Annotated in this window: 56 protein-coding genes (1 of these 56 only partly in view); 18 read left to right on the forward strand and 38 right to left on the reverse strand. The window is 60.5% G+C overall.

The window, feature by feature from the left end:
* From D8U60_RS23050 to D8U60_RS23060, 3 genes are all read right to left on the reverse strand, one after another.
* On the reverse strand, nt 1-1285 hold a 1285-nt coding region (locus D8U60_RS23050; RefSeq protein WP_130901017.1), incomplete at its 3' end, for a proline--tRNA ligase.
* Nucleotides 1286-1414: 129 nt separating this feature from the next.
* Entirely contained in the window at nt 1415-2974 is a 1560-nt protein-coding gene (locus D8U60_RS23055) for an AmpG family muropeptide MFS transporter (RefSeq protein ID WP_130901018.1), read from the reverse strand.
* Between the two features lie 43 nt (nt 2975-3017).
* Nucleotides 3018-3371, reverse strand: a complete 354-nt coding sequence (locus tag D8U60_RS23060) for an MGMT family protein (RefSeq protein ID WP_016771391.1) — start codon at nt 3369-3371, stop codon at nt 3018-3020.
* Nucleotides 3372-3536: 165 nt separating this feature from the next.
* On the opposite strand from D8U60_RS23060, the gene D8U60_RS23065 reads away from it, so the two are divergent.
* Complete coding sequence (locus tag D8U60_RS23065; RefSeq protein WP_024011896.1) at nt 3537-4544, forward strand: DUF481 domain-containing protein; 1008 nt, start codon at nt 3537-3539, stop codon at nt 4542-4544.
* A 50-nt stretch (nt 4545-4594) separates the two neighbouring features.
* Here the strand turns inward: D8U60_RS23065 and D8U60_RS23070 are convergent, their stop codons facing one another.
* Both D8U60_RS23070 and D8U60_RS23075 read right to left on the reverse strand, forming a co-directional pair.
* Entirely contained in the window at nt 4595-6049 is a 1455-nt protein-coding gene (locus D8U60_RS23070; protein WP_241663571.1) for a toxin-antitoxin system YwqK family antitoxin, read from the reverse strand.
* Between the two features lie 131 nt (nt 6050-6180).
* On the reverse strand, nt 6181-6390 hold the full coding sequence (locus D8U60_RS23075) for a cold-shock protein (RefSeq protein ID WP_002554837.1): 210 nt from the start codon (nt 6388-6390) through the stop codon (nt 6181-6183).
* Nucleotides 6391-6745: 355 nt separating this feature from the next.
* Between D8U60_RS23075 and dcd the strand changes: the two genes are divergently transcribed.
* Nucleotides 6746-7312 carry a dCTP deaminase gene (gene dcd / locus D8U60_RS23080; protein WP_007940589.1) on the forward strand — a complete coding sequence of 189 codons (567 nt, stop codon included), beginning with the start codon at nt 6746-6748 and terminating at the stop codon, nt 7310-7312.
* A 107-nt stretch (nt 7313-7419) separates the two neighbouring features.
* A complete protein-coding gene (locus tag D8U60_RS23085; protein WP_024011897.1) occupies nt 7420-7629 on the forward strand; it encodes a hypothetical protein in 210 nt (69 codons plus the stop codon).
* 44 nt (nt 7630-7673) lie between these two features.
* Here D8U60_RS23085 and pdeM read toward each other — a convergent pair whose 3' ends face one another.
* From pdeM to D8U60_RS23135, 10 genes are all read right to left on the reverse strand, one after another.
* On the reverse strand, nt 7674-8333 hold the full coding sequence (gene pdeM / locus D8U60_RS23090; protein ID WP_038860576.1) for a ligase-associated DNA damage response endonuclease PdeM: 660 nt from the start codon (nt 8331-8333) through the stop codon (nt 7674-7676).
* Nucleotides 8324-10813, reverse strand: coding sequence for a ligase-associated DNA damage response DEXH box helicase (locus D8U60_RS23095; protein WP_130901019.1), 2490 nt, complete (start codon nt 10811-10813; stop codon nt 8324-8326). Before D8U60_RS23095 ends, pdeM begins: the two co-directional genes overlap by 10 nt.
* A 182-nt stretch (nt 10814-10995) precedes the next feature.
* Entirely contained in the window at nt 10996-11760 is a 765-nt protein-coding gene (locus tag D8U60_RS23100; protein ID WP_041478066.1) for an ATP-binding cassette domain-containing protein, read from the reverse strand.
* Between the two features lie 12 nt (nt 11761-11772).
* Nucleotides 11773-12891 (reverse strand): succinylglutamate desuccinylase/aspartoacylase family protein, encoded by a 1119-nt coding sequence (locus tag D8U60_RS23105; RefSeq protein ID WP_130901020.1) that lies wholly within the window; start codon nt 12889-12891, stop codon nt 11773-11775.
* A 27-nt stretch (nt 12892-12918) separates the two neighbouring features.
* Nucleotides 12919-13629: an ABC transporter permease gene (locus tag D8U60_RS23110; RefSeq protein WP_016771384.1), complete on the reverse strand. Its 711-nt coding sequence runs from the start codon at nt 13627-13629 to the stop codon at nt 12919-12921.
* Nucleotides 13626-14354, reverse strand: coding sequence for an ABC transporter permease (locus D8U60_RS23115; protein WP_016771383.1), 729 nt, complete (start codon nt 14352-14354; stop codon nt 13626-13628). Before D8U60_RS23115 ends, D8U60_RS23110 begins: the two co-directional genes overlap by 4 nt.
* 56 nt (nt 14355-14410) lie before the next feature.
* Nucleotides 14411-15193: a transporter substrate-binding domain-containing protein gene (locus D8U60_RS23120; protein WP_024011901.1), complete on the reverse strand. Its 783-nt coding sequence runs from the start codon at nt 15191-15193 to the stop codon at nt 14411-14413.
* A gap of 372 nt (nt 15194-15565) precedes the next feature.
* Nucleotides 15566-17254, reverse strand: a complete 1689-nt coding sequence (locus D8U60_RS23125) for an ATP-dependent DNA ligase (RefSeq protein ID WP_130901021.1) — start codon at nt 17252-17254, stop codon at nt 15566-15568.
* Complete coding sequence (locus D8U60_RS23130) at nt 17251-18285, reverse strand: ligase-associated DNA damage response exonuclease (protein WP_110600056.1); 1035 nt, start codon at nt 18283-18285, stop codon at nt 17251-17253. The genes D8U60_RS23125 and D8U60_RS23130 overlap by 4 nt, the downstream gene beginning before the upstream one ends.
* 302 nt (nt 18286-18587) lie before the next feature.
* A complete protein-coding gene (locus D8U60_RS23135) occupies nt 18588-21038 on the reverse strand; it encodes a penicillin acylase family protein (RefSeq protein ID WP_130901022.1) in 2451 nt (816 codons plus the stop codon).
* A gap of 201 nt (nt 21039-21239) precedes the next feature.
* On the opposite strand from D8U60_RS23135, the gene D8U60_RS23140 reads away from it, so the two are divergent.
* Nucleotides 21240-21797, forward strand: a complete 558-nt coding sequence (locus D8U60_RS23140; RefSeq protein ID WP_130901023.1) for a cysteine hydrolase family protein — start codon at nt 21240-21242, stop codon at nt 21795-21797.
* A 201-nt stretch (nt 21798-21998) separates the two neighbouring features.
* Here the strand turns inward: D8U60_RS23140 and D8U60_RS23145 are convergent, their stop codons facing one another.
* From D8U60_RS23145 to D8U60_RS23160, 4 genes are all read right to left on the reverse strand, one after another.
* The gene (locus tag D8U60_RS23145; RefSeq protein WP_003198420.1) at nt 21999-22202 is read right to left on the reverse strand and encodes an SEC-C metal-binding domain-containing protein; all 204 of its coding nucleotides are present in this window, start codon (nt 22200-22202) and stop codon (nt 21999-22001) included.
* 5 nt (nt 22203-22207) lie between these two features.
* Complete coding sequence (locus D8U60_RS23150) at nt 22208-22693, reverse strand: LEA type 2 family protein (RefSeq protein WP_110600052.1); 486 nt, start codon at nt 22691-22693, stop codon at nt 22208-22210.
* Nucleotides 22694-22809: 116 nt separating this feature from the next.
* Nucleotides 22810-23286: a YchJ family protein gene (locus D8U60_RS23155; protein ID WP_016770618.1), complete on the reverse strand. Its 477-nt coding sequence runs from the start codon at nt 23284-23286 to the stop codon at nt 22810-22812.
* A gap of 4 nt (nt 23287-23290) precedes the next feature.
* A complete protein-coding gene (locus tag D8U60_RS23160; protein WP_071174595.1) occupies nt 23291-23788 on the reverse strand; it encodes a DUF6231 family protein in 498 nt (165 codons plus the stop codon).
* Nucleotides 23789-23987: 199 nt separating this feature from the next.
* Here D8U60_RS23160 and D8U60_RS23165 point away from each other — a divergent pair, with 199 nt between their 5' ends.
* From D8U60_RS23165 to D8U60_RS23180, 4 genes are all read left to right on the forward strand, one after another.
* Nucleotides 23988-24683 (forward strand): OmpA family protein, encoded by a 696-nt coding sequence (locus tag D8U60_RS23165; protein WP_016770616.1) that lies wholly within the window; start codon nt 23988-23990, stop codon nt 24681-24683.
* Nucleotides 24684-24773: 90 nt separating this feature from the next.
* Nucleotides 24774-25496: an OmpA family protein gene (locus D8U60_RS23170; RefSeq protein WP_122698368.1), complete on the forward strand. Its 723-nt coding sequence runs from the start codon at nt 24774-24776 to the stop codon at nt 25494-25496.
* A 160-nt stretch (nt 25497-25656) separates the two neighbouring features.
* Entirely contained in the window at nt 25657-25938 is a 282-nt protein-coding gene (locus D8U60_RS23175; protein ID WP_130901024.1) for a DUF1145 domain-containing protein, read from the forward strand.
* A complete protein-coding gene (locus D8U60_RS23180) occupies nt 25931-26689 on the forward strand; it encodes a collagen-like protein (protein ID WP_130901025.1) in 759 nt (252 codons plus the stop codon). Before D8U60_RS23175 ends, D8U60_RS23180 begins: the two co-directional genes overlap by 8 nt.
* A 199-nt stretch (nt 26690-26888) precedes the next feature.
* On the opposite strand, the gene D8U60_RS23185 is transcribed toward D8U60_RS23180, so the two are convergent.
* A complete protein-coding gene (locus D8U60_RS23185; protein WP_016771373.1) occupies nt 26889-27353 on the reverse strand; it encodes a DUF2269 family protein in 465 nt (154 codons plus the stop codon).
* Nucleotides 27354-27452: 99 nt separating this feature from the next.
* Between D8U60_RS23185 and dinG the strand changes: the two genes are divergently transcribed.
* The 6 genes from dinG to D8U60_RS23215 all read left to right on the forward strand — a co-directional run bounded on the left by dinG (nt 27453) and on the right by D8U60_RS23215 (nt 36030).
* Nucleotides 27453-29597 (forward strand): ATP-dependent DNA helicase DinG, encoded by a 2145-nt coding sequence (dinG, locus tag D8U60_RS23190; protein ID WP_024011911.1) that lies wholly within the window; start codon nt 27453-27455, stop codon nt 29595-29597.
* A gap of 95 nt (nt 29598-29692) precedes the next feature.
* Complete coding sequence (locus tag D8U60_RS23195) at nt 29693-32161, forward strand: beta-galactosidase (protein ID WP_130901026.1); 2469 nt, start codon at nt 29693-29695, stop codon at nt 32159-32161.
* A 189-nt stretch (nt 32162-32350) separates the two neighbouring features.
* Nucleotides 32351-33496, forward strand: coding sequence for a serine hydrolase domain-containing protein (locus tag D8U60_RS23200; protein WP_056783360.1), 1146 nt, complete (start codon nt 32351-32353; stop codon nt 33494-33496).
* Nucleotides 33497-33609: 113 nt separating this feature from the next.
* Entirely contained in the window at nt 33610-34713 is a 1104-nt protein-coding gene (locus D8U60_RS23205; protein ID WP_130901027.1) for an OmpA family protein, read from the forward strand.
* A gap of 24 nt (nt 34714-34737) precedes the next feature.
* Nucleotides 34738-35385, forward strand: a complete 648-nt coding sequence (pdxH, locus tag D8U60_RS23210) for a pyridoxamine 5'-phosphate oxidase (protein WP_122698364.1) — start codon at nt 34738-34740, stop codon at nt 35383-35385.
* Between the two features lie 180 nt (nt 35386-35565).
* Complete coding sequence (locus D8U60_RS23215; protein WP_016771369.1) at nt 35566-36030, forward strand: glycine zipper 2TM domain-containing protein; 465 nt, start codon at nt 35566-35568, stop codon at nt 36028-36030.
* 73 nt (nt 36031-36103) lie between these two features.
* Here D8U60_RS23215 and D8U60_RS23220 read toward each other — a convergent pair whose 3' ends face one another.
* The 5 genes from D8U60_RS23220 to nhaA all read right to left on the reverse strand — a co-directional run bounded on the left by D8U60_RS23220 (nt 36104) and on the right by nhaA (nt 38560).
* The gene (locus tag D8U60_RS23220) at nt 36104-36355 is read right to left on the reverse strand and encodes a pyocin S6 family toxin immunity protein (RefSeq protein WP_122747593.1); all 252 of its coding nucleotides are present in this window, start codon (nt 36353-36355) and stop codon (nt 36104-36106) included.
* A gap of 22 nt (nt 36356-36377) precedes the next feature.
* Nucleotides 36378-36623, reverse strand: a complete 246-nt coding sequence (locus D8U60_RS23225) for a colicin E3-like toxin immunity protein (protein WP_130901028.1) — start codon at nt 36621-36623, stop codon at nt 36378-36380.
* Nucleotides 36624-36875 carry a colicin E3-like toxin immunity protein gene (locus D8U60_RS23230; RefSeq protein WP_130901029.1) on the reverse strand — a complete coding sequence of 84 codons (252 nt, stop codon included), beginning with the start codon at nt 36873-36875 and terminating at the stop codon, nt 36624-36626.
* A 7-nt stretch (nt 36876-36882) separates the two neighbouring features.
* Entirely contained in the window at nt 36883-37116 is a 234-nt protein-coding gene (locus D8U60_RS23235) for a colicin E3/pyocin S6 family cytotoxin (RefSeq protein ID WP_122612615.1), read from the reverse strand.
* A 259-nt stretch (nt 37117-37375) separates the two neighbouring features.
* The gene (gene nhaA / locus D8U60_RS23240; protein ID WP_123442979.1) at nt 37376-38560 is read right to left on the reverse strand and encodes a Na+/H+ antiporter NhaA; all 1185 of its coding nucleotides are present in this window, start codon (nt 38558-38560) and stop codon (nt 37376-37378) included.
* A gap of 251 nt (nt 38561-38811) precedes the next feature.
* Here nhaA and D8U60_RS23245 point away from each other — a divergent pair, with 251 nt between their 5' ends.
* Nucleotides 38812-39906 carry a PLP-dependent cysteine synthase family protein gene (locus D8U60_RS23245; protein WP_125918052.1) on the forward strand — a complete coding sequence of 365 codons (1095 nt, stop codon included), beginning with the start codon at nt 38812-38814 and terminating at the stop codon, nt 39904-39906.
* Nucleotides 39907-40044: 138 nt separating this feature from the next.
* On the opposite strand, the gene D8U60_RS23250 is transcribed toward D8U60_RS23245, so the two are convergent.
* From D8U60_RS23250 to D8U60_RS23260, 3 genes are all read right to left on the reverse strand, one after another.
* The gene (locus D8U60_RS23250; RefSeq protein WP_130901030.1) at nt 40045-41658 is read right to left on the reverse strand and encodes an NAD(P)/FAD-dependent oxidoreductase; all 1614 of its coding nucleotides are present in this window, start codon (nt 41656-41658) and stop codon (nt 40045-40047) included.
* Between the two features lie 96 nt (nt 41659-41754).
* Nucleotides 41755-42408 (reverse strand): hypothetical protein, encoded by a 654-nt coding sequence (locus D8U60_RS23255; protein WP_130901031.1) that lies wholly within the window; start codon nt 42406-42408, stop codon nt 41755-41757.
* Between the two features lie 60 nt (nt 42409-42468).
* On the reverse strand, nt 42469-43068 hold the full coding sequence (locus D8U60_RS23260) for a short chain dehydrogenase (protein ID WP_016771362.1): 600 nt from the start codon (nt 43066-43068) through the stop codon (nt 42469-42471).
* A gap of 104 nt (nt 43069-43172) precedes the next feature.
* Here D8U60_RS23260 and D8U60_RS23265 point away from each other — a divergent pair, with 104 nt between their 5' ends.
* Nucleotides 43173-44087 (forward strand): LysR family transcriptional regulator, encoded by a 915-nt coding sequence (locus D8U60_RS23265; RefSeq protein ID WP_130901032.1) that lies wholly within the window; start codon nt 43173-43175, stop codon nt 44085-44087.
* Between the two features lie 98 nt (nt 44088-44185).
* Here D8U60_RS23265 and D8U60_RS23275 read toward each other — a convergent pair whose 3' ends face one another.
* From D8U60_RS23275 to D8U60_RS23315, 9 genes are all read right to left on the reverse strand, one after another.
* Complete coding sequence (locus tag D8U60_RS23275; RefSeq protein ID WP_130901033.1) at nt 44186-44662, reverse strand: DoxX family protein; 477 nt, start codon at nt 44660-44662, stop codon at nt 44186-44188.
* A complete protein-coding gene (locus D8U60_RS23280) occupies nt 44659-45417 on the reverse strand; it encodes a DNA-binding domain-containing protein (protein ID WP_130901034.1) in 759 nt (252 codons plus the stop codon). Before D8U60_RS23280 ends, D8U60_RS23275 begins: the two co-directional genes overlap by 4 nt.
* The gene (locus D8U60_RS23285; protein WP_130901035.1) at nt 45414-46301 is read right to left on the reverse strand and encodes a DUF692 domain-containing protein; all 888 of its coding nucleotides are present in this window, start codon (nt 46299-46301) and stop codon (nt 45414-45416) included. The genes D8U60_RS23280 and D8U60_RS23285 overlap by 4 nt, the downstream gene beginning before the upstream one ends.
* A gap of 25 nt (nt 46302-46326) precedes the next feature.
* The gene (locus D8U60_RS23290; protein WP_130901036.1) at nt 46327-46632 is read right to left on the reverse strand and encodes a DUF2282 domain-containing protein; all 306 of its coding nucleotides are present in this window, start codon (nt 46630-46632) and stop codon (nt 46327-46329) included.
* 229 nt (nt 46633-46861) lie between these two features.
* Nucleotides 46862-47563: an ABC transporter ATP-binding protein gene (locus D8U60_RS23295; protein WP_003222380.1), complete on the reverse strand. Its 702-nt coding sequence runs from the start codon at nt 47561-47563 to the stop codon at nt 46862-46864.
* The gene (gene livG / locus D8U60_RS23300; RefSeq protein WP_016771357.1) at nt 47564-48331 is read right to left on the reverse strand and encodes a high-affinity branched-chain amino acid ABC transporter ATP-binding protein LivG; all 768 of its coding nucleotides are present in this window, start codon (nt 48329-48331) and stop codon (nt 47564-47566) included. It abuts the gene before it with no gap.
* Nucleotides 48328-49584 carry a high-affinity branched-chain amino acid ABC transporter permease LivM gene (locus D8U60_RS23305; RefSeq protein ID WP_130901037.1) on the reverse strand — a complete coding sequence of 419 codons (1257 nt, stop codon included), beginning with the start codon at nt 49582-49584 and terminating at the stop codon, nt 48328-48330. Before D8U60_RS23305 ends, livG begins: the two co-directional genes overlap by 4 nt.
* Nucleotides 49581-50504 (reverse strand): high-affinity branched-chain amino acid ABC transporter permease LivH, encoded by a 924-nt coding sequence (gene livH / locus D8U60_RS23310; protein WP_016771355.1) that lies wholly within the window; start codon nt 50502-50504, stop codon nt 49581-49583. The genes D8U60_RS23305 and livH overlap by 4 nt, the downstream gene beginning before the upstream one ends.
* Before the next feature lie 229 nt (nt 50505-50733).
* A complete protein-coding gene (locus D8U60_RS23315; protein ID WP_016771354.1) occupies nt 50734-51861 on the reverse strand; it encodes a branched-chain amino acid ABC transporter substrate-binding protein in 1128 nt (375 codons plus the stop codon).
* Nucleotides 51862-52212: 351 nt separating this feature from the next.
* Between D8U60_RS23315 and D8U60_RS23320 the strand changes: the two genes are divergently transcribed.
* Complete coding sequence (locus D8U60_RS23320; RefSeq protein WP_016771353.1) at nt 52213-52518, forward strand: DUF2288 domain-containing protein; 306 nt, start codon at nt 52213-52215, stop codon at nt 52516-52518.
* Between the two features lie 284 nt (nt 52519-52802).
* Here the strand turns inward: D8U60_RS23320 and D8U60_RS23325 are convergent, their stop codons facing one another.
* Nucleotides 52803-55001 (reverse strand): hypothetical protein, encoded by a 2199-nt coding sequence (locus D8U60_RS23325; RefSeq protein ID WP_130901038.1) that lies wholly within the window; start codon nt 54999-55001, stop codon nt 52803-52805.
* A gap of 196 nt (nt 55002-55197) precedes the next feature.
* Between D8U60_RS23325 and D8U60_RS23330 the strand changes: the two genes are divergently transcribed.
* Nucleotides 55198-55314, forward strand: partial view of an NAD(P)-dependent oxidoreductase gene (locus D8U60_RS23330; protein ID WP_177435491.1) — the 5' end (the start) only. Its footprint extends 780 nt past the window's final position; the window shows 117 of its 897 coding nt (coding positions 1-117); it begins with the start codon at nt 55198-55200; the stop codon falls past the right edge of the window.

A 55314-nucleotide genomic window follows, 5' to 3' on the forward strand; every position in this document is an offset into this window, starting at 1 on the left:
CCAGCACTTCGCACTTCATCGCCTTGCTGTACTTGTTGCCCAGCTGGAAGATGTGGCCGACTTCGATGCCGCGCTTGATTTCCAGCGTGCCTTTGCCGTCCGGGCTTGGGTCGCCAGCGACGACGTTGCGCAGGTCGGCAACGGTCGGAACCGGCAGATCGCGCTCCCAGTTCACGCCGAAGTAGTGCTTGTCGTCGATGTTCGCGCCAATACCGAAGTCGCTCATCATCGCGACCGAGCGGTCGATGATGATCGGCAACGGCAGGTTCAGCGGGCCGAGCGAACCGGCGCCGGCGCCAATCGCGTCACGCAGTTCGGCATCGGAGGCCATCACCAGCGGGCTGGCCACGCCAGGCTGGTTGGCAGCCTTGATTTCGTTCAGTTCGTGGTCGCCACGAATCACCAGCGCGATCAGCTTGCCTTCTTCTTCGGCGTGCACGATCAGGGTCTTGATGGTCTTTTCAATCGGCAGATTGAATTTTTCCACCAGCGCCGCGATGGTCTTGGTGTCTGGCGTATCGACCAAGCGCAGTTCTTCGGTTGGCGCAGGGCGCGAGGTTTCCCGTGGCACCGCTTCGGCTTTTTCGATGTTCGCCGCGTAGTCGGAGCCGTTGCTGAAGACGATATCGTCTTCGCCGGACTCGGCCAGCACGTGGAATTCGTGGGAACCGGCGCCGCCGATGGAGCCGTTGTCGGCTTCTACCGGACGGAATTTCAGACCCAGACGCGTGAAGATGTTGCAGTAGGCTTCATGCATGCGGTCATAAGTGATCTGCAGCGACGCCTGATCGGCGTGGAAGGAGTAGGCGTCCTTCATGATGAATTCGCGGCCGCGCATCAAACCGAAGCGTGGGCGGATTTCGTCGCGGAATTTGGTCTGGATCTGGTACAGGTTGATTGGCAGCTGTTTGTAGCTGCTCAACTCGTTGCGCATCAGATCGGTGATCACTTCTTCGTGGGTCGGGCCCGCGCAGAAATCACGACCGTGGCGGTCTTTGATGCGCAGCAGCTCAGGGCCGTATTCTTCCCAGCGCCCCGATTCCTGCCACAGCTCGGCCGGTTGGGTGTTCGGCATCAACACTTCCAGAGAACCGGCAGCGTTCATCTCTTCGCGAACGATGGCTTCGACCTTGCGCATGACTCGCAGGCCCATCGGCAGCCAGGTGTACAGGCCCGAGGCAAGCTTGCGGATCATGCCGGCGCGCAGCATCAGCTGGTGGCTGATCACGACCGCGTCGGAAGGCGTTTCTTTCTGTGTGGCGAGCAAAAATTGACTGGTGCGCATGGTTGGCCGTTGTCGGTTGCTATGACTGGAAATGACGGAGCAGTGTACCGGCGAGTTTTGCTGACGTACAGAAGTGTGGCCGGCGGAAGGCGCCAGCGGCGGGATTCCTCCCGCCATTGGCGAAGCGTCCTACGATTCTTCGGTGACGGGCGTCGGTGCAGGCTCGGGCGTCGGTGTTTGTCCTTCGCGGCGGCGCTCCTGGAACCAGTGCAGCGCGATCAGTAGCAGCGTCGGCACGCCGAGCAGGGCGGTGATGAGGAAGAAGCTGTGATAGCCGAACTTCTCGACCAGCACGCCGGAATAGCCGCCCATCAGGCGCGGCAGCAGCAACATGATCGAGCTGAGCAGGGCATATTGCGTGGCCGAGAACTTCAGGTTGGTCAGGCTCGACAGGTAAGCGACGAACGCCGACGTCGCCAGGCCCGAACTGAAGTTGTCGAGGGAAATGGTCACCACCAGCATCTGCAGGTTCGGGCCCATGTCCGCGAGCATGACGAACAGCAGGTTGGTCGCTGCCGAAGACACGCCACCGATAAACAGGATCGGCAGAATGCCGAAACGCACGATCAACAGGCCACCCATGCCGGCACCGACGAGGGTCATGATCAGGCCGAAAATCTTGCTGACACTGGCGATCTGATCCTTGGTGAAACCCTGATCGATGTAGAACACGTTGGCCATCACGCCCATTACCGTGTCGGACATCCGGTAAGTGGCGATCAGGCCCAGCAGCAACAGCGCCTGCCAGCGATAACGCAGAATGAAGTCATTGATCGGCGTGAGTACCGGCGCCAGTCCGCGCCGGCCCATGGCCGACAGGCACATGCCGGTAAGCAATATGTAGAGGATGGCGCGCAGAAAGGCGCGATCTTCGAGGAGCAAATCGAGCGGGCTCATGTCACCAAACAGCACGCCGGCGAAATCGGTGTTGTACAGCTGGGTGAACATCGCCGGCACGGAAACCAGCAAAACGATCAGCACGAACACCGACATCAGTTGATGCATGAACGTGTAGCGCCCGGCCTGCAACTGCGTGCGCAGCGGCACCGGTGGTTCGCGCATGAACAGCGCAGTCAGCAGTGCGGGCACCATCAATGCGCCAAACAGTACATAGGTGCCGGTCCACGCCGCGTGCTTATAGTTGAAGCCGGTGGAGCCGAAACCTTCGGCGAAGAACAGCGCGCCGGCGGTGGCGAGCAGGGCGGCAACGCGGTAGCCGGACATATAGCTGGCGGCGAGCGCGGCCTGGCGGCTGTCATCGGCGATTTCCAGGCGATAGGCGTCGACCGCGATATCTTGCGTGGCCGAGGCGAAGGCGACGACGACGGCAATGGCGATCAGCCAGGACAAATGCTTCTGCGGATCACAGAAACCCATGCCGATCAGGCCGAGAATCACCAGTGCCTGGGAGAGCACCAGCCAGGAGCGGCGACGGCCGAGTTTGCCCAGCAAGGGCAGGCGCCATTGGTCGAGCAGGGGCGACCATACCCATTTGAACGCATACGCCAGGCCGATCAGGCTTGCATAGCCGATGGTTTCACGGGCCACGCCCGCTTCACGCAGCCATACGGAGAGCGTCGAGAACACCAGCATGTACGGCAGGCCGGCGGCAAAACCGAGCAACAACAGCACGAGCGTCGAAGGACTGGCATAGGCGGCGAGCGCGGCGCGCCAGGTTTTACGGGGCATGGGCTGAAGTCTGCCTCAAAATTGCGAAAACAAAGCGCGCACTCTAACCGCTGTGCTCTACCGGACGCCAGCCATGGCGCCGAATATCCACACGATTGTTCTGGACGGTGATGCCTTCCATGCGCAATCGCGCACGTTGTTCATCACCGGAGGGGCTGCCGACCGGCAGACTGATGCGCCCGCCGGCGCCGAGTACGCGGTGCCAGGGCAGCTTGGTGTCGCCAGGCAACTGGCTCAAAGTCCGCCCGACCCAGCGCGCGGCGCGGCCCAGCCCGGCGAGTTCGGCCAACTGGCCATAACTGACGACTTTGCCTTCGGGCACTTGCGCGAGCGTCGAGTAGAGTGCCGTGCGTCGGATTTGCGCATCGTTTTCGACGCTGTCGAGCGGGTCTTTCACGTACGCGGCTCCTGAGCATTGGCGTGATGATGGCGACAAAGGTAATCGCTCGTGGTGCAGTTGAGAAATGAACTCAATTGAAATAGTCCGGTCAGTCCTTGTCATGGGCAAAATCCTACGGATAATGCCGACCTTTTTCGCCAACTCTGAGCCCCCGATCTGCTTATGTTCCCCAGAACCCTGTTGTGCCTTGCTGTTTTCAGCGCGTCCACGCCCCTGCTTGCCGACACCGTCTGGTTGAAAAACGGCGACAAGCTGAGTGGCACTATCACGGTATTCGATGGCGGCAAGCTGTTGATCCAGACCAAATACGCCGGCGCAGTGGCGATTGACTGGAAAGAGGTCAAGACCCTCGACAGCGATCAGCACCTGCTGGTGAAGCAGGACGCCTATGCCGGCGAAGTGTCGAAGTCGCTCACCGCGGCCGACGATGGCAAGGTCACCCTGGCCAACGGCGAGGCGCCGAAGACGGTCGAGCTGGCGAGCATTCAGCAGATCCTCAAACCCAAACCGATCGTCACTGACCTGGTGTGGAAGGGCAACGTCGATCTGGCGCTGGACTATCAGCGCGCCGAAAAGGACACCGACGATTACGACGTTGCCTTCAAGACTTCGGCTCGCCATGGCCGCTGGCGCCATACCGGCGAGGGTGAGTACAACCGCGAAGTCCAGGATGCGGAAACCACCACCAACAACTGGCGCGCCGAATACTCCCTCGACCGCTTCCTCACCGATCAGTGGTTCTGGCAGGGGCGCATCAACTACAAGCGTGATCACATCGAAGAGCTGGCGCGTCAGCGCGTGGTCGGTACCGGTCCGGGCTACCAGTTCTGGGACGACGAACTTGGCGCGTTCTCGCTGGGTTCGTTGCTCAACCGCACTGACTATGAATACCGCGATGGCAGCAAGGACAACTTCTATTCCGTCGCGATGAAGTGGGACTACAACCGCTACCTGATCGGCAAGAAGGTCGAGTTCTTCACCAATGGCGAAGTCGGCAAGCCGCTGTCGGGCGTTGCCGATTACGCACTGGATGCCGAGCTGGGCTTGCGCTACAAGGTCACCGACTGGGCGTCGCTCAACCTCAAGGCCGAGCGCGACATCATCAGTGGCACCAACGATGCGGATCTGAACAAGACCCGATATACCGCAGGGTTTGGTGTGGCCTGGTAAGCACCTGCGCTAGAAAGGAGAAAGCCCCGTGATTGCGGGGCTTTTCATTGTCAGCTTTCTGCTTTGGTCTTGCTGACGGGAATCGAAACACATTCTCCCTGCCTGACGCCCATCTGGTATTGGCATTGGTAGCTCAGGCTGCCGTCTTTCCTGAAGAAGCGCATCGGTCCATGCTCGGCACCATCGATATAATCGGTAAATGAAGCCATCTCACCGTTTTCGTGCCATGTCGTGGATGATCCGTGAAGGTTGCCGTCTTTGTATTTTCGATGTTCTTTAAGCTGGCCGGTCGCGTACCACTGTTTGAAGTCGCCCTGTTGGCGATGTTTTTCATCCCACTGCCACTGCAAGGTTTGCCTGCCTTGCTCATTCCATTGCTCATAGCTTCGTTGCACACCGTCCCTGTAAAACTGTTTCTCTTTGACTGTCCCGTCGATGAAGTAAGTGGTTAGCCAGCCATCTGGCTTGCCGTCGACATTGGTGCGGGAGGTCTCAACGGCTCCATTATCAAAATAATGATTATTTGGCCCTTGGGATTTGCCGTTGATGAAAACGGTTTCGTACCTGATCTGTCCATTCGAGTGGTATCCAAGGGCAGGGCCGTGGAGAACGTCATTTCGATAACTGCTGCGCCCGATCAGCGTCCCGTCCTCGTCATATTCCAAATACTCGCCATCTACATGCTTGCCCAGATGCCAATTGTAGGACTCAGCGATTTTGCCATTTTCGTGATAGATAAATTGCCAACCCTCGAGATGGTTGTTGAGGTAGTTTTCACGCTTGATGACGACCCCTTGTTCGGAATATGTCAGCGCCTCGCCCTGACGCAGGCCGTTAGCATCATTCTGGTAGGTCCGGCGGGGTTTTCCGTTTCGATAGTAAGCTTTGTATGTCAGAACGGGTTTCGCTGAAGCGAAGTCTTCTCTGTCGACGTAATGCTCGCTGCGTAGACTTCGCGTGTCCCAGTAAAAAATTTGTGCTTGCCACGCCTGTTTTTCTTCGTCATAGGACATTGGCATTTTCAGGTAGTACAACGCCAGGCCTTCGCCGATCGGCTTGAGGTGCTCGTCCAGATAAAGCTTGTCGTCTGCCAGAGGGTTCGTCAGGTCTGCGCACTCCTCAGGAGTGCAGGGGCGTACCTTTTCGAAGAAGGCGCGTTTTCGCTCGCAAGCGGAGAGCGTCAGAATCAGGGGGATTTTTTGGTCGATCAAGTCTTGGACTTCGCCGAGCGCTCGTCGAAATGATTCGTTCGGAATGCCCAATGATTCTGGCGTCAAATAGACCTCGTTGCTCCCGCAAGCGTGAGGAGTCGAGAGCGTCAGGAGCGCTGCGCCTCTGAGTTGCATCGAAGAGTGGCCATTGACTTCTGGTCCTTTCGCCAGATATGTCGCACGAGGGTTCATGCCGAGAATCACCGTCGGATGATCAGATTTGGTCTCTGCATTCAGAGGGGGGGCGAACGCCAACAGCAACGCGTTGAATGTGTTCCAAGAGATGAATTGCATCCTGCTTCTTCCATGTGATTCCCAGGGCGCGGATCATATAGAGCGGAGGCAAAAAGAGGGGCAAACAAAATATACAGACACAAAAAAGCCCCGCTTTTAAGGGCGGGGCTCTTTTCTAAAGAAGCTACAAGTTAGATAACTTGTACTTCTTCAGCTTGCATGCCTTTCTGACCGCGGGTAGCGATGAAAGAAACCTGTTGGCCTTCTTTCAGGCTTTTGAAGCCGTCGGATTGGATAGCTTTGAAGTGAACGAACAGGTCGTCACCGGATTGTGGAGTGATGAAGCCGAAGCCTTTTTCATCGTTGAACCACTTAACGGTACCGGTTTGGCGATTAGACATGGTGTAACTCCTTGAACAAAGATAACTGCGACTCAGGAAGAACCCTGGCCGAGACTGAGTGCAAAGAGCAGGAAAAATTCTTGTAGATGGTTGGATCGAAATTCAACATATCGTGTAGAGATTCTCAGTGACACAAGCAACACAGTGACGCCACCTTAACCCTTTTTCCGGAACGTGCCAATGTTTCTTGCAAAGGATTCTGTGTTTTAGGGATCGGCGGTGCGACGGTTCGTCGCCACATCGCGTAAATACGGGGTGTTCGCCGAGAATTGCGTTGCGCACTTTGATCGCGGCGACGCGCCCGGTAAGATGCCGGACAGAATTTTTCCACCTCGCTATTCAGGACAAACCCGCCATGAGCATCAAATCGGACAAGTGGATTCGCCGCATGGCGCAGGAACACGGCATGATCGAACCGTTCGTCGAGCGCCAGATGCGCGGCAGCGACGACAGCCGGGTGATTTCCTACGGCGTGTCGAGCTACGGCTACGACGTGCGTTGCACCAACCACTTCAAGGTGTTCACCAACATCAACTCGGCCATTGTCGACCCGAAGAACTTCGACGCCGGCAGCTTCGTCGACATCCACAGCGATGTCTGCATCATTCCGCCGAACTCCTTCGCCCTGGCCAGCACCGTCGAATACTTCCGCATTCCACGCAACGTGCTGACGATCTGCCTGGGTAAAAGCACCTACGCCCGCTGCGGCATCATCGTCAACGTCACTCCGCTCGAGCCTGAGTGGGAAGGTCATGTGACGCTGGAGTTCTCGAACACCACCAACCTGCCGGCGAAAATCTACGCCAACGAAGGCGTGGCGCAGATGCTCTTCCTCGAATCCGATGAAGAATGTGAAGTTTCCTACAAGGATCGTGGCGGCAAATATCAGGGCCAGCGTGGCGTAACCTTGCCGCGTACCTGATCGACCATCCGACGGATGTCGGGAATTCTTTGGCGGGCAGACACTCTATGGGGTGTACTGCCCGTTTTTGTTACACACAAATTCGGGCCTTCACTGAGGAGTGCCCTATGAAGATCGACCCGCAAATCAGCGCTGAACTGGCAAGGCTTGAGCCCAATCAGATAGGCGTTCTGGCCTGGTCGTTACTGGCGAATCCGTCTTTGAGCCTGTCCGGCGGCGTACCCGGCCAGCCCGATCCCGATACTCCCAACGAACAACCGACCGAACCAGGCGAACCGACGCTGCCGGACGAACCGCCTCCGGCGCCTGTTGCCTGACCGACTGTCATGAATATGGCCCGTCAGCCTGATCGGTTTGCGATCTAGCTGACGGGCCATATTTCGTTGTCGCCGATCACGAAGACCTTGCAACTGTCGTCGCGCTCGACCTGATAGCCGCCGGTAAACGCACCGAATGCCGGCATCAGGCTGATGCGCTCACCGAGTCTGAAACAAGCCAGGCGCAGACTCTGCCGACCTTTGCCATGCAGCCGATAAACCGGGTGCACGTGGCCGGCGAGCACGTGCCGTTCGGGATGCGCATCGGGCTCATGCTGCAAGGCAAACGGCCCGAGTAACAGCGGTTCTGGCACCACGCGGATATTCAGCGATGCCGGTGGGTCGCCCGCGCGTTTGTCGTGGTTGCCGCGAATCAGCGTCATCGGCAGGTCAGCGTGGCGCGCTCGCCACTCTGCCAGCGCATTGAGTGTGGTCGGGACATGTGAGCCAGGCCCATGCAGGAAATCCCCGAGAAAAATCAACTGGCGACACGGCAGCCGTGCCAGCAACGCGTCGATCACCTCGATGTTGCTCGCCGTCGTGCCATGCGGCACCGGCTGGCCGAGGCTGCGATAGGCCGCCGCCTTACCGAAATGCACATCGGCGATCAGCAATGCTTCCTGCGCTGGCCAGTACAGCGCTTTCTCCGGCAGCAACCACAACTCCTCACCGGCCAAACGCACCGGGTACGCACTCACGACGATTTTCCGTTATCAGCGGTTTTTTCCAGGTCACCGACCATTCTTCTGATCCTGTCTGCCAGTTTTTCCGAACTCATGCTCTCGCGCATCCGCTCCACCAGCAGCGGAAAGCCCAGTGGTGTAGGACGTTTAACCTGATGCACGTCGAGTTTCATCTGATTGATCCGCTCCAATGTCTGTTCCAGACGACGAATATCCAGTTCCTCGCGTAGGACTTCTTCCCCAGCTTGGGCCAGCAGCAGGTTGTCGGCGTCGTATTGTTTGAACACCTGGAAAAACAAGCCACTCGACGCCTGCACCTGGCGGGTACTCTTTGGTGCGCCCGGATACCCGGCGAAGACCAGCCCGGCGATCCGCGCGATTTCGCGGAAGCGGCGCAACGCCAGTTCACCGGCATTGAGACTGGCCAGCACATCCAGCAACAGGTCATCGGCGTTGAACAGGTGAGCGTCGAGATGCGCGGCCCAATCAACCGGCGTGGCGCTGAGCAGTTCCAGGCCGTAGTCATTCACGGCAATCGAGAAGGTCACCGGTTGCCGCTGACTGACGCGCCACGCCAGCAGGCTCGCCAGTCCCAGATGCACTTGGCGCCCGGCGAACGGATAGAGGAAAAGATGCCAGCCTTCGCGGGATTTCAGTACCTCGGCCAGCAGATTTTCCGTGGTGGGCAAGCCGGACCAGCGTATCTGCGTCTCCAGCAGCGGCCGCAGCGCGTGCATTTCCGGGCCGTTGAACTGACCTTGAGCAGCGGCGCTGAAGCGCGTCACCACTGCTTCGGCCAGTTCGTTGGATAACGGCATGCGCCCGCCATTCCAGCGCGGCACGGCGGCTTTTTTTGCGGTGCTGCGTTTGACGTAGGCGGTCATGTTTTCCACCCGCACCAGTTCCAGCAAGCGGCCGGCGAAGAGGAAACCATCGCCGGGTTTCAGTCGCGCGATAAAGCCTTCCTCGACGCTGCCCAGTTGTTTGCCGCCGCCGCCCTTGCTCCAGAATTTCAGGTTGATGCTCGCGTCGCTGACGATGGTGCCGATGCTCATGCGATGGCGCCGCGCCAGACGCGCATCCGGCACACGCCAGACGCCGTGTTCGTCCGGCTCGACCCGGCGGTAATCCGGATACGCTGTAAGAGACATCCCGCCATGGCGTACGAACGCCAGCGCCCAGGCCCAGTCTGCCGCTGTCAGGTCACGATAAGCCCAGGCACCACGGACTTCTTCGTACAAGTCTTCAGGAATAAAGCCACCGCCAAGGGCCATGCTGACCAAATGCTGGACCAGCACATCCAGCGGCTTGTGCGGTGAAAGACGCGGCTCGATGCGCCGCTGTTCGACGGCGTCGCGTGCGGCAACCGCTTCGATCAGTTCAAGACTGTGGGTCGGCACCAGCGTCACGCGCGAGGTGCGCCCCGGTGCGTGACCGGAACGCCCGGCACGTTGCATCAAACGTGCGACGCCTTTCGCCGAGCCGATTTGCAGTACGCGCTCGACCGGGAGGAAATCCACTCCCAAGTCCAGGCTTGAGGTGCAGACCACCGCTTTCAATTGGCCATTCTTCAATGCCTGCTCGACCCAGTCGCGGGTATCGCGCGACAGTGAGCTGTGATGCAGCGCGATCAACCCGGCCCAGTCCGGCCGCGCTTCCAGCAGCGCCTGATACCAGATCTCCGATTGTGCGCGGGTGTTGGTGAACACCAGGCTGCTGGCGCAGACGTCGAGTTCGGCCACCACCTGCGGCAGCATCTTCAGACCAATGTGGCCGGCCCAGGGAAAACGCTCGATGGCCGGTGGCAGCAGGGTGTCGACTTGCAGGGTTTTTTCGCTTTTGCCCTGAACACTGACGCCGCCGCCCTGTGGGATCAGCACTTGCTCGGCGTGGGATTGATTACCGAGGGTGGCGGACACGCCCCAAACGATCAGTTCCGGCTGCCAATGCCGCAGGCGAGCGAGGGCCAGTTGCAGTTGCACGCCGCGTTTGTTGCCGAGCAACTCGTGCCATTCATCGACGACGATCATGCGCAGGGTCGACAACGCCGTGCGCGCATCGGCGCGGGCCAGTAGTAGAGTCAGGCTTTCCGGGGTGGTAATCAGCGTCGTCGGCAAGCGCCGGCCCTGACGAGCGCGTTCGCTGCTGCTGGTGTCGCCGGTGCGCAGGCCGATGCTCCACGGAATCTGCAATTCATCGACCGGGCTTTGCAAAGCGCGGGCGGTATCGGCGGCGAGGGCGCGCATCGGCGTGATCCACAGCACCGTCAACGGCTCGGCCGGCGGTTTACGTTTGCGCGGCGTGGCCACGGGCGGTTGCAAGCGGGCGAAGCGGTTGAGCGCAGCAAACCATACCGCATAAGTTTTGCCGGCGCCGGTGCTGGCGTGGAGCAAGCCGGACTCGCCTTTTTTCACCGCCGCCCACACCTGTTTCTGAAAGGCGAACGGCTTCCAGTCGCGGGCGCTGAACCAGGTTTTTGCAAAGTCGGGGGATTTCGCCATGCCGGCTGCGTGCGCTCTGGAGGTGTTGTTTCAGAGACCACAGCAACAGACCAAAGGTTTAAAACAACGCGATTCCCTTGTAGGAGCTGACGAGTGAAACGAGGCTGCGATCTTTTGATCTTTGAGGCAGAGTCAAAAGATCGCAGCCTTCGGCAGCTCCTACAGGGGAATTGTGTACGGCATTATTTCAGGTTGCCGCTGAGGAACTGCTTCAGCCGTTCGCTTTTGGGATTGCCCAGCACGTCTTCCGGCGCGCCTTCTTCTTCCACCAGACCCTGATGCAGAAACAGCACCTGATTCGACACCTTGCGCGCAAAACTCATTTCATGGGTGACCATGATCATCGTCCGACCTTCTTCGGCCAGACCCTGAATCACTTTCAGCACTTCGCCGACCAGTTCCGGGTCGAGTGCCGAGGTCGGTTCGTCGAACAGCATCACTTCCGGTTCCATCGCCAGTGCCCGGGCGATCGCCACGCGTTGTTGCTGGCCGCCGGACAGGAACGCCGGGTATTGATCGGCGACCCGCGCTGGCAAGCCGACTTTGTCCAGATAACGTCGGGCGCGATCCTCGGCTTCCTGTTTGCTGCAACCGAGCACCCGGCGCGGGGCCATGGTGATGTTTTCCAGCACGGTCATGTGGCTCCACAGGTTGAAATGCTGGAACACCATCGCCAGCCGCGTGCGCAGGCGTTGCAGTTCATCGGCGTCGGCAACGTGCATGCCGTGCCGGTCGGTGACCATGCGGATCGCCTGGCCATCGAGGCTCATGGCGCCGTCATTGGGTTGCTCGAGGAAATTGATGCAGCGCAAAAAGGTGCTTTTGCCCGAGCCGCTGGCGCCGATCAGGCTGATCACGTCGCCGGTTTTGGCCTTGAGCGAAACGCCTTTGAGCACCTGATGATCGCCATAGCTTTTGTGCAGGCCTTCAACGGTCAGTTTGTACATGGACGAGCATCCTCAAGGCGAAAGTAGGTAGCCGCTGCGATAGGCTTCGGCGCCCGCGACGTGGGCGATGACCATGCCGGCAGTGGCCATGCGCCGCAGCGAGCGCGCATACAGCAGGCCGGCGGCGGTGCAATGAATGGGGGTGACCTTGTCGTGGACCGGGTCGATGATTTCGGCGATCTGCTGGCCGGCTTCCAGGTATTGGCCGGGTGTCGCGCAGTACACCAGCAGGCCGCCGACTGGCGTGGTCACCGGTTCGACCCCGGCCAGCGGCGTGGCCGGGTACGGCAGCGGCGGTTGCGGCTTGGTCTCGCCGACGATGGCATCGAACTGGATCAGATAATCGATCAGCGCCTGACAATCGCGGCTGGCCAGCGGGTGATTGACGTCGCCCTGACCGCGCAATTCGACGGTCACCGAGAAGCTGCCCAGCGGAATCTCGAACTGCTCACCGAAGCGCTCGCGCAGTTGCCACCAGAGCAGGGTGAAGCATTCGTCGAACGACTGCCCGCCGGAATCGGTAGCGAGCAGACTGGCCTGGGCTTCGATATAGCGCGCCAGCGGCTCGACCTGCGGCCAGGCTTCGGGCGTGGTGTACAGGTGCACTACCGATTCGAAGTCGCAGTGCAAGTCCAGCACCATGTCGGCATCGCAGGCCAGGCGTTGCAGGGTCAAACGCTGGGATTGCAGTTGTGTGGTCGGCTTCTGACGGTCGAGGGCACTGCGCAGGCTGGCACGGATCAGTTCGAGGTTGTGCTGCGCGTCGTCGTTGAGTTGGCCTTCGATGGCGTTGCCGATTTCTTCGCTGAGGTCGACGAACCAGCGATTGAAGTTCTGCCCGCTCTCCAGGTCGTAACGGCCCAGCGGCACGTCCATCAGCACTTGTTCGAGGCCGACCGGGTTGGCCACCGGCACGAGGACGATTTCGCTGCGCAGGCGGCCGGCAGCTTCCAGCTCGGCCAGACGCTGCTTCAGGTGCCAGGCGACCAGCATGCCCGGCAGTTCGTCGGCATGCAGCGAGGCCTGAATGTACACCTTGCCCTTGGCCTGCTGTGGGCCGAAGTGGAAACTGTGAATCTGCCGTGCGGTCCCCGGCAGCGGGGCCAGCAAGTCATGAATCTGGTGGCGCATTGTTATCTCTTTATTTTCAAACCGGTGCTAGTGAGTCGGCCCGAGGAAGGCCAGCCAGCGGCGTTCGGCAAGGCGGAACAGACCGACCAGCGCAAAAGTAATGGTCAGGTAGATCAGCGCGGCGATGCCGAATGACTGGAAGGTCAGGAAGGTCGCCGAGTTGGCATCCCGCGCGACTTTCAGAATATCGGGAATGGTCGCGGTGAACGCCACGGTGGTCGAGTGCAGCATCAGGATCACTTCGTTGCTGTAGTAAGGCAACGAACGGCGCAAGGCCGACGGCATGATCACGTAGGCGTACAGCTTCCAGCCGGTCAGGCCATAAGCCTTGGCCGCTTCGACTTCGCCATGGTTCATGCTGCGAATCGCCCCGGCGAAAATTTCCGTGGTGTACGCGCAGGTGTTGAGGGCGAAAGCGAGGATCGTGCAGTTCATCGCGTCGCGAAAGAAACTGTCGAGGATCGGCTGTTCGCGCACGGCGGCGAGGCTGTAGATGCCGGTGTAGCAGATCAGCAACTGGATATACAGCGGCGTGCCACGGAACAGGTAGGTGTAGAACTGCACCGGCCAGCGAATGTAGAAGTGCGGCGAGACGCGGGCAATCGACAACGGAATCGAGACGACGAAGCCGATGCAGATCGAGGCGGTCAGCAGCCACATCGTCATCGCCAGCCCGGTGATGTTCTGGCCGTCGGTATAAAGGAAGGCGCGCCAATATTCCTGGAGAAGTTCGATCATCGTACGGCCTCCCGGGCACCGGCGGCGTAGCGGCGTTCGAGCCAGCGCAGGATGAAGTTCGAAGCACTGGTGATCAGCAGATAGATCAAAGCGGCAAGGACCAGAAAGTAGAACAGTTGATAGGTGCTTTTACCGGCGTCCTGCGCTGCCTTGACCAGATCAGCCAGACCGATGATCGACACCAGCGCGGTGGCCTTGAGCATGACCATCCAGTTGTTGCCGATGCCTGGTAGGGCAAAACGCATCATTTGCGGAAACACCACGAAGCGAAAACGCTGGCCACGTTTGAGGCCATACGCGGTGGCGGCTTCGACCTGACCACGCGGCACCGCGAGGATCGCGCCACGGAAGGTCTCGGTGAAATACGCGCCATAAATGAAGCCCAGCGTCAGCACGCCGGCGCTGAACGGGTCGATTTCGATGTATTCCCATTCCATGTAGTCGGTCAGTGACGTCAGCCAGGTTTGCAGGCTGTAGAAGATCAACAGCATCAGCACCAGATCCGGCACGCCGCGAATCAGCGTGGTGTAGAGCTGCGCGGGCAGGCGCACCAATTTGACTTTCGACAGTTTGGCACTGGCGCCGAGCAGGCCGAGCAACACGGCCACCAGCAGCGACATCGCCGATAATTTGATGGTCATCCAGGTGCCTTGCAGCAGCAACGGGCCGAAGCCCTGCAGACTGAACGAGGCCAGCCCCAGATTTTGCAGGAGGGTTTCAAACATAAATCAGCAACCTGAGCGGATGGAAAAGGCGCCCATCGAGGATGGGCGCCGGGGCATTATTTGCCGCTGTACAGATTCAGGTCGCCAAAGTGTTTCTTTTGAATCTCGGCGTATTTGCCGTCGTCGTGTAACGCTTTGATACCTTTATCCAAAAGTGCTTTCAGCTCAGTGTTACCTTTCTTGATACCGATAGCGGTTTTCGACGGCAGCAATTCGCTGTCGACCGGCTGGCTGACTTCGTAACCTTCGCCTTTCGGCGACTTGAGGAAGCCCAGTTCGGCCTGCAGCATGTCCTGGATGGCTGCGTCGAGGCGGCCGGAGGTCAGGTCGGAATACACCTGATCCTGGTTCTGATAGGCCTGGGTTTTCACACCGGCCTTGTCCAGCACGGCTTTGGCGTAGGCTTCCTGAATGGTGCCTTGCTCATAGCCAACGGTCTTGCCCTTGAGCGACGCGACGTCTGCGCTCAGGCCGGAGCCTTTCTTGAACACGTAAGCGGTCGGGCCGGAAAACAGTTCGCTGGAGAAGTCGATGACCTTCTCGCGCGCCGGGGTCACGGTCATCGACGAGATCACGCCGTCGAATTTGTTGGCCTTGAGGCCCGGAATCATGCCGTCGAAATCGCTTTCAACCCATTTGCACTTGACCTTCAGTTCGGCGCAGATCGCGTTGCCCAGATCGATATCGAACCCGACCAGGCTGCCATCGGCCGCTTTCGACTCGAACGGTGCGTACGAAGGGTCAACGCCAAAGCGCAGCTCTTTGTATTCCTTGGCCAGCGCGGAGCCGGCGGCCATGCACAACGCCAGTGCAGAAAGGGTCAGCAATGCTTTTTTCATTATTCAATCCCTAAGAACCAATATGAGCGCTTGTGGCGCAGAATTATTGTTACTGCAACGCTTACGACCTATAGAAAGTAGCAATTTCCGAACCAGAGTGCCGAACAGGTGTTTTAAAAGGTCGAGTGGAGACAGGCAAGGGTAGTTGAATGCCCGGAAACGGGCATTGCTGTTTGCATGCACTGTTTCGGTTCAAGCGCGTGGCTGAGAGCAGGTCGATCTGTGGCAAGGGATTTGTCCCTGATGACTGATCGTTCCCACGCTCCTGCGTGGGAATGCATCAACGGACGCTCCGCGTTTGGCTCTGGGGGGACGCAGAGCGTCCCGTGCTGCATTCCCACGCAGAGCGTGGGAACGATCAGTGAAAAGGGGTTAGGCCAACAGATCCTGAAGGGTAGCGAGGCTGTCGGCTTCTTCGACGGTCTTGTCCTTGCGCCAGCGCAGCATGCGCGGGAAGCGCACGGCGATGCCGCTCTTGTGTCGGCGCGACAGGGCGATGCCTTCGAAGCCGAGTTCGAACACCAGGCTCGGCTTGACGCTGCTGACCGGACCGAATTTTTCCACCGTAGTCTTGCGCACGATGCTGTCGACCTGACGCATTTCTTCATCGGTCAGCCCCGAATAGGCCTTGGCAAAAGGCACCAGCGAGCGTTGGCTGGATTCCGGCGGGCCGTCCCACACGGCGAAGGTGTAATCGCTGTACAGACTGGCGCGACGACCGTGTCCGCGCTGGGCATAAATCAGTACCGCGTCGACGCTGAACGGGTCGACCTTCCACTTCCACCACACACCCATGTCCTTGGTCCGGCCGACGCCATACAGCGAGTCCCGCGCTTTGAGCATCATGCCTTCGACGCCGAGTTTGCGTGACGCTTCGCGCTGGCGGCCAAGATCGAACCAGTCTTCGCCGGTCAATACCGGGGAGGGCAGCAGTACCGGACTGTTGCAGCGCGCGATCACCTCTTCGAGTTGCGCACGGCGCTTGACCTGCGGCTGGTTGCGCCAGTCTTCGCCCTGCCACTCCAGCAGGTCGTAGGCCAGCACCACCACCGGCACTTCTTCGAGAATCTTCTTGTCGAGGGTCTTGCGACCGATCCGTTGTTGAAGCAGGGCGAACGGTTGCACGGCCGGCGGCTCATCGGAATGCGGATCGAAGGCATCTTCAGTAGTCGGATGGGTGCTCTTCCACACGACGATTTCGCCGTCGATCACTGTGCCGTCGGGCAAGCCGTGCACGAGCACATCGAATTCGGGGAAGCGCTCGGTCACCAGTTCCTCGCCGCGCGACCACACCCACAGCTTGCCGTCGCGCTTGACCACTTGCGCGCGGATACCGTCCCACTTCCATTCCACCTGCCAGTCGCTGGCGGGGCCGAGCAGGGCTTCGAATTCCTCGACCGGTTGCGACAACGCGTGGGCAAGAAAGAACGGGTAGGGCTGACCGCCGCGCTGGGCGTGTTCGTCGGCGGACTCCGGGGCGATGAGTTTCAGGTAACTGGCGGCGTTGGGCCGGTTCGACAGATCGGTGTAACCGACCAGGCGCTGTGCCACGCGCTTGCTGTCGAGCCCGGCCATTGAGGCGAGGGCGCGGGTGACCAGCAGCTTCGACACGCCAACGCGGAAACTGCCGGTGATCAACTTGATGCACAGCATCAGGCTTGGCCGGTCCAGTTGCGCCCACAACATCGGCAGTTGCCGCGCCAGATATTCCGGGGTTTCACCGCGAAGTGGCAACAGCTTGTCTTCGATCCATTCGGCAAGACCGGCCTCGGAGCTGTGGGAATTTTCCGGCAGCACCAGAGAAATGGTCTCGGCCAGATCGCCGACGGCTTGGTAGCTTTCTTCGAACAGCCATGGCTCCAGTCCCGAAACTGCAACCGCCAGCTCACGAAGGATGCGCACCGGTACCAGTTGCCGAGGTCGCCCGCCGGAAAGGAAATACACCGCCCATGCGGCATCTTCCGGCGCGGCCTGCGCGAAGTACGCCTGCATCGCCGCCAGCTTGGCGTTGCTCGACGTGGTGGCGTCGAGTTCGGCATATAACTCGGCGAAGGCTTTCATGGGGAAGTCTCGGCAACGGTGGGTTCGGTGGCGATGTTGTCGTCTTCGTCATCGCCGTATTCGGTGGTGAAGCCTTGTGCATCGAGGCCCTGTTCGCGCAGATGGCGCACGAGCACGCCGATCGAGCCGTGGGTGACCATCACCCGTTCCGCGCCGGTCTGGTTGATCGCCCACAGCAGGCCGGGCCAGTCGGCGTGATCGGAAAGGACGAAGCCGCGATCGACGCCGCGCCGCCGCCGGGTCCCGCGCAGGCGCATCCAGCCGCTGGCAAAGGCATCGCTGAACTCGCCAAAACGACGCATCCAAGTACTGCCGCCTGCTGACGGCGGAGCAATGACCAGCGCCTGGCGCATGATCGGGTCGCTTTTTTTTACGTCGCCCGCATAGATCGTCGGCGGCAGGTACACGCCGGCATCGCGGTAGACCCGGTTCAACGGTTCGACCGCGCCGTGGCTGAGGATCGGCCCGAGGGTTTCGTCGATGCCGTGGAGGATGCGTTGGGCCTTGCCGAAGGAGTAGCAGAACAGCACGCTGGCCTTGCCGGCGGCGATATTGGCCGCCCACCACTGATTGATCTCGGCGAAGATCTGCGCCTGCGGCTGCCAACGATAGATCGGCAGGCCGAAGGTCGATTCGGTGATGAACGTGTGGCAGCGCACCGGTTCGAATGGGCTGCAGGTGCCATCCGGCTCGACCTTGTAATCGCCCGATGCGACCCAGACTTCGCCGCCGTATTCCAGGCGCACTTGCGCTGAACCGAGGACATGCCCGGCGGGGTGAAAGCTCAGGGTCACGCCGTGGTGGGTCAGGCGCTGGCCGTAGTCGAGTGTTTGCAACTGGATGTCCTGACCCAGACGCGCGCGCAGAATCCCGGCGCTGGCGCTGCTCGACAGGTAGTGCTGATTACCGGTGCGCGCGTGATCGCCATGGGCATGGGTGATCACCGAACGCTCGACCGGCCGCCACGGATCGATATAGAAATCACCGGCGGGGCAGTAGAGACCTTCAGGTCGGGCAATAACAAGATCCATGTCGTGACCGGAATGGGGGGCTTGTTAGCTATGAGGCGGGCGTGAGGCTGGAAGTTCGATCGGCTTTAAAGCGCTACCCTCACCCCAGCCCTCTCCCAGAGGGAGAGGGGGCCGACCGAGGTGTCTGGTGAGGTACATCGACCTGGGGGACCGAGTTGAATATGGATCCGGCACACCCTTGAGCCTGATCCAATGTTGGATTCACCATCTCTCTTTCAGGTCGGCGCAAGACCCAAGCATCCCCCAATCAGTCCCCTCTCCCTCCGGGAGAGGGCTAGGGTGAGGGGCTGTTGATCTTTGCTCTATTTCCCGGGCGTCAGGGTCAAGCGGGTCTTGCCATACACCCGATCAAAGTTCTGCGGCTGCATCGGCAGGCCGATGTACTGACCTTTGAGCCACGCATCGATCCCGTTCAGGTAGTTCGGACTCAGTGGATTGCCCGACTGCCCCGTACCGTTCTGCGCCATCAGTGGCTCGCTCTGGCCGAAGTCGACGATAAAACGCATCGACGGCGCGCGCGTGGTGGCGAAGTCCTGGCCCCAGGCAAACGCCGAGCTGTTCAGCGTGGTGTGATCGCCTCCAGCCGCCAGCGGCCCGCGTACAGTCTGACCGTTGCTGTTTTTCCACGCATAGCTGTGCAATTTGCCCCACTGCCAGGCGCGATGATCGCCGCCCAACTGGCTGTCGCCCGCTGTAATCGCTGCAGCGAGACTGCGGGCGAGAATCACCGCTTTGTCTTCCTTCTCCGGCGTGCGCAGGTCATCCCAGAACGGACTGTCCTCACGCCCCAAGAGATGATCGGCCTGCGCCGCGTAGGACAGATCGCCGCTGGCAACAAAGGCCTTCCACGCCGGGCTCGACTCAGGACCCAGTTCATCGAGGAAGATCTGCTTCATGCTTTCCTGCAGAAACAGTTCGTAGATCGCCGCATCCGCCGAGGTCGGGCTGAGCTTGCCGTCGAAGGCCATCAAACGGGTGAAGGCTTCACGAGCCTTGCTGCGTTCGGCGTCCGGCAGGGCGTCGATCGCCTGTTTCAGCGGTTGCTTCATTCCCGGTGCTTCGAAGACTTTTTTCAGCTTGGCGGCGAAGGTGGTGGTCTGGTCGTACTGCATGGCGATCACGCTGCGGCTGTCGTGCTTGCCGCTGCCGGCCATTTCCGCCAGGCGTTCGCCGCGCTCCGGTGCCGCCCAGGATTTCGACAGCTGCATGCCGTAGCCGTCGGGGATCACGCGCTGGTTGGCGGTGCCGAGCCAGCCTTGTGCCGGGTCCTGATCGTAGGGGTGCAGCATCGGGTCGGCGTAACCGTCCCAGTCGTAGCGACCGTCCCAACCCGGCGAGGGCAGCAGGCCTTCACCTTCGCGACGGTTGGGGAAGCGCCCGGTGACTTGCCAGCCGATATTGCTTGCATCGGCAAAAACCAGATTCAGGGTAATGGCGCGGATTTCGCGGCTGGCGTCCGAGGCGCGCTCGACGTTTTGCGCGCGGGTCAGATCGAAGAAGGCATCCAGAGTTTTGTCGTCAGTGAAGCTTGGCGTCTGCAAGGCGAGGCCGAAACCGCTGCCTTGCGCCGCTGCCTGGGCACTGTTGAGCAGCGCGCCGTGGCGGGTTTCGTACACGGCTTCGCGAATCGGCCGCTGGCCTTTGACGAAGTAGGTCTCGTTGCGCACGCCCAACGGCTGCCATTTGCCGTTGACTTCATAAGTGAGGCTGCTGCCCTGACGGCGGATTTTCTCGAGGAACAGGTCCTGATTGTCGCCGAGCACGCTGGTCATGCTCCACGCCACTTTGCCGTTGAAGCCGCCGAGCACCATCGGCAGACCGGCAACCGTGACGCCGGCGGCCTGATATTTCGGCGCACGTATCTGCACGAAACTCCACAGCGACGGCGCGGCCAGCGGCCCGTGCGCATCGCTGGCCAGCAGGCTTTTGCCGCTGCGGCTGCGTTGCGGGGCAATCGCCCAATTGTTCGCAGTCGGCGTGGCGAGCAGGTTCAGCGCCGACAGTTGCTGGCTGGCGCTGCTCAGTTCCGTCAGCCCCGGAATCTGCCCGTTGAGCTTGAGGCCTTGCAGTTTGTCGGCTTCAGCCACTGGCAGGTTTTCATCAGGCGCCGACGGGCTCAGCCAGGCGAGTTTGTCAGTGGTCACGGTTTGCGCGAGCACCAGCGACTGGATTTCCTCCGGCAGGTTGGCCGACTGGCTGAAATTCAGCAGGGCAAAAATCAGCGCCGAATCTTCCGGTTTCCAGTATTCGGGCTTGTAACCGCTGGCGGCGAGGTCGCCCGGCAACTTGTCGGCGTAGCGGAACAGGTAGGCGTTGACGCCCCGTGCATACACTTCGAAGAAGCGTTTGAGCCGTGGCGACGAGGCCTTGTACAGCTCGCCGGCGCTCTTCTTCAGATTGACCGCGCGCATGTAGCGGTCGGCATCGAGCATCGACGCGCCGGACATTTCCGCCAGCCGGCCCTGGGCCAACAGGCGCAGGGTGACCATCTGGTTGATGCGGTCGCTGGCGTGGACGTAACCGAGACTGAACAGCGCGTCATGGAAGCTGTTGCTTTCGATCAGCGGCATGCCCATCGCATTGCGCCGCACCGAAACGTTCTGCGCCAGGCCCTTGAGCGGTTGCACGCCGGAGGTCGGCGGCAGGCTGTCCTGGGCGTTCCAGGTCTGGCAACCGGACAGGCCGAGGACACCGGCCACTGCTGCGGCAACGCCGAACCGGGGAAGAAAATGTGAAAGGGCTGGCGAGGCCATGGCGAAGCTCCTGCGGGGGTATAAGGCTGGGGGCGCAATAAAGCCGCTACGTTAGTGACGGCGCGAGAGCCGCGCAAGCGGGGCGAGTGGTTATTTATGCAGTTGTCGGCTGATCGGTCAGAGGTGTGACAGTTGCTTGTGGGAAAGCGCTGATGTTGAACTACGGAACAAGTCCCGTGCCCTGTCAGGAGAAAGATCGCTATGGAGCTTCAGAGCAACACTGCGCTGATCATCATCGACCAGCAGAAAGGCATCCTGCATCCGCGTCTGGGGCGGCGGAATAATCCTCAGGCCGAAGAGCGCATGCTTGAGTTATTGGCGCTGTGGCGCCTGCGCGGGCGCCCGGTGATCCACGTGCAGCACTTGTCGCGCTCGCCTGATTCGGTGTTCTGGCCCGAGCAGGACGGAGTGGAGTTTCAAGAGCGTTTTGTCCCTCGGGACGGTGAATGGCTGGTGCAGAAACAGGTGCCGGATGCGTTTTGTGCCAGTGGGCTGGAGGCGCAGTTGCGTGAGGCTGGCATCGGGCAACTGATCATCGTTGGTGTGGCGACCAATAACTCGGTTGAGTCGACGGCGCGCACTGCGGGCAATCTGGGTTTCGACACATGGGTGTTAGAGGATGCGTGTTTTGCCTTCGACAAGGCCGATTATTTCGGCACACCGCGTACCGCTGAAGAGGTGCACGGGATGTCGCTGGGGAATCTGCATGGGGAGTATGCGACGGTGGTCAGTGCTGCCCTGATTCTGACAGCCAACTGATAGACCTGTGGGAGCTGGCTTGCCAGCGATTGCGGTGAATCAGGCGACATCAATGCAGGGATGTGCCGCCCTATCGCTGGCAAGCCAGCTCCCACAGGGGCTGCGCAGGTTCACAAAAATGTGTTGAGTGCAGATCAACTGTGGGAGCGAGCCTGCTCGCGAAAGCGGTGTGTCAGGCGAAGAAGACCTTCGCCAGTGACATCACGCGCCGTGGCACTTCTTGAATTTCTTGCCGTTGCCGCATGGGCAAGGGTCGTTGCGGCCGACGTCTTTCAGGGCGTTGCGCACCGGTTCCTGGTGGGCGTGGCCGCAGTTCGGGCCGTGGACATGGCCATGGTCGTGATCGTGATGGTGGTCATGATCGTGGTTGCAGTCAGGGCCATGGACATGGGGTTGCTGGGTCATCGAGGTCACTCCGGAGTTAGATCGGCGGGGATTATCACGCCATTGCGCTCAAGGTGCACGTAGTGGGCGATGAATAAACCGGTTTCCATTTCCCCCTGCAATCGATAGGGAATCTGCTGGTTCGGATTTTTCAGCAGTTTCACCACCTGTTTGACCTTCGGCCACAGGTTGGTGCGGATCGGCACTTTGAAGTAAGCGCTGCGCTTGGGCCCCACGGTAAACCAGTGCTCATGCTCGCCTTCGGTGAGCAGCATGTCGGCCAGGTGAATCCGGTATTCGAGGCCGCGCACGGTCAGGTCGCTGTCGTTGGGATTGTCGACGCGAAAGTGCAGGATGAATTTCTGTTCGAGCAGTTTGGCCCGCACCACCTCGACTTTCACCAGATGCACGGCGGGCTCGACGCTGTCGTCGCTGAACCACGAGGCACAGCCGCCGAGGTTTACGATCAGCATCAACAGCAGAAAATGTAGTGCGCGCCGACGACCGAGCATGAAATTGACTCCCTTTGTGCCCAGTCTAGACCTTAAAAAATTTCAGCCTTCGGCTAATCCCGTGTAGGAGCGGCCGAAGGCTCGGGCCGCGATCGGACGATCTTTTGATCTTCAGCTCAAGCGCCGAAATAACCCGAACAACACTTCTTGAACTTCTGCCCGCTGCCACACGGGCAGCCGTCATTGCGTCCCAGCTTCATCTGCACCGTCGGATCGATGAAGTACCAGCGCCCGCCGTTCTGCACAAACGAGGAGCGCTCGCGATGGCTGTGCTCGCCCTGGCTGTCATGCCAGCGCGCGGTGAAGGTCACAAAAGCGTGTTCCGGCTGGCCGCCGAACACCTCCGAGCTTTCCACCTCAAGGCCGAGCCAAGTGCTTTGCGCACTCCAGTCGCTGATCGATTGTCGGTTCAGCCCCGCCTGCTGCGCGGGCAGGGTGGTCGCCACCAGATAGTCGATCAGCCCCAGCACATAAGCGCTGTAGCGCGAACGCATCAAGGCTTCGGCACACGGTGCCGGGTGGCCGTCGTGATAAGGGCCGCAGCAGGCATCCAGCAGATTGCCGCTGCCGCAAGGGCAAATGGCTGTACTCATTGCATTACCACCAGTATTTCCCGAAGTTTTCCGGATTGGCCCAGAAGCGTGAATTGAGCCAGTCGGGGACTTGTTTGTAGTCAAGCAGATCGTAGGTGAACAGGGTCAGCACCTGCGCGTCGCGCTGAAAACGCTCGCTGGCCTGCAGTGCCAGCGAATAGAAATCGGTTTCCTGCCAGCCACTGGCGGCCAGATCCGCCAGCACCGCGATGCGACTGGCGTTGAGATTGCGGATGCCGCCCAACAGATTCAGGCCGTCGCGCTTGGGTAAATGTTCCAGGCAATCGACTACCAGCGCCAGATCGAAGCGTTGCGCAGCCAATTCGGCGGGCAACGCGCCGGGCGCGGCATGAGCGACCACGGTGTCTGGATGCGCGTCCTTGAAAGCGCTCAAGGCGGGAAATTCGCTGGCGCCGATCAGCAGCAGACGGGCCGGGGCGTAGCGATCCAGCAAAGCGGCCAACGCCTGTTGCGGCGTGCGCGAAGAAATGGCGGCGTTCATCGAAGCTCCTCAGTCAGACCGCCAAGACTAGCCTGCCAGGCCGCGTCGGCAAAGCGCCCGGTGGCAGCGGTTTTCGCCAAAAGAGGCAAACCCCTGTGAACACGGTCGCAAACAGCGGTGGCCTATTGCTGGCGGAGATTAAAACTCCGGTCTTTACTCCCTGAATCGGTTTTAAGCCGATCCCTCAGGAGAAAACTAGATGAGCATAGTTCGGACAGCATTACCCTTGGTTCTGCTAACCAGTGTGTTGACTGGTTGTGCAGGTTTGCAGAAAACCGACTGGCCGACCTGTGCGGCGGTCGGCGGTGTGGTCGGTGCCGGTCTCGGCGCGACGGAAAGCGCTTCGTGGGCCGGTTACGGTGCACTGATTGTCGGTGGTACGGCGGCGGCCTATTGCTGGGTGCACGGTGATGGTGATGAAGACGGCGATGGCGTGCCGGACAGTCGCGACAAGTGCCCGGGTACGCCTAAAGGCGTGCAGGTCGATGCTGACGGTTGCCCGCCACCGACGCCTGCGCCAGTGGTCGAAGAAGCGGTTGTGGTCAAGGAGGAAACCATCGTCATTCGTGATGTGCATTTCGAGTTCGACAAAGCCACGCTGACCGGCCCTGACAAGCAAGTGCTGGACAAGGTCGCCGATCGCCTGAAACAGGAATCCTCTACCGCGCAACTGACCGTGACCGGTCACACCGACAGTGTCGGCAGCGATGCCTACAACAAGAAACTGTCGGATCGTCGTGCGCACTCGGTGGTGGAATACCTGATCCAGCAGGGCGTGCCACGTGCCAGCTTCGTTTCGGTGTCGGGCCTTGGTGAAAGCCAGCCTGTGGCTGACAACAAGTCGGCTGATGGTCGTGCGCAGAACCGTCGCACCGAAATCAAAATCGTCCGCTAGCCCCTCTCGCATCCGCGGCTTGTGCAGTCGCGGATGCGGGTCTTTACTCCTGTGTAACCGGTATGGGCCGGTACACAGGAGCGTTCACAAATGCGTCTTTTCTCAAGGTCCGTCTTGCCGGTGCTGCTGCTTGGCAGCTTGCTCACCGGTTGTGCCACTCACAGCGATGGCACCGCCCCCCTCAATCAACGTACGTGGCCGATCTGCAGCCTGCTTGGCGGCCTGGTCGGCGGCGGTCTTGGCGCCATTGAAAGCGCCGGCTGGGCCGGTGGCGGCGCGGCATTGGGCATTCTTACCGGTGGGCTGATCTGTTACGCCCAGGATGGCGACGAGGACAGCGACGGCGTTTTCGATCGCCGCGACCGCTGCCCGGACACACCGGAAAATACCGAAGTCGATCACCGTGGCTGCCCGCTGCCGCAATATCCGGCGGCAGTCAAACCGGTCGAACCGGCGCCGCAAACCGAAGTGATCACCTTGAGCGATGCCGGCAACGTGCTGTTCGATTTCGACAAGTCCGATCTGACCCCGGCGGCCAAAGCCCAGCTCGACACCTTGATGGACAAGCTGCGCAATGCCGACGTGGTCAGCATCAAAGTCATCGGGCATACCGACAGCAAGGGCTCTGACGCCTATAACCAGGCTTTGTCCGAGCGGCGCGCGAGCAGCGTTGCAGCGTACTTGCTAAGTCAGGGCCTGGCGCCGAACAAGCTCACCAGCGAGGGTCGAGGCGAAAGTGAGCCGGTCGCCGATAACGCCAGCGATGAAGGCCGCGCGGAAAATCGCCGGGTCGAGCTGCATATCAATCGTTAGGAAAGGTCTGTAGTCCGCCGGCTAGAGCTGCCGGGTCGAAATCATCGGCCCGGCAGCCATTTACCCGGCGTTTGTAGAAAATTCATTTTTCCCTCTGGCTTATCCCCCGCAGAAGCCGGTACTGTGCGTGCAAAGAATAATTCGCAACACGGGGGAGCGTATGAAGGTGTTCTGGGGGCTGGGGCGTTTGCTGACCCTGCTGTTCTGCTGCGTGGTACTGGCCAATCAACTGGTGCCGTTTGTTCATCCGCTGCATCTGCTGGTCAATCTGGCCGGCGCTCTGTTGTTGGTGATTCATCTCCTCGAAGTGCTGCTGTGCAACCGCAGCCTCAAGGGCCGTCCGCACCCTTGGCGTGATCGTGGCCGCATCCTGTTGTTCGGCGTTTTCCACCTGCAAACCATCCCGGCCCCGGCCGCTCCGGAGGCTTCTTCCCATGCGTAAACTCTGCCTGCTCGCTGCATTCATCAGTCCACTGGCCTGCGCGCAGGTGGTCAACGTGCAAAGCAATTCGCTGATGCGCTTGCCCAACACCACCAGCACGCTGCAACTGGAGAAACTGGAAGTCGCCGATTACGGCACCTTGCTGATCCCGTCCAACGTGACTGAATTGAACATTGATGAACTGCGCCTGGGCCATGAAGCACGTATTGCTATCGTTCCGGCTGAACAAGCGCTGGAAGTGAAGGTCAAGCGCGCTGAATTGAGCGAGGGCAGCCAGATCACCGCGCGCGGCGCCCCCGGCACTTATGAAAAAGCGGCCCGGGCCGGGCGCAATCTGAATCTGCAATTCCAGGCCCTGAGCGCGCCGCAACTGACGGTCGATGCCCGTGGCGGCAGGGGCGCGCCGGGTTTCGTCGGCCTCGACGGCGGCAACGGTGAAGATCCGGGCTGCACCTATGGCTCGGCCGGCCACGGTGCCGATGGCAGTGACGGCAGCGATGGCCAGCCAGGCGCGCCGGGTGCGCTGGTGCGACTCGCCGTACCACGGGATTTCCCTGCAGAGCTGATCAAGGTCAACGTGGCTGGCGGTGCCGGCGGCCCGGCGGGTGTCGGTGGTAAAGCAGGGAAGGGCGGCAAATCCAAGGGCTGCCTGGTGTACCGCGCTGACGGCGGCAAGAACGGCAAGGCCGGTGCGGATGGCCAGACTGGGCCGGTGGGGGCGGCGGGTTCGGTTACCGTGCAACGGCTCTAAAACTGCGACCCACTCTCTGATCAATAAATGCTTTGGTGAGTGAAGATCTTTGGTGAGTGAAATTATGTGGCGAGGGGATTTATCCCCGCTGGGTCGCGAAGCGGCCCCGCTCTAAAAATCAAAAGCGGGACTGCTACGCAGCCCAGCGGGGATAAATCCCCTCGCCACAACTGTGTTCACAGCAGAACAAGAGTGCGATTCAGAGCATCGGTCTCGCCGCCGCTACCGCCACCAGCACCAACCCGACCAGCAGATTGAGCCCCACCACCCGGCGAATCCGCCCCAGCACCGCCGCACCCGCCGGCCAATCCTTCGCCTCAACCGCCTTGCGCAACTCCGGCAGCATCAACCCCTGAATGCGGATGAACAGCGCCGTCATCACCACATACAAACCGATCATCACCTGCACGTACTTCGGCGCGGTTTCAAATCCGACCTGCTGCAGATGCAGCATGCCCACGCCGCTGATCGGCAACAGGATCACGGCGACCCAGACCCAACGGAAAAAACCTTGAAACACTTCCACCCACAGGGTCAGGCGGGCGGGGCCGTCCAGAGCCTTCACAGCCGCAGGGCGCAAGACCATCCAGGCGAAAAACATGCCGCCGACCCACACCAGAGCGGCAAGGACATGCAGGGGGTAAACGAGGCTAAAAGGTGTCATTCGGGCACTCCGTTCTGCGCAGGATCGATTAGGCAGGTATGATAGCCGCCGAACCAAACTACTGAAAATTTATCCAGCGTTTCCAGCGCCCGACACTCAATGATCAGCACTGAACTCAAAACCACGATCCAGGGCGCCTATTCGCGTTTTCTAGAGGCCAAGAGCCTCAAGCCGCGTTACGGCCAGCGCCTGATGATCGCCGAAATCGCCAAGGTCCTCGGGGATATCGACACCGATGACGAAGGCCGGCGCAGTGGCGACCCCGCGATCGTCGCGGTGGAAGCCGGCACCGGTACCGGCAAGACGGTGGCCTACAGCCTGGCGGCGATCCCTACGGCGAAACTGGCCGGCAAGCGTCTGGTGATTGCCACCGCGACCGTCGCCCTGCAAGAGCAGATCGTCTACAAGGATTTGCCTGACCTGATGCGCAACAGCGGGCTGAATTTCAGTTTCGCCCTGGCCAAGGGCCGTGGCCGCTACATGTGCCTGTCCAAGCTCGACATGCTCTTGCAGGAAGGCCACGCGCAAACCGCCACCGCTCAGTTGTTCGAGGAAGAAGGCTTCAAGATCGAAGTCGACGAGGCCAGTCAGAAGCTGTTCACCAGCATGATCGAAAAGCTCGCCGGCAATAAATGGGACGGCGACCGCGACAGCTGGCCGAACGCGTTGGAAGACGCCGACTGGGCGCGCCTGACCACCGATCACAGCCAGTGCACCAACCGTCATTGCCCGAACTTCGGCCAGTGCGCCTTCTACAAGGCCCGCGAAGGCATGGGCAAGGTTGACGTGATCGTCACCAACCACGACATGGTCCTGGCGGATCTGGCACTGGGCGGCGGCGCCGTGCTGCCGGACCCGCGCGACACCATTTACGTGTTCGACGAAGGCCATCACCTGCCGGACAAGGCCATCGGCCACTTCGCTCATTACACGCGCCTGCGCTCCACCGCCGACTGGCTGGAGACCACCGCGAAGAACCTGACCAAACTGCTCGCACAGCATCCGCTGCCGGGCGATCTCGGCAAGCTGATCGAGCAGGTGCCGGAGCTGGCACGGGAGATCAAGACCCAGCAGCAGTTCATGTTCACCGCGTGCGAGCAGATCGCCGATTTCAAGCCCGGCGAAGACGTCGAAGGCCGCGAGCGTCCGCGACATCGCTTTGTCGGCGGGGTGATTCCCGAGGACATGCGCGAGATGGGCATCGAGCTGAAAAAAGGCTATTCGCGCCTTAACGACCTGTTCCAGCGCCTGACCGACCTGCTCAAGGAAGGCATGGACGGTGAGGTCAATATTGGCATCGCCAGCAATCAGGCCGAAGAATGGTATCCATTGTTCGGCAGCTTGTTGTCCCGCGCTTCCGGCAACTGGGAATTGTGGACCGCGTTCACCGCCGAAGATCCGGAAGACAGCCCGCCGATGGCGCGCTGGCTGACCCTGGCCGAAAGCGGTTCGCTGTTCGACATCGAGGTCAACGCCAGCCCGATTCTGGCGGCGGAAACCTTGCGTCGCAGTTTATGGAACGTCGCGTACGGCTGCCTGGTGACCTCGGCGACGCTGACGGCGCTGGGCACTTTCGACCGTTTCCGCATGCGCGCCGGCCTGCCGAAAAAAGCTGTCACAGCGGTGGTGCCGAGCCCGTTCCATCATGCCGATGCCGGCGTGCTGCGCGTGCCGGACCTGAAGGCCGACCCGCGCGATGCCGCTGCCCATACGGCGGCGATCATCCGTGAACTGCCCGATCTGGTCGAAGGGTCGCGTGGCACGCTGGTGCTGTTCTCCTCGCGCAAGCAAATGCAGGACGTGTTCGACGGTCTCGACCGCGACTGGCGCAAGCAAGTGTTCATTCAGGGCAACCTGTCGAAACAGGAAACCCTCAACAAGCACAAGGCGCGAGTCGATGGCGGTGATTCCAGCGTGCTGTTCGGCCTTGCCAGTTTTGCCGAGGGTGTCGATTTGCCGGGTGCCTACTGCGAGCACGTGGTGATCGCCAAGATTCCGTTCTCGGTGCCCGATGATCCGGTCGAGGCCGCGTTGTCGGAGTGGATCGAGGCGCGTGGCGGCAATCCGTTCATGGAAATCTCAGTGCCCGATGCCTCGCTGAAACTGGTTCAGGCCTGCGGGCGTCTGCTGCGCACCGAAGAAGACCGCGGCACCATCACCTTGCTCGACCGGCGTCTGGTCACCCAGCGCTACGGCAAGGCGATCCTCAATGCGTTGCCTCCTTTCCGACGTGAAATATCCTGAGACGCGGGTGGGCCGATTGGCCCGCCGCGTTGTCTATCTCTCTGCCACCGCTTTTCCACTGGCCTTGACTGGTCGTTAGGGAGAACTCCGTTCTTATGATCTGCCGTTCGTTGCCCGCTGTTTTCGCCATGATCTTTGCCGCGCCGTTGCTGGCCGCGCCCGCCGGTCAGCAGACGCTGTTCAACTTCGTACGCCCGGCCGACGTGGTCAAGGTCGCCACGGAAAACGCCGACCTGCCCCAGGCCAATGCCGAACAGACCGCGGAAGGCGAAGTGCTGCGCCGGGTGACGTTCAACCCGGTGGCCCGGCCGACCTTGCGCCTGACCCCGCAGACCGGCGCTTGGGACTGGTCGCAGTCCGACATGATGACTCTGCGTCTGCAGAGTGCGATGAACTGGGCGGTGACGGTTTATGTGCAGATCCAGAGCAACGACGGCCGCACCCTGGTCAGCCGCGTCGATCTGCCGGCTGGCCCCGCGCAAACCTTGCTGGTGCCGCTGGTGGCGTCGACGCCGCTGAGCCAGGGCATGAAAGCCGGGCCGCCGATGCCGATGACCGTCGATGGCCAACGCATCCTGCTGGCCAGTAGCACCGGCGAGATCGATCGCAGCCAGGTGGTTTCGGTAAGTCTGTCGATGGATCAGCCGAAAGTTGCGCAGAGCCTGTTGCTCGAGCGTTTCGGCGTGCAGGACGGCGAGTCGGTGACGCGCGCGGTGTACGGTAATCTGGTCGACGCATACGGTCAGTCAACCCGCAGTAAATGGCCGGAAAAAGTCAGCAGCGACGAGCAACTGAAAAGCGCCGCCAGCAAAGAGCAGCAACAGCTGAATACATGGCTGGCCGAGCGTGAAAAGGCTTCGCTGGACAAGTTCGGCGGCTGGAACAAGGGCCCGGCGTTCAAGGCCAGCGGTTTCTTCCGCACGGAAAAACGTGATGGCCGCTGGTATCTGGTGACCCCTGAAGGCCACCCGTTCTATTCGCTGGGCGTCAACACCGTCAGCCCGCAGGTCAACCAGACCTACGTGGCTGGTCGTGAGTACATGTTCGAATCGTTGCCGAAGAACGACGACCCGCTGGCCGCGCATTTCGGCGAGGGCGACAACCGTGGCGGCAACGGTGCCGATCAGGGGCGTGGCTACGGCAACGGCCGCTGGTACGACTTCTATGGCGCCAATCTGCAACGCCTGTACGGCGAACCGTGCAAGGCCGACAGCGACAACAAGGCCGGGATTGCCGAAGCGGCGAAGGCGGGCGCGGCTGAGGCCGGCTCGGTGCAGGCTGCTGAAACTGCAGCGGTGCCTGCCGAGCCAAAATCCGGTATTGCCGAAGCGGCGCAGACCGATGCGGTGCAAGCGTCCAGCGAGGAAACCGCCCCGTGCACAGCCACAATTGATGAAGAACGCTGGACCCGGCATACCCTCGATCGGCTGCAAGCCTGGGGCTTCAACACGGTAGGCAACTGGGGCGCGCCGTCGCTGGCTGACGCTGAGCGCGTGCCGTACACCTTGCCGCTGTCGATCGTCGGCGACTACACCAGCATCAGCACCGGCAGCGATTGGTGGGGCGGCATGCCGGATCCGTTCGATCCGCGTTTCGCCATGGCCACCGAGCGCGCCGTGGCCATTGCCGCCCGCGATCACCGTGACGATCCGTGGCTGATCGGTTATTACGCCGACAACGAACTGGCCTGGGCTGGCCCTGGCGACGATCCGAAAGCTCGCTACGCGCTGGCCTACGGCACGTTGAAAATGACCACCGACGTGCCGGCCAAACGCGCCTTTCTCAAGCAATTGCGTAACAAGTACCGCAATCAGGCCGGACTGTCCAAGGCCTGGGGTATCGAGCTACCGGCGTGGGAGTTGATGGAAGATCCAGGCTTCGTGCCGCCACTGCCGAACCCGGAGCATCCGGAGATCGAAGCGGATTTCAAATACTTCCAGAAGGTCTTCGCCGATACCTATTTCAAGACCATTTCCGATTCGCTGAAATGGCACGCGCCGAACCAGATGCTCCTGGGTGGTCGTTTCGCCACCAGTACGCCTGAAGCCGTGGCCTCCTGCGCGCAGTACTGCGATGTGTTGAGCTTCAACATGTACACGCTCAAGCCGCAGGACGGTTACGACTTCGCCGCACTGGCGGCGCTGGACAAGCCGGTGCTGATCACCGAATTCAACTTCGGCTCGGCTGACCGAGGGCCGTTCTGGGGCGGCGTGACGCAGTTGGCCAAGGAGGAAGATCGCGGCCCGGCCTATGCCAACTTCCTCAATCAGGCACTGAGCGAGCCATCGATTGTCGGCGTGCACTGGTTCCAGTATCTCGACCAGCCGGTGACCGGACGCTTGCTCGACGGCGAGAACGGCCATTTCGGTCTGGTCGGGGTCACTGACCTGCCGTATCAGGGCTTTGTCGAGGCGGTGCGTAAAAGCAATCTGCAGGCGCTGGAGCAGTTGGGCAAGGAGGCGCAGAAAACCCCGGCGGCGGAAGTGGAAGGCGGGCGCAAGGCCGAGGCTGGCAAAGCGCCGGGGGCTGCACAGGCGGGTGGGCATTCGGGGAATGGTCATTAAGGCGTGACGCCCACAAAGATCGCAGCCTTCGGCAGCTCCTACAGAGGACGCGATCCCATGTAGGAGCTGCCGAAGGCTGCGATCTTTTGATTTGGCTTTTAACCGTCTGGCCCGCGCCTGTTCCCAAATCCCTCAAGGGCTGGAACAATGCGGGCCACTTTGTAGAGCGTTTTCGCGGGGGAGTTGCGGGTGCAGATTCAGGGACATTACGAGCTTCAATTCGAAGCGGTGCGCGAGGCTTTCGCCGCACTGTTCGACGATCCCCAGGAACGCGGCGCAGCCCTGTGCATCAAGGTCGGTGGAGAAACCGTCCTCGACCTCTGGTCCGGTACTGCCGACAAGGACGGCGCCGAAGCCTGGCACAGCGACACCATCGCCAACCTGTTCTCCTGCACCAAGACCTTCACCGCCGTTACCGCGCTGCAACTGGTGGCCGAAGGCAAGTTGCAACTCGACGCCCCGGTTGCCCGCTACTGGCCGGAATTCGCCGCCGCCGGCAAAGAATCCGTCACCCTGCGCCAATTGCTCTGCCATCAGGCCGGCTTGCCGGCGCTGCGAGAACTGCTCGCCCCTGAAGCCCTTTACGACTGGCAAACCATGGTCGACGCCCTCGCGGCCGAAGCGCCATGGTGGACTCCGGGCACCGGTCACGGTTATGCCGCGATCACCTACGGCTGGCTGGTCGGCGAATTGCTGCGCCGCGCCGACGGTCGTGGGCCGGGCGAGTCGATCGTCGCTCGGGTCGCCAAACCGTTGGGCCTGGATTTCCATGTGGGCCTGGCCGACGAAGAGTTTCACCGCGTGGCGCACATCGCCCGTGGCAAGGGCAACGCCGGCGACGCTGCGGCGCAGCGCCTGCTGCAAGTGACCATGCGCGAACCGACTGCCATGACTACTCGCGCCTTCACCAATCCGCCGTCCGTGCTGACCAGCACCAACAAGCCGGAATGGCGACGCATGCAGCAACCGGCGGCCAACGGCCACGGTAACGCGCGCAGTCTCGCCGGGTTCTATGCCGGCCTGCTCGATGGCAGCCTGCTCGAAAGCGAGATGCTCGAAGAGCTGACCCGCGAGCACAGCCTTGGCGACGACAAGACCTTGCTCACGCGCACCCGTTTCGGCCTCGGCTGCATGCTCGATCAACCGGACGTGCCTAACGCCACCTACGGCCTCGGCCCGCGCGCGTTCGGCCATCCGGGAGCGGGCGGCTCGATCGGTTTTGCTGATCCTGAGCACGATGTGGCTTTCGGTTTCGTGACAAATACCCTAGGGCCTTACGTTTTGATGGATCCGCGCGCGCAAAAGCTGGCGCGGGTGCTTGCCACTTGTCTGTAAAGCTTCAACAGAGGTTCCAGGGTCGGAACCTCGAAGGGATTTTCGTTTCAAAACGGCTGTTTATCCGGGCGAAAGTGCTCTGATTTTTCATTACTTCATTTTGTGGATTTTCAATGTCATCTAAAAAGACCCTCGCCCTGGCCCTGTGTGTAGCGATCACCGGTTGCGCACAGAACCCGAAAAACGATGCAGATGGCGGCAGTTGGTGGCCGATCGGTTCTTCCGACAAAGTTGCGTCTAAAGATCCGGCTCCGGCCCCGGCTCCGCTGAAACCTGCGGCGACTGCGCCGGTGGCCAAGGCTGAGAGCAGCAACCCGTGGTACTGGCCGTTCGGTTCCAGCGACGAAGCGGTCAAGGCTGATCTGAAAGCCGAGGTCAAACCTGAAGCCAAACCGGTCGAGGTGGCCAAAGCCGAGGCGCAGTCCAATGGCAAATGGTGGTGGCCGTTCGGCGGCAAGGATCAGCCAACCGTCAAAGCCGTGCCGATGCCGGATCCGAAGGTGACTCAGGCCTGGCTGGATGACTACGAACCGCGTCTGCGTGAAGCGGTGAAAGACAGCAATCTGCAACTCGAGCGTCGCGACAACGTACTGGTGGTGACGGCGCCGGTCGAAGGTTCGTTCAACCCGGACCGCCCGGCGATGCTGCTGCCGGTCACTCTTGGCCCGTTCACTCGCGTGGCGAAAATCCTTGAAGCCGATCCGAAAACCGCGGTGCTGGTGCTCGGTCACAGTGACACCAGTGGTGCCGCACCGGCCAACGTCAAGCTGAGTCAGGAACGTGCGCAATCGGTGGCAGCGATCTTCCGCCTCAGCGGCTTGCAGCGTGATCGCCTGATGCTGCGCGGCATGGGTTCCGAAGCGCCGCGTGCGGCCAACGACAGCGTTGAAGGCCGTGCCTTGAACCGTCGTGTCGAACTGCTGGTGACGCCGCAAAACACCATGGTCGCGCTGCTGAGCAAATACAACATGCCGGCGCCGAAGCCGGTGACGATGGTTGCTGCGCAAGACGTCAAGCCAGTGGCCAAACCCGCCACCCCAGCGCCTGCTGCCAAGAAAGCTGCTGCCCCTGCGGCGAAAAAAGCGCCAGCCAAGAAAACCGCCGCCAAGGCTCCGGCGAAGAAGGCCCCGGCCAAGGCTCCAGCGAAAAAGACTGCGCCAGCCAAAGCCGCCGCGACCGACAAGAAAGTCGCCGCAGCCGACGCTGCTAAAAAGTGATCCGCTAACGAAAAGGAATCCGCCATGACCCAGGCTCTGGCCGATATGCGTCGCGACTACACCCGTGACGGTTTGACCGAGGCGCAAGCCCCGGCCGAGCCGTTTGCGCTGTTTCACCAGTGGTTCGCCGATGCGGTGAAAACCGAGCAGGCGCCGGTAGAAGCCAATGCCATGACCCTGGCTACGGTTGATGCCGACGGTCGTCCGCATTGCCGCATTCTGTTGCTCAAGGGCCTGGACGAGCAGGGCTTCACCTTCTTCACCAACTACGACAGCGCCAAGGGCCAGCATCTGGCGGCCAACCCGTCTGCCGCCATGACCTTCTTCTGGCCAACCCTGGAGCGCCAGGTGCGCATCGAGGGGCGGGTGGTCAAGGTCACGGCGCAAGAGTCCGACGCGTATTATCAGGTGCGTCCGCTGGGCAGCCGCCTCGGCGCCTGGGCCTCGCCGCAGAGCCGAGTCATCAACGGTCGTGGCGAACTGGAAGATTTGCTCAAGGCCACCGAGCAACGCTTCAGCGACAGCCAGCCGCACTGCCCGGAACATTGGGGTGGTTACCGCTTGTTGCCCGAGCGCATCGAGTTCTGGCAGGGCCGTCCGAGCCGCCTGCACGATCGCCTCAACTACCGCCTCCAGGGCGCCGAGTGGATTCTGGAACGACTGGCACCCTGAGCAGTCTACCGAGCGAGATAAACGCGGATGGCGCAGGATCGCTGATTTGACGCTACCTTGAGTGGACGCTCGCGGGCATCTGTACCAGGCCTGAATGGAAGCCAATTTTATCCGGATGGTGTCGTGACAGGCGCCAGGCCACGGGGTTTAATGAACACATGTTCTTTTGGAGTTGATGCTATGCGTAAGTCTGTTCTGCTGGTTGCTTCTTTTTCGACGATGGCGATGTTGCTGACCGGCTGCCAATCGAGCCTCACCGGCGACTCCTACTCCCGTGACGAAGCGCGTCGTGTACAGACGATTCGCATGGGCACCATCGAATCCCTGCGCCCGGTAAAAATCGAAGGCACCAAGACCCCGATCGGCGGCGCAGCAGGCGCAGTGGTCGGCGGCGTCGGCGGTAGCGCCATCGGCGGCGGCAAGGGCAGCATCGTTGCTGCGGTCATCGGTGCAGTGGCTGGCGGCCTGCTTGGCTCGGCCACCGAAGAAGGCCTGACCCGCACCCAGGGCGTGGAAATCACCGTCCGCGAAGACGACGGCAGCATGCGCGCCTATGTGCAGCAGGTTCAGGAGAATGAAGTATTCCGCGTTGGCGAGCGGGTACGGATCTCCACCGTTGGCGGAACCAGCCGCGTTTCGCACTAAGCGGGAAGCTGGGTAAAAGAAAACCCCGATCAGGTGACTGGTCGGGGTTTTTCTTTGCTTGTGAATTGTTCATTCAGTATGTGGCGCAGGTGCCCATGAAGTATTCGAGGCCCTTTGGAAAACTGACGTTGAGCAGGGTTTCCAATGCGGTTACCTGATCCTGAGTTAACAACAACTCGCCGGGTTCCACCTCATCCAAAGGCTTGGATTCAATGAGCTGGGCGACTTTTTCATTCATCTCGCTGCCTGTGATATCCAGCTCGAATTGCAACGAGTCATCTTGGGCTTCGTCAGGGAAAAAACCGGTAATTAAAAGAAAGTGCATGGAGCTAATACTTCCGGGGCTGTTAACCGTAGTCAAACGAAATTTGATAGTCGTGAACTCTCAAATCGATTTGATGTTGAAAATACGGCTGCATGGTGGCGAGCCAATTTTGAGCGACGTTGAAACTGCCATTGTTGATGTTGTCCGCGGCGGGAGTCCCCAAGGCGTTTAACACTGACTCGTCACCACCCAGGTCTTTTGACGACTCTTCCCCCTGAAACTCCAAGGTTGCTGTGTCGTACCATTCCACTCTCAGTTCCAGTCCCATCTACCATTGATCACGGTAAACAAACGATACCTGATAGTCGTAAGAAGAAAATTGAATGGAATGCTGGAAGTGGGGCTGGAGAGTCTTGATCCAATCCGCTTTCACATCAAATCCGCCGTTATTGAAGCTTTCCGACGGTAGGCCTAATGCTTCCATTAATGAGCCGTCCTCGCCAAAATCTTTCGACAGTTCTTCCCCCTCACCCAGTTCGGTTTGTTGGTCGTACCATTCGAGTCTGGCTTTGAGTCCCATGTAATCCTCATAAATATTTTTTAATACTACGGTTTTTTTTGGGTGGATCTATCTGTTCACCAGTTCTGTGGTCGTAAGAGCCTAAATGGCTACCATCACTTGCGCGGTAGGCTTCAAGCTCGCCGTGTAGATAGTCCCATTCATAGATTATTCGGCCTTTTGCGTTGATCCAGCGATCCCTAAGCCCACCGTTGAACGGTGTTTTCTTTTTCGCTCTTCTTAAATCGGGAAAGGCTGTGATATCCGACGTTTCGGGGGCGGGGTGATAGGTATTGTCCGTCGCCCTGCGGTGGGTTTTGCACCCGGGGAATGTCCTTGTTCCGCGCCACTGATCGTCCCTTCGTTCATCATCGACAGCCCCTCGGAAAGGGGCTGCACGACGTTATCGAGGCGGGGAAAGTGTGGCTGTAGGACGGGTCGCTAATGACGCGGGGATTGTTCGCTGCGTAACTGTAAGGCGAGGAATCTGTGGCGAGGGCCAAGCTCCCTCGCCACAGGGGTTATTGCAGTTGTGAATTCTTGCGACTCGCCGCCGCCGTCACCGCATAACCAATCACCGCCGCGAGGATCGAGCCGGTGAGGATGCCCATGCGATCCATGCCGGCGTAATCACTCACGCCCGGTTCGAAGGCCAGCGAGCCGACGAACAGGCTCATGGTGAAGCCGATGCCGCAGAGGATTGCCACGCCGAGGACCTGGCCCCAGTTGGCGCCTTGGGGCAGGGCGGCGATGCCGATCTTGACCGCCAGCCAGGTCAGGCCGAACACGCCGATCGTCTTGCCCAACAGCAGGCCGATAGCAATGCCCATCGGTACGTCGTGGGTGAAGCTTTCGACGGTGACGCCGCTCAGCGACAGGCCAGCGTTGGCGAAGGCGAACAGCGGGAGGATGCCGTAGGCGACCCAGGGGTGCAGCGCGTGTTCGAGGGTCAGCAGCGGCGACGGCTCGGCGTTTTTCGTGCGCAGGGGAATGCAGAAAGCCAGGGTCACGCCGGCCAGTGTCGCGTGGACACCGCTCTTGAGCACGCAGACCCAGAGGATCAGGCCGATGATCATGTACGGCCCGAGCTTGACCACGCCGAGCCGGTTCATCGCCACCAGCGCGGCAATGCACGCAGCCGCCAGGCCAAGGGACAGGGTCGAGAGTTCGCCGGAATAGAAGATTGCGATGATGACGATGGCCCCGAGGTCATCGATGATCGCCAGGGTCATCAGGAACAGTTTCAGCGACACCGGCACGCGCTTGCCGAGCAGCGCCAGTACGCCGAGGGCGAAGGCGATATCGGTGGCGGTCGGAATGGCCCAGCCACTTAGGGCCGCGGGGTTGTCGCGGTTAAGGAACCAGTAGATCAGCGCCGGCACCAGCATGCCGCCGATCGCCGCTGCGCCAGGGAGGACGATTTGCGAAGGCTTGGACAATTGGCCGTCGAGCACTTCGCGTTTCACTTCCAGACCGATCAGCAGGAAGAACATCGCCATCAGGCCGTCGTTGATCCACAGCAGCAGGGGTTTGGCGATTTTCAACGCACCGATCTGCGCCACCACAGGAGTGTCGAGCAGGCCGGTGTACAGCCACGACAGCGGTGAGTTGTTGATGATCAGCGCGAGAACGGCTGCGGCGATCAATAGCAGACCGCTGGCGGCTTCCAACTGAAAGAAACGCGTGAAAGTGCTACGCAGAGGCAAGGTCGCTCTCCATCGAATCAAGAAAAAGGTGAAACACCCTAACCCGTACCGTTAGTTGTTAAAACAAAAGTTATATTCTTTTTTGTTATATGTCGTTACAGGCTGTCTGGTACGGGCAGCACTGAGCCTAGCAGTTGCCTGACACATTGAGACTCAGCTGTATCTTTGCCGCCTGCGGGATTTTTCCTAAGCTTGCGGCAGACCTTTTTCAGAAGACCGATCTTCTGGCTGATTCAACGAGAACCGAAACCATGAGCGACAACCGACAGTGGGCCCGCGAAGCCATCCGCATCATCGAGGCGGACTTCCAGCGCAGCGCCGACACCCACCTGATCCCTTTGCCGCTGCCCGGTTTTGCCGGCATCGAGTTGTATTTCAAGGACGAATCCAGCCACCCGACCGGCAGCCTCAAGCACCGCCTGGCCCGCTCGCTGTTCCTTTACGCGCTGTGTAACGGCTGGCTCAAGCCCGGCGCGCCGGTGATCGAAGCGTCCAGCGGCTCGACGGCGATTTCCGAAGCGTATTTCGCGCGCATGCTCGGTTTGCCGTTTATCGCGGTGATGCCCGCGACCACTTCGAAAGAAAAGATTGCCCAGATTGCCTTCTACGGCGGCCAGAGCCATCTGGTGCAGGATCCGACGCAGATCTACGCCGAATCCGAGCGCCTGGCCCGCGAGCATGGCGGTCACTTCATCGATCAGTTCACTTACGCTGAACGCGCCACCGACTGGCGAGCGAACAACAACATCGCCGAGTCGATCTTCCAGCAGATGCGCTACGAAAAACACCCTGAACCGACCTGGCTGATCTCCAGCCCCGGCACCGGCGGCACCACCGCGACCCTCGGCCGTTACGTGCGCTATCGCCAGCACTGCACCCGCGTGTTGTGTGCCGATGCCGAGCGTTCGGTGTTCTTCGATTTTTATCAGACGGGAGATGCCAGCCTGCGTCTGGATTGCGGTTCACGCATCGAAGGCATTGGCCGGCCTCGGGTGGAAGCGTCGTTCCTGCCCAAGGTCATCGATGCGATGGTCAAGGTGCCGGACGCCCTGTCCCTGGCGGCCATGCATTATCTGGCGCAGCGTTTGGGGCGGCATGTCGGCGGGTCGAGCGGGACCAATCTGATCGGTGCGCTGATGGCAGCGCAGCAGATGAAAGCGGCGGGGCAGTCGGGGTCGATCGTGGCGATCCTGTGCGATGGCGGCGAGCGTTATGCCGACACCTATTACGATCAGGATTGGCTGACGGCGCAGGGGTATGCACTGGGTGATTTGATTGCAGCGGTGGCGGCAAGTGCCGAGCGCGGACAGGCGCTGCCGACCTCGGTGCTGCGCGCGAATATCTAAAGCCAAATGCAGACACCACTGTGGGAGCGAGCCTGCTCGCGAAGGCGGAGTCACATTCAACAACTTCGTTGAATGACAGACCGCTTTCGCGAGCAGGCTCGCTCCCACAGGGTTTGGTGTTGGGTCAGCTGATGCTGATCAGTCAGACAGGCCGAGGATATCGCGAGCCACTGCCTCGGCAATGCGAATCCCGTCGACACCCGCCGAGAGAATCCCGCCGGCATAGCCCGCGCCTTCACCGGCCGGGAACAGGCCTTTGACGTTCATGCTCTGCAGCGACTCGTTGCGGGTGATGCGCAGCGGCGATGAAGTGCGGGTCTCGATTCCGGTCAGCACGGCGTCGTGCAGCGAATAACCGCGAATCTGCTTCTCGAACGCCGGCAAGGCTTCACGGATCGCCTCAATTGCAAAGTCCGGCAGCGCCAGCGCCAGATCGCCCAGCGCCACGCCCGGCTTGTACGATGGCTCGACCTCGCCCAGTTCGGTCGACGGCTTGCCGTTGATGAAGTCGCCAACCAGTTGCGCCGGGGCCTTGTAGTCGCTGCCGCCAAGGATGAACGCGTGGGATTCCAGGCGCTCCTGCAACTCGATACCGGCGAGCGGGCCGCCCGGATAATCGACTTCCGGGGTGATGCCGACGACGATGCCGGAGTTGGCATTACGCTCGTTACGCGAGTACTGGCTCATGCCATTGGTGACCACGCGATTGGGCTCGGACGTCGCCGCGACCACAGTGCCGCCCGGGCACATGCAGAAGCTGTAGACCGAACGCCCGTTCTTGGCGTGGTGCACCAGTTTGTAATCGGCAGCGCCAAGTTTCGGGTGGCCAGCGTATTTGCCCAGGCGCGCGCGGTCGATCAGTGACTGCGGATGTTCGATGCGGAAACCCACCGAGAACGGCTTGGCTTCCATGAACACGCCACGGCTGTGGAGCATGCGGAAGGTGTCGCGGGCACTGTGGCCGAGGGCCAGAACCACATGCTTCGAATGCAGGGTTTCGCCGCTGGCCAGTTGCACGCCGACCAGTTGGCCGTCTTCGATCAGCACGTCGCTGACGCGCTCCTGGAAGCGCACTTCACCGCCCAGTTCGCGGATCTGCTCGCGCATGTTTTCGACCATACCGGTCAGGCGGAACGTACCGATGTGCGGCTTGCTGACGTAGAGGATTTCTTCCGGCGCACCGGCCTTGACGAACTCGTGCAGGACTTTGCGGCCGAGGAATTTCGGGTCCTTGATCTGGCTGTACAGCTTGCCGTCGGAGAACGTGCCCGCGCCGCCTTCGCCAAACTGTACGTTGGACTCGGGATTGAGCACGCTTTTGCGCCACAGGCCCCAGGTGTCCTTGGTGCGCTGACGGACTTCGGTGCCGCGTTCGAGAATGATCGGTTTGAAGCCCATCTGCGCCAGCAGCAGGCCGGCGAAGATGCCGCACGGGCCGAAACCGACGACGATCGGCCGCTGGCCGAGATCGCTCGGTGCCTGGCCGACGAATTTGTAGCTGACATCCGGCGCCACGTTGACGTTACGGTCGTCGGCGAACTTGCCCAACACTCTGGCCTCGTCGCGTACGTTGAGGTCGATGGTGTAGATGAAGCACAGTTCGGAGGACTTTTTACGCGCGTCATAGCTGCGCTTGAACAAGGTGAAATCGAGCAGATCATCGCTGGCGATGCCCAGGCGTTGCACGATGGCGGTGCGCAGGTCTTCTTCGGGATGGTCGATTGGCAGCTTGAGTTCAGTGATTCGTAACATGGCGGGGATCCGGATTCGCGGGGCGCACAACTGCGCCAGGGCGTTTGAAGGCGGCGATTATAAGCCGCCGCGAGCGGATCCGTGGGGGAAAAACGATCAGTCGTTACGCGCGCCGCCGAAATAGCCGCAGCCGCGCTGGACCTGGCCGTCGATACGCAACTCGGCGCTCATGTGCTGCACGCTGCCGGTGCTGCTGTCGACGCAGCGCTGTGGCGCGACCCACAATTCGATGCGCTGGTTGTTGGCTTCGCTGCTGAGATTGAAGCGGCCGTCGCCCAGTTGCTCTTCCACATACGGCACGGCCAGCGGCGGCTGGCCGTCGCGCTCGATGACCATGCCTTTGCCGCTGACCTTCACATTCCACTCCGGGCCATCGCCGGCGGCGCGCAGGATCAGCAGTTTGAAATTCGGATCGTCGCAGGCCGCGCCCGAACGCTCGACGCGATACAACTGGCCGAGGTCGAGACGATCGCCGGAAACCTTGCCGCGCACATCGGCAAACAGCTTGCCCTGCTCGTCGGCGAGGGTGGCGGCTTCTTGCAGGACGCTGGTGCCGCCGATGTCGTTGACCACCAGTTGCCGCTGCTCCTGGCACGGCTGAAACACCAGTTTGCCGTCGGCGGCGGTCAGTTGCCCCTGCATCCGCGTCTGCCCGGCATGGGACACACTTTCACGCTGGCCGTCGAACAACTGGCAGGCGGCAAACAACGGCAGCAGGGCAACGAGGACGATCGAACGGGCAACACGCATCTTTGGTTCTCCAGACAAGTGTCGCCACGTTACGCAGCCTGACCGTTCATCACAAGGGCATTAACCGACGTGAAACGTCTGACCGGTTTGCAGGCCTTCGACACTTTTCGCGTAGGCCAATGCCACTTCCGCTGCAGGAACCGACTTGAAGCCACGGAAGTAGGGCGCGTATTTGCCCAGGGCTTCGGTCAGTACGGTCGGGCTCACCGAATTCACCCGCAAACCACGCGGCAGTTCGATGGCGGCGGCGCGGACGAAGCTGTCGAGGGCGCCGTTGACCAGCGCTGCGGAGGCGCCGCTACGAATCGGGTCGTGGCTGAGTACGCCAGTGGTGAAGGTGAACGAGGCGCCGTCATTGGCGTACTCGCGGCCGATCAGCAGCAGGTTGACCTGGCCCATCAGCTTGTCTTTCAGGCCGAGGGCGAAGCTGTCCTCAGTCATCTCGTCCAGCGCTGCAAAAGTCACGTTGCCCGCCGCGCAGATCAGCGCATCGAACTTGCCGGTCTGTTCGAACAGCTTGCGGATCGACGCGCTGTCGCTGATATCCACTTGCAAGTCACCGCTGTTGCGACCGATACGAATGACCTCGTGGCGTTGCGACAACTCTTTGTCCACCGCCGAACCGATGGTGCCGCCTGCGCCTATCAACAGGATTTTCATCGAGCTGTACCTCATGTGTGTGAATGAGGTTTCAGTCTAGAGTGGTTTTTTCTGCGGATAAGCGCACTAATAGGCAACCTTTGGTTTTCAAATGGAAACAATCCATGAGCGAAATGGATGACCTTGCCGCGTTTGCCGTGCTGATCGAAGCCGGCAGTTTTACCCTGGCCGCGCAGCAGTTGGGCTGCAGCAAGGGCCAACTCTCCAAGCGCATCAGCCAGCTTGAAGCGCAATTCAGTGTGGTGCTGCTGCAACGCACGACCCGACGCTTGAGCCTGACGGCGGCAGGGGCGGCGCTGCTGCCGCAGGCTCAGGCGCTGGTGGTTCAGGTCGAACGCGCACGGCAGGCGTTGGCGCGGTTGAAGGACGACATGGCCGGCCCGGTGCGCATGACGGTTCCGGTGTCGCTCGGCGAGACCTTCTTCGATGGCTTGTTGCTGGAGTTTTCCGGGCAATACCCGGAGGTGCAGATCGAGTTGGAGCTGAACAACAGCTATCGCGATCTGGCCCGCGATGGCTTTGATCTGGCGATTCGCGCCGAAGTGGCCAATGACGATCGGCTGGTGGCCAGGCCGCTGTTGGCGTGGCACGAAATGACCTGCGCCAGCCCGGCCTACCTCGAGCGCTTCGGCGAGCCGGCGACGCCGCATGCCTTGGCCGAGCATCGTTGCCTGCTCAACAGCCATTACAGCGGTCGCGAAGAATGGCTGTATCACCAGCAGCACGAGTTGTTGCGGGTACGGGTCTCGGGTCCGTTTGCCAGCAATCACTACAGCCTGTTGAAGAAAGCAGCGCTGTCCGGCGCCGGCATCGCGCGTTTGCCGTCGTATCTGCTGCAAGCGGAACTGGCGGACGGCCGCTTGCGCTGGTTGCTGCGCGATTACCAGACCCGACGCATGCCGATGTATCTGGTGCACCCGTATCAGGGTGGATTGCCGAAACGCACGCAGGTGCTCGCGGATTATTTGATGGGCTGGTTCAAGCGCAGTGGCGAGGCGCTGGATCGACTCCAGTCCTGACATCGAACTTGTGTAGGAGCTGCCGAAGGCTGCGATCTTTTGATCTTGCTTCAAAAAATGAAAAGATCGCAGCCTTCGGCAGCTCCTACAGTTTCAGGTCAGCCTTGGAATCGGCGGGCAATCAGATGATCGATCGACAATTTGCCCGGCCCGGTCGCCATCAGATACAGCAACACCGCCGCCCAAGTGCCATGGGTCGGGTAGGCATCCGGGTAGACAAACAGTTGGATAGTCAGGGTCATGCCCAGCAGTGCCAGCGCCGAAAATCGCGTGGCGAAGCCGAGCAGGATCAGTAGCGGAAACACATGCTCGGCAAACGCCGCCAGATGCGCGGCAATTTCCGGCGACAACAGCGGCAGGTTGTACTCGCTCTGAAACAACGGAATCGTCGAATCGGCCAAACGTGGCCAGCCCAGTTCAAAAGTGCCGTCAATCAAATCGACGGCCAGTCCTTCGACCTTGGTTTGCCCGGATTTCCAGAACACTGCAGCGATGGAAAAACGCGCGATGAAGGCAATCAGGCTGTGCGGGATTTTTTCCAACAGCGCAATGACGCGCAAGACCAAAGCGTTCATGGCAACTCCTTGTAATTCAGCTGGGTGATCGCGTTATGCGCAATCAGTAAGGCGAGGGTTTGGGCGAGATCGAACGGCGGGCTGTTTTCTGCCGCCGCGAGCAGTGGCGAGCCCTGGATCAGATGACCAATGAACACGCTCGCACCCGCCTCAAGAGCGAACACCTCAACGTCGAGACCATTGCGCAGCACCAGGGCATGCTGGCCTTGATTGAGGCCAATGCCCGCCAGAGTTGGCTCCTGCTGATGCGCGGCCCAGATCGCCACGACCGCAAAAGCAGAGTCGAGCAGGTGCAGCGAGGGATGCAGTTCGAAACACAGTTCACTCAGCGACTGCGGATCGGCCAGCGCGGCACTGACTTGTTCAGGCCGGATCGGCTGCGCATCAGCGGCGTGGTAGGCAACAGTGCGCAAATGCTCAAGTCGCGCGACATCAGCCACATAAGGCACGCCGGCAATGGGTTCAAACTCTGCGATGAAGTCGGCGAAGTCTTCGCCATAGCGGCTCATCAACGGACTGTGTGGCGGCTGACTCTGGACGAAAATCGCTGCCATGGCGCGGAAGAACTCCTCGCCGACCAATTGCAGCACCACCGGATAGCTGTCGGCCAGGGCATTGATCAACGAGCTCTGCACGTTGTTGCGATAGACCGCGAAACGCCGCGACGGATCGGCGCCGTTGCGGCTGCACAGGCCCTTGGGATACGGCAGTTGCGCATTGAGCAGGGCGGCGGCGAAATCCGCTTGCGTGCTCATGCCGCACGCTCCGCTTGGCGCAACAGCGTCTCGGCTTGCTGCGCTTCGGCGAGCAAAACGTCGAAGGCCGGCACCTGGTTATCGCGTTCGATCAGCGTCGCTACCGGGCCGATACGTTGCAGCACTTGCCGGTACAGATCCCAGACGGACTGATCAATAGGCGCGCCGTGATCGTCAATCAGCAAGCGATCGCCGAGGTTGTCGCAATCTTCAGCGAAGCCGGCCAGATGAATCTCGCCGACCGCGTGCAGCGGTAACGCATCGAGGTAGGCCAAAGGATCGCGCTGATGATTGATGCACGACACGTAGACATTATTGACGTCGAGCAACAAGCCGCAGCCGCTGCGGCGGATCACTTCGGCGATGAACTCGGCCTCGTCGATCGTCGAGTGCTCAAATCCCAGATAGGTCGCCGGGTTCTCCAACAGCATCGGTCGTTTCAGAGTGTTCTGCACCTGGTCGATGTGCGCACACACGCGGTTCAGTGTCGGCGTGTCGTAAGCCAGTGGCAGCAGGTCATTGAGGAACACCGGGCCGTGGGTCGACCACGCCAGATGTTCGGAAAAAGCTTGCGGTTGATAGCGCTCGATCAGCTCGGCGAGGCGGTTGAGGTGCTGGCTGTCCAGCGGGCCTTCGCCACCGATCGACAGGCCCACGCCGTGCAATGACAGCGGGTACTGTTGGCGAATCAGACCGAGGAAATGATGAAACGGGCCGCCGGCCACCATGTAGTTTTCGGCGTGGACTTCGAAGAAACCGAGGTCCGGTACGGAGCCGAGCACTTCGAGGAAGTGCCCGGTCTTGAGCCCCAGCCCGGCGCGGGCAGGGAGCTCGGTGCGAGCTGCCTGAGTGCGCGGCAGGGACGGTTCGTGATGACTGAACATGGGCGTCACTCAGGCAGGCCGTGGATCAGGACTTGGCTTTGAAGGCTTCGAGCTGACCGAAGCCGGTCGGCGAGGTTTTGCTTTCGGTGGTGGCGCAGGTGCCTTTCGGAACGAGCTTCCAGGCGTTGGCCTGGTAGTCCATTTTCGCCGTGCCGGCGCAGGTAGTCCCGGCACCTGCGGCGCAATCGTTCTTACCCTTCATGGCCACGCCGAAGCATTTTTCCATGTTGGCATCGGCGGCATGGGCGGTGGAGACAGTGGCGATGCTCAGAGCGGAACCGAGGGCCAGAACCAGGGCGGTAGCGGACAGGGTACGGGTAGTCGCAGTCATGATGTTTCTCCAGTTTTTATCAGGGTTTCTGCAAGCGGTTTGCGCTTGCTTGTCCCTCTAGAGAACGGGTGGGGGGATGCGTTACAGGCGGGGCGAGAAATTTATAAAAAATTTCGGATTCAGCTGTAATCCTGTGGGAGCGAGCCTGCTCGCTCCCACAGGGTTACCTTGGTGGTGCTCAGGAAACAAAAAACGGCCCGAAGGCCGTTTTTTTGTGCAGCGATAACACTCAACCGCCGAGGTACGCCTCGCGCACTTTCGGGTCGGTCAGCAGCGCTTCACCGGTGCCTTGCATGACCACGCGGCCGTTCTCCAGAACGTAGGCGCGGTCAGCGATTTTCAGCGCCTGGTTGGCGTTCTGCTCGACCAGGAACACCGTCACACCGTCCTTGCGCAGCTGTTCGATGATGTCGAAGATCTGCTGGATGATGATCGGCGCCAGACCCAGCGATGGCTCGTCGAGCAGCAGCAGCTTGGGCTTGCTCATCAGCGCACGGCCGATGGCGAGCATCTGCTGTTCGCCGCCGGACATGGTGCCGCCGCGCTGGTTGAAGCGTTCTTTCAGGCGTGGGAAAAGTCCGAGAACCTTGTCCATCTGTTCCTGATAGTCGCCCTTGTCGGTGAAAAATCCGCCCATGGACAGGTTTTCTTCCACGGTCAGACGGGCGAACACCCGACGCCCTTCCGGGACCACGGCGATGCTCTTGCGCATGATCTGCGACGAGTCCTGGCCGACCAGTTCCTCGCCCATGTAGCGGATGCTGCCGCTGTGCGCCTGCGGCGAGCCGCACAGCGTCATCAGCAGCGTGGATTTGCCGGCACCGTTGGCGCCGATCAGCGTCACGATCTCGCCCTGACGGACTTCGACGTTGACGCTGTGCAGGGCCTGGATCTTGCCGTAGAAGGTGGAAACGTTTTCGAACTGCAGCATTTACGCTTCCCCCAGGTAGGCTTTGATCACTTCAGGATTGTCGCGGATCTGTTCCGGCGTGCCGTCGGCCAGCGGCGTGCCCTGATTGATCACGACGATGTGGTCGGAAATGCTCATGACCAGTTTCATGTCGTGTTCGATCAGCAATACGGTGACGTTGTGCTCTTCGCGCAACACACCGATCAGCGCCTTGAGGTCTTCGGTTTCCTTCGGGTTCAGGCCGGCGGCCGGTTCGTCGAGCATGAGAATCCGTGGGCGGGTCATCATGCAGCGGGCGATTTCCAGACGCCGTTGCTGGCCGTAGGCGAGGGTGCCGGCGGTGCGGTTGGCGAACTCTTTGAGGTTGACCTTTTCCAGCCAGTACTCGGCAAATTCCATGGCCTCGCGCTCGCTTTTGCGGAACGCCGGGGTCTTGAACAGGCCGGACAGGAAGTTGGTGTTCAAGTGACGGTGCTGGGCGATCAACAGGTTCTCGACCGCGGTCATGTCCTTGAACAAACGCACGTTCTGGAAGGTCCGCACCACGCCTTTGAGGGCGATCTTGTGGCCCGGCAGGCCCTGGATCGGCTCGCCGTCGAGCAGGATGCTGCCGCCGGTAGGCTGATAGAAGCCGGTCAGGCAGTTGAACACGGTGGTCTTGCCGGCGCCGTTCGGGCCGATCAGGGCAACCACCTGCTTTTCCTTGACGGTCAGCGCCACGCCGTTGACCGCCAGCAAGCCGCCGAAGCGCATGCTCAGATTTTCGACTTTAAGGATCTCGCGGCTCATTTGCGCAACTCCATGTGTGGGCGTTGCATCGGCAGCAGACCTTGTGGACGCCAGATCATCATCAGCACCATCAGCGCACCGAACATCAACATGCGGTACTCGCTGAACTCACGCATCATTTCCGGCAACAGGATCATCACGATCGCCGCCAGAATCACACCCAGTTGCGAGCCCATGCCACCCAATACGACGATGGCGAGGATGATCGCCGACTCGATGAAGGTGAACGACTCCGGCGTCACCAGGCCCTGACGCGCGGCGAAGAAGCTGCCGGCGAAACCGGCGAACGCAGCACCCAGGGTGAAGGCGGAGAGCTTGATCACGGTCGGGTTCAGGCCCAACGCGCGGCAGGCGATTTCGTCTTCACGCAGCGCTTCCCACGCGCGACCGATCGGCATGCGCAGCAGACGGTTGATCACGAACAGCGCGGCCAGTGCGAGCAACAGTGCAACCAGGTAAAGGAAGATCACCTTGTTGATCGAGTTGTATTGCAGGCCGAAATACTCGTGGAACGTCTGCAGGCCTTCGGCGGCTTTGCGCTCGAAGGTCAGACCGAAGAACGTCGGTTTTTCGATGTTGCTGATGCCGTTCGGGCCACCGGTGATGTCGGTCAGGTTACGCAGGAACAGACGGATGATCTCGCCGAAACCCAAGGTCACGATCGCCAGATAGTCGCCGCGCAGACGCAACACCGGGAAGCCCAGCAGGAAGCCGAACGTCGCCGCCATCAGGCCGGCAATCGGCAGGCAGATCCAGAAGCTCAAGCCGTAGTAATGCGACAGCAGCGCGTAGCTGTAGGCGCCGACGGCGTAGAAACCGACGTAACCGAGGTCAAGCAGACCGGCCAGACCGACGACGATGTTCAGGCCCAGGCCGAGCATCACGTAGATCAGGATCAGCGTTGCGATATCCACCGCGCCACGGGAGCCGAAGAACGGCCAGACCAGGGCGATCAGAATCAGCGCAATGATGAAATAGCGCTGGGTGGTTGGCAGGGTCAGGAAGTTGCTGGCCTTGGCCGGGATCAGCGGCATGCCTGGCGAAGAGCGCCAGGCCTTGCTGATCTGCTGATTGAACAGCACGCGCAGGAACATCAGCACCGAGCAGATCGCGATGGTCGCAAGTACCGCAGGGCTGGTGTTGTGCACTTCCAGATTGATGCCGACGATGGTCAGTTTCAAACCCAGTACCGGGTAGGCCACCGCCCACACCAGCAAGGCACTGAACAGTGCCTGTTTAAGATTCCTATTCATACTTTCTCAACCTCCGGACGGCCCAGAATGCCGGTCGGACGGAACAACAGCACCAGAACCAGCAGGCCGAACGCAACGACGTCCTTGTACTGGTCGCCGAAGATATCGGCACCGAACGCTTCCGCTACACCGAGCACCAAGCCGCCGAGCATGGCCCCGGGGATGCTGCCGATGCCGCCCAGTACCGCAGCGGTGAAGGCCTTGAGGCCGACGAGGAAACCGGCGTTGGGGTTGATCACGCCGTATTGCATGCTCAGCAGCACTGCGGCAACGGCGGCCAGCGCAGCACCGATGACGAAGGTCAGGGCGATGATGTTGTTGGTGTTGATGCCGAGCAGGTTGGCCATCTTGATGTCCTCGGCACAGGCGCGGCAGGCGCGGCCCAGACGGGAACGGGAGATGAACAGGGTCAGGCCGAGCATGGCGATCAGGGTCACCACGAACACCACGATCTGCATGTAGGAAATCAGCACTTCTTGTGCGCCACCCGGACCGAAGGCGAAGTTGCCCGGGATCAGGTTGGGGATAGCTTTGTCCTTGGAGTCTTGCGCCAGCAGAACGGTGTTCTGCAGGAATATCGACATACCGATGGCAGAAATCAGCGGGATCAGACGGTTGCTGCCGCGCAGGGGGCGGTAGGCGATCCGTTCGATGCTGTAACCGTAGGAACTGGTGACGACGATGCTGGCGATGAACGCCGCGGTCATCAACAGCGGGACACTGTCGAGTCCCATCATGGTCAGCCCGGCGATGGCGATGAAGGCCACGTAGGAACCGATCATGTACACCTCGCCGTGGGCGAAGTTGATCATTCCAATGATGCCGTAGACCATCGTGTAGCCGATGGCGATCAGGGCATACATGCTGCCAACGTTGAGGCCGTTAACCAGCTGTTGGAAGAAGTGATAGAGGTCAGGCATTACAGCGCTCCTAAAAACCTGTACGCATTTCACTGGTGGAGTCATTTTCCCGCCCGGCCCCGTGGATCTCTATCCACTTCGAATCCGGGTTTTGCCAGCGAACCGCTGATGACGGTTTTGAGATTTTCAGGTGGGTCGACTGGCGGATCACGCCAGCGCGGCCCATACATTCGCAAAACAAAGCCCACGGCACGCCGTGGGCTTTATTGGCAGTCAGTCGGGCAAGGCCTTACTGAGGCGAAACTTCGGTTTTAGGTTTGCCGTTGTGCCACTCGTACACGACAAATTTGAAGTCCTTCAGGTCGCCCTTGTCGTCGAAGCTCAGGTCGCCGGTAGGGGTCTTGAACGAACCGGCGTGGATGGCTTCAGCCACTTTGGTCGCGTCTTCGGACTTGGCCGCCTTGATGCCTTCGGCAATCACGGTCACTGCCGAGTAGGACGGGAACACGAACGGACCGCTCGGATCTTCCTTCTTGGCTTTGAACGCGTCAGCCAGGGCAACGTTGGCCGGATCCTGGTCGAAGGATTTCGGCAGGGTCACCAGCAGGCCTTCGGACGCGTCCTTGGCGATCTGGGTGATCGAGTCGTTACCCACGCCTTCCGGACCCATGAAGCGGGCTTTCAGGCCTTTTTCCTGAGCCTGGCGCAGGATCAGGCCCAGCTCCGGGTGGTAGCCGCCGTAGTAGACGAAGTCGACGCCGGCTTGCTTGAGCTTGGCGATGATTGCGGAGAAGTCCTTGTCGCCAGCGTTGACGCCTTCGAAGACGGCAACCTTGGTGCCTTTCTTCTCAAGGGTCGATTTCACGGCGGTGGCGATGCCTTCACCGTACTGCTGTTTGTCGTGCAGCACGCCAACCACTTTCGGTTTCACGTGATCGGCGATGTAGTTGCCGGCGGCAGGACCCTGGGCGCTGTCGAGACCGATGGTGCGGAAGATCATTTTGTAGCCACGGGCGGTGATGTCCGGGCTGGTGGCAGCCGGGGTGATCATGATCACGCCTTCGTCTTCGTAGATGTCCGACGCTGGCTGGGTGGAGCTGGAGCACAGGTGACCGACCACGAACTTGACGCCGTCGTTGACGACCTTGTTCGCTACCGCTACCGCTTGTTTCGGATCGCAGGCATCGTCGTATTCAACGGCTTCGAGTTTCTTGCCGTCGACGCCGCCCTTGGCGTTGATCTGCTCGATGGCCATCTTCGCGCCACTGAACTGCATGTCGCCGTACTGGGCTACTGGACCGGTTTTAGGACCGGCGATACCGATTTTGATGGTGTCAGCTGCGAACGAATGGCTGGCAACCCCGGCCAGAACCATAGCGGCAAACAGTTTGGAAATCTGCTTAGTAGCCTTAGTCATAGTGCTCCACTCTTACTGTTGTATTTTTTAGAGTTCTGGCGCCGTAGCAGCAGAACCGGGTCAGATATCTTTGCGATACCCTCCGGAAAATGCCCCGGCAACTGTACCGGTACAGTGTAGAGCGCCGCTTGATCAACTGGGAAGCGGGCGCCACGGGGCAAAACTTGGGGGTGTCGCATTTTTGAATGAAAGAGACAGAATTGCGGCGGGGCAATCGGGGGCATATATCCCAAAAGGCAGCATTCCCTGGCGTTCCTGCTCTTTTCGTTCGGTGCAGCGATTTGCAACCGGGTTTTTCTGCCGGACCACCGACGTTATCATTCGCGTCGATTTCTTTTCCGGACAGCTCCCATGAATCAAGAACCTAGCACCCTCTATGCCAAGCTGCTTGGTGAAACGGCATCTATTACCTGGAAAGAGCTGGAGCCGTTCTTCGCCAAGGGTGCCCTATTGTGGGTCGACCCTGACCTGGATTTGATCGCCGCCGCCGAGGCCGTGGCATCGGATGAAGGCGAGAAAGTCGCGGCCTGGCTGGCCGACGACAAGGTCGCCAAGCTGTCTGAAACGCGGGCACTGGATATTTTCGAACGTGATCCGCAGCTGTGGGCCGTGGTGGTTTCGCCGTGGATTCTGATCCAGGAAAGGGCGGCCGTTTAATTGCCTGCACCCTTTTGGTGCCTCGATTGCCGCGCCGCAAGTGTGTAGCGGAGTAGCGTGATGGCACCTTGCCGTGGAGAAATGCCACGCCTCACGGTGACGTAAACGTAACGGGAACAGTTTATGGAGCGGCCCGAGGGTCGCTTAATTGTTTCTGGATGTTCGTAAAGCTGAATTGTCGGTGAAGTCGAGGGCTCCTTCGCGAGCAGGCTCGCTCCCACACTGGAAATGCACTTTCCTGTGGGAGCGAGCCCGCTCGCGAATGGCGTCAACTCGTTTCTGGATCAGACCGAGAACGTCTTCCCGGTATGGTTATTCAGCGAAATCACCTTGGTCTTGCCAATCCGGTGGCGGTAGATCTCGCGCAGGTACTTGATCGACTTCTTCACGCAATCACGCGACAGGCGAATGTCATTGATCGAGACGAACTTGTCCTTGTCGTTGATCAACTCACGGTATTTCTTTTCGTACATCGGTTTGATCGCGTACCAGTTGGTATCGAGGATCTTCGCCGGGTTTTCGAATTCGTTGAGCAGGTCGTCGATCCGCTCCTCGTCGAAGTCTTCCTGAATGATGAAGTCGAGAATCGAGTTATCCAGCGTCTCGTCGAAACGGTACGGATTCTTCGCGAAGCAGCGCTTGATGAACGCCACGATCAAGGTCAGGAAATCGTCCGACAGGCATGGGCTCTTGGCGATCAGGGTGGTCAGCGACAGGTTGGCCGAAGCGCCGATTACCAGCGCATAGCGCTTGAGGGTGGTGTTGGGGAACAGGCTGTTGAGGTGGGTCTTCAACCGGTTCAGATCCATGTACGACAGTTTGTAGTCTTTCGGCAGCGACACGATCGAGACCACCGACGAGCAATTCTTGAAGAAGTGCAGGTCGTGCAGCGCGGCGGCGTCGTAGCCGGAATTCTTGTACTGCTCAAGCGAAGCGCGATAACGCTTGGATTCGATCGGCAGCAGGCTGATGCCTTCGATGGCCTGAGTGACCTTGTTGAAGTGCGGCAGGTCGATCGAGCGGAAGAACAGGTCGTCGATGTTCAGGCGCTGCGGCTCTTTATCGAAGACCTTGAACTTGTCGCTGCTCGGCGGCGGGGTTTCCGGGACCACCGATTCGGCGTAGGCAATCGCCACCGGGCCGGCCAGACTCATGAACAGGTCGTTGGCGTCCAGGCGGATGGTTTCGCCGATGTCGATGCCGGCGCGGCGGAAGTAGTTCTGGTCGTAGTCGGTGGTGACTGCCTGCGCCGTCAGAATGTTGAAGATCTGCTGCGAGATGTACTGGTTGGCGTGCTTCTCCATGGCATTGACATCAATGTTCTGGATATTGCCGTCATCGCTTTCTTCGGCGTAACGCATGATGTCGTTGGAGATCAGCATCATCGCATTCCACGGGCGGATGCGTCCCATCACGCTGGCTTCGCTGCTGTCTTCATTGGCGAAGTTGTAGGAGAAATCCCATTCCTCCGACAGGTATTTGCACAGCAGGCGCCCGGCGTTGATGTGCAGCGCTTCGGACATTTCGCTGCGGTGGTCGGAAATGTTCGGCAGCACGCAGATGCCGCTGGTGAAGATCGGCTCAAAGACAAACGAATGACCGCTCTTGCCGTCATGCTCGTCCATCGGCTTGGTGTCGAAGGTCTTGTTCATGTACGAGTGCTGCTGCGCCAGACCGAACTCCGAGGCCATGCCCGAACCGGTACCGCCGCCGGCACTGAAGATCGAGAAATACAGGCGCGACTGGTTGGCCTTGATCCCGCAGCTGTCGATCAGGTACGAGTGGATCATTTTCCAGTCGGGGCTGGAGAAGTGCTGGGTGTCCTTGTTGAGGATGATCTTCGCCAGGTACTGGCCGAGGATCGGCGCGTTACCGGCGCCGCCGGCGTGGACTTCGGACAAGTCCATGATCTTCATTTTGCTGTAGTCGCGCAGGAAGCCGCTTTTCTCGCCCTTGCGCGAGAAACGGATGCGCCCGGCGATGTCCTTGTCGAGGTCGCCCAGCATCACCAGCGGTTCGACCAGAAACACCGGTTTGGTCGATTTGCTGGTGCCGATGCGCAGATTGTTCTTGATCCACTGCGCCGGGCTGTGGCCCTTGTCGGCCAGACGCCGGTCGGTCGGGCGATCTTCGTTGTTGAATTCGTTGAGGTAGAACTTGCGCGCGTTGTACACCAGCTCCGCCACGTCGAGGGCGATGTTGGAGCCGCAGCGACCGAGGCCGATCAGGCACACCGAGGGAAATTCCTGATCGTTGTGCTGCTCGTTGTCGCCTTCCTGATGCGCCGGGCGCGGGAACACCGAATCGCGCAGGCCGTCGAGGTTATCGAGGATGCGGTCGGTGTTGGTTTCGGTGAAGTAGAGGTATTGCTGGGTCGACAGCGGGCGCGCGGGCGGCGTCGGTCTGGACAATGACGTGCTGTTCGCGGCGGGGCTCAGGGTCAGATCGGCTGTTGCACTGGCGGGGTTGTTTTTAGAGGTCATGGTGCGCCATTTACCTGGACTGGGTTGGCCCGCCGAACAGTGCCGGCGAACCTCACGGAATAAGATCTCGCGTCTTGTGTGCGCGAATACGGCCCGGGCGTCGTAGTGCTGGCTGGTCTGATCGCCGGGCGGAATCCTTTCCTGATCGTTGATGAATCGGCCATGATTCGGTGATCTTTAATCGAAAAGAGGCGAAATGATGTCAACGCTACCTTCGTTGGGGTTTGCCGGAATCGGCCTGATGGGCCTGCCCATGTGCCGGCGTCTGCTGGCCGCGGGTTATCCGCTGACGGTGTGGAACCGCAACCCGGAC

Source organism: Pseudomonas sp. Sample_11, from assembly GCF_004307505.1.
In the GTDB taxonomy this organism is placed as follows: domain Bacteria; phylum Pseudomonadota; class Gammaproteobacteria; order Pseudomonadales; family Pseudomonadaceae; genus Aquipseudomonas; species Aquipseudomonas atacamensis.

What these genes read in the sequence shown, in the direction of transcription:
- D8U60_RS23230 (WP_130901029.1), bottom strand. Translation starts at nt 36,875, where the DNA reads ATGGGACTCAAAGCCAGACTCGAATGGTACGACCAACAAACCGAACTG.
- D8U60_RS23205 (WP_130901027.1), top strand. Translation starts at nt 33,610, where the DNA reads ATGTCATCTAAAAAGACCCTCGCCCTGGCCCTGTGTGTAGCGATCACC.
- livH (WP_016771355.1), bottom strand. Translation starts at nt 50,504, where the DNA reads ATGCCTGACCTCTATCACTTCTTCCAACAGCTGGTTAACGGCCTCAAC.
- D8U60_RS23315 (WP_016771354.1), bottom strand. Translation starts at nt 51,861, where the DNA reads ATGACTAAGGCTACTAAGCAGATTTCCAAACTGTTTGCCGCTATGGTT.
- D8U60_RS23250 (WP_130901030.1), bottom strand. Translation starts at nt 41,658, where the DNA reads ATGTTACGAATCACTGAACTCAAGCTGCCAATCGACCATCCCGAAGAA.
- D8U60_RS23130 (WP_110600056.1), bottom strand. Translation starts at nt 18,285, where the DNA reads ATGGATCTTGTTATTGCCCGACCTGAAGGTCTCTACTGCCCCGCCGGT.
- D8U60_RS23195 (WP_130901026.1), top strand. Translation starts at nt 29,693, where the DNA reads ATGATCTGCCGTTCGTTGCCCGCTGTTTTCGCCATGATCTTTGCCGCG.
- D8U60_RS23135 (WP_130901022.1), bottom strand. Translation starts at nt 21,038, where the DNA reads ATGGCCTCGCCAGCCCTTTCACATTTTCTTCCCCGGTTCGGCGTTGCC.
- dcd (WP_007940589.1), top strand. Translation starts at nt 6,746, where the DNA reads ATGAGCATCAAATCGGACAAGTGGATTCGCCGCATGGCGCAGGAACAC.
- D8U60_RS23325 (WP_130901038.1), bottom strand. Translation starts at nt 55,001, where the DNA reads ATGACCTCTAAAAACAACCCCGCCAGTGCAACAGCCGATCTGACCCTG.
- livG (WP_016771357.1), bottom strand. Translation starts at nt 48,331, where the DNA reads ATGAGCCGCGAGATCCTTAAAGTCGAAAATCTGAGCATGCGCTTCGGC.
- D8U60_RS23260 (WP_016771362.1), bottom strand. Translation starts at nt 43,068, where the DNA reads ATGAAAATCCTGTTGATAGGCGCAGGCGGCACCATCGGTTCGGCGGTG.
- D8U60_RS23075 (WP_002554837.1), bottom strand. Translation starts at nt 6,390, where the DNA reads ATGTCTAATCGCCAAACCGGTACCGTTAAGTGGTTCAACGATGAAAAA.
- D8U60_RS23100 (WP_041478066.1), bottom strand. Translation starts at nt 11,760, where the DNA reads ATGTACAAACTGACCGTTGAAGGCCTGCACAAAAGCTATGGCGATCAT.
- D8U60_RS23265 (WP_130901032.1), top strand. Translation starts at nt 43,173, where the DNA reads ATGAGCGAAATGGATGACCTTGCCGCGTTTGCCGTGCTGATCGAAGCC.
- D8U60_RS23070 (WP_241663571.1), bottom strand. Translation starts at nt 6,049, where the DNA reads ATGCAATTCATCTCTTGGAACACATTCAACGCGTTGCTGTTGGCGTTC.
- D8U60_RS23065 (WP_024011896.1), top strand. Translation starts at nt 3,537, where the DNA reads ATGTTCCCCAGAACCCTGTTGTGCCTTGCTGTTTTCAGCGCGTCCACG.
- D8U60_RS23155 (WP_016770618.1), bottom strand. Translation starts at nt 23,286, where the DNA reads ATGAGTACAGCCATTTGCCCTTGCGGCAGCGGCAATCTGCTGGATGCC.
- D8U60_RS23215 (WP_016771369.1), top strand. Translation starts at nt 35,566, where the DNA reads ATGCGTAAGTCTGTTCTGCTGGTTGCTTCTTTTTCGACGATGGCGATG.
- D8U60_RS23150 (WP_110600052.1), bottom strand. Translation starts at nt 22,693, where the DNA reads ATGCTCGGTCGTCGGCGCGCACTACATTTTCTGCTGTTGATGCTGATC.
- D8U60_RS23305 (WP_130901037.1), bottom strand. Translation starts at nt 49,584, where the DNA reads ATGAATAGGAATCTTAAACAGGCACTGTTCAGTGCCTTGCTGGTGTGG.
- D8U60_RS23170 (WP_122698368.1), top strand. Translation starts at nt 24,774, where the DNA reads ATGCGTCTTTTCTCAAGGTCCGTCTTGCCGGTGCTGCTGCTTGGCAGC.
- D8U60_RS23110 (WP_016771384.1), bottom strand. Translation starts at nt 13,629, where the DNA reads ATGATCGAACTTCTCCAGGAATATTGGCGCGCCTTCCTTTATACCGAC.
- D8U60_RS23175 (WP_130901024.1), top strand. Translation starts at nt 25,657, where the DNA reads ATGAAGGTGTTCTGGGGGCTGGGGCGTTTGCTGACCCTGCTGTTCTGC.
- D8U60_RS23220 (WP_122747593.1), bottom strand. Translation starts at nt 36,355, where the DNA reads ATGCACTTTCTTTTAATTACCGGTTTTTTCCCTGACGAAGCCCAAGAT.
- D8U60_RS23280 (WP_130901034.1), bottom strand. Translation starts at nt 45,417, where the DNA reads ATGAGCACGCAAGCGGATTTCGCCGCCGCCCTGCTCAATGCGCAACTG.
- D8U60_RS23085 (WP_024011897.1), top strand. Translation starts at nt 7,420, where the DNA reads ATGAAGATCGACCCGCAAATCAGCGCTGAACTGGCAAGGCTTGAGCCC.
- D8U60_RS23255 (WP_130901031.1), bottom strand. Translation starts at nt 42,408, where the DNA reads ATGCGTGTTGCCCGTTCGATCGTCCTCGTTGCCCTGCTGCCGTTGTTT.
- D8U60_RS23145 (WP_003198420.1), bottom strand. Translation starts at nt 22,202, where the DNA reads ATGACCCAGCAACCCCATGTCCATGGCCCTGACTGCAACCACGATCAT.
- D8U60_RS23185 (WP_016771373.1), bottom strand. Translation starts at nt 27,353, where the DNA reads ATGACACCTTTTAGCCTCGTTTACCCCCTGCATGTCCTTGCCGCTCTG.
- D8U60_RS23120 (WP_024011901.1), bottom strand. Translation starts at nt 15,193, where the DNA reads ATGAAAAAAGCATTGCTGACCCTTTCTGCACTGGCGTTGTGCATGGCC.
- D8U60_RS23140 (WP_130901023.1), top strand. Translation starts at nt 21,240, where the DNA reads ATGGAGCTTCAGAGCAACACTGCGCTGATCATCATCGACCAGCAGAAA.
- D8U60_RS23225 (WP_130901028.1), bottom strand. Translation starts at nt 36,623, where the DNA reads ATGGGACTGGAACTGAGAGTGGAATGGTACGACACAGCAACCTTGGAG.
- D8U60_RS23245 (WP_125918052.1), top strand. Translation starts at nt 38,812, where the DNA reads ATGAGCGACAACCGACAGTGGGCCCGCGAAGCCATCCGCATCATCGAG.
- D8U60_RS23095 (WP_130901019.1), bottom strand. Translation starts at nt 10,813, where the DNA reads ATGGCGAAATCCCCCGACTTTGCAAAAACCTGGTTCAGCGCCCGCGAC.
- D8U60_RS23180 (WP_130901025.1), top strand. Translation starts at nt 25,931, where the DNA reads ATGCGTAAACTCTGCCTGCTCGCTGCATTCATCAGTCCACTGGCCTGC.
- D8U60_RS23275 (WP_130901033.1), bottom strand. Translation starts at nt 44,662, where the DNA reads ATGAACGCTTTGGTCTTGCGCGTCATTGCGCTGTTGGAAAAAATCCCG.
- D8U60_RS23115 (WP_016771383.1), bottom strand. Translation starts at nt 14,354, where the DNA reads ATGTTTGAAACCCTCCTGCAAAATCTGGGGCTGGCCTCGTTCAGTCTG.
- D8U60_RS23055 (WP_130901018.1), bottom strand. Translation starts at nt 2,974, where the DNA reads ATGCCCCGTAAAACCTGGCGCGCCGCGCTCGCCGCCTATGCCAGTCCT.
- dinG (WP_024011911.1), top strand. Translation starts at nt 27,453, where the DNA reads ATGATCAGCACTGAACTCAAAACCACGATCCAGGGCGCCTATTCGCGT.
- D8U60_RS23125 (WP_130901021.1), bottom strand. Translation starts at nt 17,254, where the DNA reads ATGAAAGCCTTCGCCGAGTTATATGCCGAACTCGACGCCACCACGTCG.
- D8U60_RS23285 (WP_130901035.1), bottom strand. Translation starts at nt 46,301, where the DNA reads ATGTTCAGTCATCACGAACCGTCCCTGCCGCGCACTCAGGCAGCTCGC.
- D8U60_RS23295 (WP_003222380.1), bottom strand. Translation starts at nt 47,563, where the DNA reads ATGCTGCAGTTCGAAAACGTTTCCACCTTCTACGGCAAGATCCAGGCC.
- pdxH (WP_122698364.1), top strand. Translation starts at nt 34,738, where the DNA reads ATGACCCAGGCTCTGGCCGATATGCGTCGCGACTACACCCGTGACGGT.
- D8U60_RS23290 (WP_130901036.1), bottom strand. Translation starts at nt 46,632, where the DNA reads ATGACTGCGACTACCCGTACCCTGTCCGCTACCGCCCTGGTTCTGGCC.
- D8U60_RS23160 (WP_071174595.1), bottom strand. Translation starts at nt 23,788, where the DNA reads ATGAACGCCGCCATTTCTTCGCGCACGCCGCAACAGGCGTTGGCCGCT.
- D8U60_RS23165 (WP_016770616.1), top strand. Translation starts at nt 23,988, where the DNA reads ATGAGCATAGTTCGGACAGCATTACCCTTGGTTCTGCTAACCAGTGTG.
- D8U60_RS23320 (WP_016771353.1), top strand. Translation starts at nt 52,213, where the DNA reads ATGAATCAAGAACCTAGCACCCTCTATGCCAAGCTGCTTGGTGAAACG.
- D8U60_RS23105 (WP_130901020.1), bottom strand. Translation starts at nt 12,891, where the DNA reads ATGCGCCACCAGATTCATGACTTGCTGGCCCCGCTGCCGGGGACCGCA.